This window comes from Devosia nitrariae (assembly GCF_030160115.1).
GTDB classification, from domain to species: Bacteria; Pseudomonadota; Alphaproteobacteria; order Rhizobiales; family Devosiaceae; genus Devosia; species Devosia nitrariae.
Genome location: NZ_BSNS01000002.1, coordinates 112053 through 168300, shown reverse-complemented (window position 1 = coordinate 168300; position 56248 = coordinate 112053). Strand labels below are relative to the sequence as shown.

General features: G+C 64.8%; 52 protein-coding genes and 1 tRNA gene (2 of these 53 only partly in view). 29 read left to right on the top strand and 24 right to left on the bottom strand.

Annotated features, from left to right (window positions below):
- Both fsa and QQK18_RS01435 read left to right on the top strand, forming a co-directional pair.
- Positions 1–514, top strand: partial view of a fructose-6-phosphate aldolase gene (gene fsa / locus QQK18_RS01440; protein ID WP_284338494.1) — the 3' portion only. The gene continues 140 nt to the left of window position 1, outside the view; only the last 514 of its 654 coding nucleotides appear in the window; its start codon lies beyond the left edge, outside the window; the stop codon is at positions 512–514.
- Between the two features lie 245 nt (positions 515–759).
- Positions 760–1827, top strand: coding sequence for an Mrp/NBP35 family ATP-binding protein (locus QQK18_RS01435; protein WP_284338493.1), 1068 nt, complete (start codon positions 760–762; stop codon positions 1825–1827).
- A gap of 84 nt (positions 1828–1911) precedes the next feature.
- Here QQK18_RS01435 and QQK18_RS01430 read toward each other — a convergent pair whose 3' ends face one another.
- A complete protein-coding gene (locus tag QQK18_RS01430) occupies positions 1912–2355 on the bottom strand; it encodes a hypothetical protein (RefSeq protein ID WP_284338492.1) in 444 nt (147 codons plus the stop codon).
- 152 nt (positions 2356–2507) lie between these two features.
- Between QQK18_RS01430 and QQK18_RS01425 the strand changes: the two genes are divergently transcribed.
- On the top strand, positions 2508–3824 hold the full coding sequence (locus QQK18_RS01425) for a GH1 family beta-glucosidase (protein ID WP_284338491.1): 1317 nt from the start codon (positions 2508–2510) through the stop codon (positions 3822–3824).
- Positions 3825–3832: 8 nt separating this feature from the next.
- Complete coding sequence (locus tag QQK18_RS01420) at positions 3833–4783, top strand: family 43 glycosylhydrolase (protein ID WP_284338490.1); 951 nt, start codon at positions 3833–3835, stop codon at positions 4781–4783.
- 94 nt (positions 4784–4877) lie between these two features.
- Here QQK18_RS01420 and QQK18_RS01415 read toward each other — a convergent pair whose 3' ends face one another.
- The 7 genes from QQK18_RS01415 to QQK18_RS01385 all read right to left on the bottom strand — a co-directional run bounded on the left by QQK18_RS01415 (position 4878) and on the right by QQK18_RS01385 (position 15646).
- Positions 4878–6425 (bottom strand): dipeptide ABC transporter ATP-binding protein, encoded by a 1548-nt coding sequence (locus tag QQK18_RS01415; RefSeq protein WP_284338489.1) that lies wholly within the window; start codon positions 6423–6425, stop codon positions 4878–4880.
- Positions 6422–7255, bottom strand: coding sequence for an ABC transporter permease (locus QQK18_RS01410; RefSeq protein WP_284338488.1), 834 nt, complete (start codon positions 7253–7255; stop codon positions 6422–6424). Before QQK18_RS01410 ends, QQK18_RS01415 begins: the two co-directional genes overlap by 4 nt.
- Positions 7252–8199 carry an ABC transporter permease gene (locus QQK18_RS01405; RefSeq protein ID WP_284338487.1) on the bottom strand — a complete coding sequence of 316 codons (948 nt, stop codon included), beginning with the start codon at positions 8197–8199 and terminating at the stop codon, positions 7252–7254. Before QQK18_RS01405 ends, QQK18_RS01410 begins: the two co-directional genes overlap by 4 nt.
- Positions 8200–8382: 183 nt before the next feature.
- The gene (locus QQK18_RS01400) at positions 8383–9864 is read right to left on the bottom strand and encodes an ABC transporter substrate-binding protein (protein WP_284338486.1); all 1482 of its coding nucleotides are present in this window, start codon (positions 9862–9864) and stop codon (positions 8383–8385) included.
- 85 nt (positions 9865–9949) lie between these two features.
- Complete coding sequence (locus tag QQK18_RS01395) at positions 9950–11512, bottom strand: ABC transporter permease (protein WP_284338485.1); 1563 nt, start codon at positions 11510–11512, stop codon at positions 9950–9952.
- A 99-nt stretch (positions 11513–11611) separates the two neighbouring features.
- A complete protein-coding gene (locus QQK18_RS01390; RefSeq protein WP_284338484.1) occupies positions 11612–12649 on the bottom strand; it encodes an extracellular solute-binding protein in 1038 nt (345 codons plus the stop codon).
- A gap of 195 nt (positions 12650–12844) precedes the next feature.
- The gene (locus tag QQK18_RS01385; RefSeq protein ID WP_284338483.1) at positions 12845–15646 is read right to left on the bottom strand and encodes a sensor histidine kinase; all 2802 of its coding nucleotides are present in this window, start codon (positions 15644–15646) and stop codon (positions 12845–12847) included.
- Between the two features lie 452 nt (positions 15647–16098).
- Here QQK18_RS01385 and QQK18_RS01380 point away from each other — a divergent pair.
- The 3 genes from QQK18_RS01380 (at position 16099) to QQK18_RS01370 (ending at position 16928) form a co-directional block, all read left to right on the top strand.
- Positions 16099–16175, top strand: a tRNA-His gene (locus tag QQK18_RS01380).
- Between the two features lie 238 nt (positions 16176–16413).
- Positions 16414–16620, top strand: a complete 207-nt coding sequence (locus QQK18_RS01375) for a cold-shock protein (protein WP_284338482.1) — start codon at positions 16414–16416, stop codon at positions 16618–16620.
- A 53-nt stretch (positions 16621–16673) separates the two neighbouring features.
- Entirely contained in the window at positions 16674–16928 is a 255-nt protein-coding gene (locus tag QQK18_RS01370) for a hypothetical protein (protein ID WP_284338481.1), read from the top strand.
- A gap of 135 nt (positions 16929–17063) precedes the next feature.
- On the opposite strand, the gene QQK18_RS01365 is transcribed toward QQK18_RS01370, so the two are convergent.
- Both QQK18_RS01365 and QQK18_RS01360 read right to left on the bottom strand, forming a co-directional pair.
- Complete coding sequence (locus QQK18_RS01365; protein ID WP_284338480.1) at positions 17064–18938, bottom strand: TadE/TadG family type IV pilus assembly protein; 1875 nt, start codon at positions 18936–18938, stop codon at positions 17064–17066.
- 61 nt (positions 18939–18999) lie between these two features.
- A complete protein-coding gene (locus tag QQK18_RS01360; RefSeq protein WP_284338479.1) occupies positions 19000–19623 on the bottom strand; it encodes a L,D-transpeptidase in 624 nt (207 codons plus the stop codon).
- A gap of 117 nt (positions 19624–19740) precedes the next feature.
- Between QQK18_RS01360 and QQK18_RS01355 the strand changes: the two genes are divergently transcribed.
- The 6 genes from QQK18_RS01355 to hisG all read left to right on the top strand — a co-directional run bounded on the left by QQK18_RS01355 (position 19741) and on the right by hisG (position 24821).
- Positions 19741–20361, top strand: coding sequence for a DNA-3-methyladenine glycosylase I (locus tag QQK18_RS01355; protein ID WP_284338478.1), 621 nt, complete (start codon positions 19741–19743; stop codon positions 20359–20361).
- A 346-nt stretch (positions 20362–20707) separates the two neighbouring features.
- Positions 20708–20971, top strand: coding sequence for a hypothetical protein (locus QQK18_RS01350; RefSeq protein WP_284338477.1), 264 nt, complete (start codon positions 20708–20710; stop codon positions 20969–20971).
- Positions 20972–21109: 138 nt separating this feature from the next.
- On the top strand, positions 21110–21373 hold the full coding sequence (locus QQK18_RS01345) for a hypothetical protein (RefSeq protein WP_284338476.1): 264 nt from the start codon (positions 21110–21112) through the stop codon (positions 21371–21373).
- Between the two features lie 196 nt (positions 21374–21569).
- Positions 21570–23009, top strand: coding sequence for a histidine--tRNA ligase (gene hisS, locus QQK18_RS01340; RefSeq protein ID WP_284338475.1), 1440 nt, complete (start codon positions 21570–21572; stop codon positions 23007–23009).
- Between the two features lie 31 nt (positions 23010–23040).
- Entirely contained in the window at positions 23041–24117 is a 1077-nt protein-coding gene (locus QQK18_RS01335; protein ID WP_284338474.1) for an ATP phosphoribosyltransferase regulatory subunit, read from the top strand.
- Entirely contained in the window at positions 24114–24821 is a 708-nt protein-coding gene (gene hisG, locus QQK18_RS01330; RefSeq protein ID WP_284338473.1) for an ATP phosphoribosyltransferase, read from the top strand. The genes QQK18_RS01335 and hisG overlap by 4 nt, the downstream gene beginning before the upstream one ends.
- Before the next feature lie 56 nt (positions 24822–24877).
- On the opposite strand, the gene QQK18_RS01325 is transcribed toward hisG, so the two are convergent.
- The 3 genes from QQK18_RS01325 to QQK18_RS01315 are packed head-to-tail and all read right to left on the bottom strand — an operon-like array spanning position 24878 to position 28439.
- Positions 24878–25831, bottom strand: a complete 954-nt coding sequence (locus QQK18_RS01325; protein ID WP_284338472.1) for a substrate-binding domain-containing protein — start codon at positions 25829–25831, stop codon at positions 24878–24880.
- Positions 25832–25891: 60 nt separating this feature from the next.
- The gene (locus QQK18_RS01320; RefSeq protein ID WP_284338471.1) at positions 25892–26917 is read right to left on the bottom strand and encodes an ABC transporter permease; all 1026 of its coding nucleotides are present in this window, start codon (positions 26915–26917) and stop codon (positions 25892–25894) included.
- Positions 26898–28439: a sugar ABC transporter ATP-binding protein gene (locus tag QQK18_RS01315; protein ID WP_284338470.1), complete on the bottom strand. Its 1542-nt coding sequence runs from the start codon at positions 28437–28439 to the stop codon at positions 26898–26900. Before QQK18_RS01315 ends, QQK18_RS01320 begins: the two co-directional genes overlap by 20 nt.
- A 292-nt stretch (positions 28440–28731) precedes the next feature.
- On the opposite strand from QQK18_RS01315, the gene QQK18_RS01310 reads away from it, so the two are divergent.
- The 3 genes from QQK18_RS01310 to QQK18_RS01300 all read left to right on the top strand — a co-directional run bounded on the left by QQK18_RS01310 (position 28732) and on the right by QQK18_RS01300 (position 31847).
- Entirely contained in the window at positions 28732–29760 is a 1029-nt protein-coding gene (locus QQK18_RS01310; RefSeq protein ID WP_284338469.1) for a LacI family DNA-binding transcriptional regulator, read from the top strand.
- 100 nt (positions 29761–29860) lie between these two features.
- On the top strand, positions 29861–31084 hold the full coding sequence (locus tag QQK18_RS01305; protein ID WP_284338468.1) for a glycosyltransferase family 2 protein: 1224 nt from the start codon (positions 29861–29863) through the stop codon (positions 31082–31084).
- Positions 31085–31097: 13 nt separating this feature from the next.
- Positions 31098–31847 carry a TSUP family transporter gene (locus QQK18_RS01300; protein ID WP_284338467.1) on the top strand — a complete coding sequence of 250 codons (750 nt, stop codon included), beginning with the start codon at positions 31098–31100 and terminating at the stop codon, positions 31845–31847.
- Here QQK18_RS01300 and QQK18_RS27485 read toward each other — a convergent pair.
- The 5 genes from QQK18_RS27485 to QQK18_RS01280 all read right to left on the bottom strand — a co-directional run bounded on the left by QQK18_RS27485 (position 31798) and on the right by QQK18_RS01280 (position 35523).
- Positions 31798–31989: a peptidoglycan-binding domain-containing protein gene (locus tag QQK18_RS27485; RefSeq protein ID WP_379994638.1), complete on the bottom strand. Its 192-nt coding sequence runs from the start codon at positions 31987–31989 to the stop codon at positions 31798–31800. The two genes, QQK18_RS01300 and QQK18_RS27485, sit on opposite strands and share 50 nt — an antisense overlap.
- Positions 31990–32022: 33 nt before the next feature.
- On the bottom strand, positions 32023–32799 hold the full coding sequence (locus tag QQK18_RS01295; RefSeq protein WP_284338466.1) for a sulfite exporter TauE/SafE family protein: 777 nt from the start codon (positions 32797–32799) through the stop codon (positions 32023–32025).
- Between the two features lie 164 nt (positions 32800–32963).
- A complete protein-coding gene (locus QQK18_RS01290) occupies positions 32964–33371 on the bottom strand; it encodes an eCIS core domain-containing protein (protein WP_284338465.1) in 408 nt (135 codons plus the stop codon).
- A 164-nt stretch (positions 33372–33535) separates the two neighbouring features.
- Positions 33536–35176 (bottom strand): chaperonin GroEL, encoded by a 1641-nt coding sequence (groL, locus tag QQK18_RS01285; protein WP_284338464.1) that lies wholly within the window; start codon positions 35174–35176, stop codon positions 33536–33538.
- Positions 35177–35232: 56 nt separating this feature from the next.
- Positions 35233–35523, bottom strand: a complete 291-nt coding sequence (locus QQK18_RS01280) for a co-chaperone GroES (RefSeq protein ID WP_284338463.1) — start codon at positions 35521–35523, stop codon at positions 35233–35235.
- Positions 35524–35757: 234 nt separating this feature from the next.
- On the opposite strand from QQK18_RS01280, the gene QQK18_RS01275 reads away from it, so the two are divergent.
- On the top strand, positions 35758–36117 hold the full coding sequence (locus QQK18_RS01275; protein WP_284338462.1) for a DUF427 domain-containing protein: 360 nt from the start codon (positions 35758–35760) through the stop codon (positions 36115–36117).
- A 396-nt stretch (positions 36118–36513) separates the two neighbouring features.
- A complete protein-coding gene (locus QQK18_RS01270; protein ID WP_284338461.1) occupies positions 36514–37428 on the top strand; it encodes a DMT family transporter in 915 nt (304 codons plus the stop codon).
- A 128-nt stretch (positions 37429–37556) separates the two neighbouring features.
- Here QQK18_RS01270 and QQK18_RS01265 read toward each other — a convergent pair whose 3' ends face one another.
- Positions 37557–38987, bottom strand: coding sequence for a sigma-54-dependent transcriptional regulator (locus tag QQK18_RS01265; protein WP_284338738.1), 1431 nt, complete (start codon positions 38985–38987; stop codon positions 37557–37559).
- Positions 38988–39186: 199 nt separating this feature from the next.
- On the opposite strand from QQK18_RS01265, the gene QQK18_RS01260 reads away from it, so the two are divergent.
- From QQK18_RS01260 to QQK18_RS01250, 3 genes are all read left to right on the top strand, one after another.
- Complete coding sequence (locus QQK18_RS01260) at positions 39187–40404, top strand: EAL domain-containing protein (RefSeq protein WP_284338460.1); 1218 nt, start codon at positions 39187–39189, stop codon at positions 40402–40404.
- 75 nt (positions 40405–40479) lie between these two features.
- Positions 40480–41337 (top strand): TIGR01459 family HAD-type hydrolase, encoded by an 858-nt coding sequence (locus QQK18_RS01255; RefSeq protein WP_284338459.1) that lies wholly within the window; start codon positions 40480–40482, stop codon positions 41335–41337.
- Between the two features lie 185 nt (positions 41338–41522).
- A complete protein-coding gene (locus tag QQK18_RS01250) occupies positions 41523–42497 on the top strand; it encodes a bifunctional riboflavin kinase/FAD synthetase (RefSeq protein WP_284338458.1) in 975 nt (324 codons plus the stop codon).
- Here the strand turns inward: QQK18_RS01250 and QQK18_RS01245 are convergent.
- Positions 42494–43093 carry a hypothetical protein gene (locus QQK18_RS01245; protein WP_284338457.1) on the bottom strand — a complete coding sequence of 200 codons (600 nt, stop codon included), beginning with the start codon at positions 43091–43093 and terminating at the stop codon, positions 42494–42496. The genes QQK18_RS01250 and QQK18_RS01245 overlap by 4 nt on opposite strands.
- 177 nt (positions 43094–43270) lie before the next feature.
- Here QQK18_RS01245 and ileS point away from each other — a divergent pair, with 177 nt between their 5' ends.
- The 5 genes from ileS to rsmD all read left to right on the top strand — a co-directional run bounded on the left by ileS (position 43271) and on the right by rsmD (position 50074).
- Positions 43271–46258 (top strand): isoleucine--tRNA ligase, encoded by a 2988-nt coding sequence (gene ileS / locus QQK18_RS01240; protein WP_284338456.1) that lies wholly within the window; start codon positions 43271–43273, stop codon positions 46256–46258.
- 204 nt (positions 46259–46462) lie between these two features.
- Entirely contained in the window at positions 46463–47032 is a 570-nt protein-coding gene (lspA, locus tag QQK18_RS01235; RefSeq protein WP_284338455.1) for a signal peptidase II, read from the top strand.
- Positions 47033–47144: 112 nt separating this feature from the next.
- Positions 47145–47819, top strand: a complete 675-nt coding sequence (locus tag QQK18_RS01230) for a hypothetical protein (RefSeq protein ID WP_284338454.1) — start codon at positions 47145–47147, stop codon at positions 47817–47819.
- A gap of 140 nt (positions 47820–47959) precedes the next feature.
- The gene (locus QQK18_RS01225; protein WP_284338453.1) at positions 47960–49498 is read left to right on the top strand and encodes a pseudouridine synthase; all 1539 of its coding nucleotides are present in this window, start codon (positions 47960–47962) and stop codon (positions 49496–49498) included.
- 6 nt (positions 49499–49504) lie between these two features.
- Positions 49505–50074, top strand: a complete 570-nt coding sequence (rsmD, locus tag QQK18_RS01220; RefSeq protein ID WP_284338452.1) for a 16S rRNA (guanine(966)-N(2))-methyltransferase RsmD — start codon at positions 49505–49507, stop codon at positions 50072–50074.
- 7 nt (positions 50075–50081) lie between these two features.
- On the opposite strand, the gene QQK18_RS01215 is transcribed toward rsmD, so the two are convergent.
- The 3 genes from QQK18_RS01215 to znuC are packed head-to-tail and all read right to left on the bottom strand — an operon-like array spanning position 50082 to position 52123.
- A complete protein-coding gene (locus QQK18_RS01215) occupies positions 50082–50498 on the bottom strand; it encodes a Fur family transcriptional regulator (RefSeq protein ID WP_284338451.1) in 417 nt (138 codons plus the stop codon).
- Entirely contained in the window at positions 50491–51306 is an 816-nt protein-coding gene (locus QQK18_RS01210) for a metal ABC transporter permease (RefSeq protein ID WP_284338450.1), read from the bottom strand. Before QQK18_RS01210 ends, QQK18_RS01215 begins: the two co-directional genes overlap by 8 nt.
- The gene (gene znuC, locus QQK18_RS01205) at positions 51299–52123 is read right to left on the bottom strand and encodes a zinc ABC transporter ATP-binding protein ZnuC (RefSeq protein WP_284338449.1); all 825 of its coding nucleotides are present in this window, start codon (positions 52121–52123) and stop codon (positions 51299–51301) included. The genes QQK18_RS01210 and znuC overlap by 8 nt, the downstream gene beginning before the upstream one ends.
- A 128-nt stretch (positions 52124–52251) precedes the next feature.
- Here znuC and QQK18_RS01200 point away from each other — a divergent pair, with 128 nt between their 5' ends.
- The 3 genes from QQK18_RS01200 to zigA are packed head-to-tail and all read left to right on the top strand — an operon-like array spanning position 52252 to position 55317.
- On the top strand, positions 52252–53223 hold the full coding sequence (locus tag QQK18_RS01200; protein ID WP_284338448.1) for a zinc ABC transporter substrate-binding protein: 972 nt from the start codon (positions 52252–52254) through the stop codon (positions 53221–53223).
- A 2-nt stretch (positions 53224–53225) separates the two neighbouring features.
- Positions 53226–54116, top strand: a complete 891-nt coding sequence (locus tag QQK18_RS01195; RefSeq protein WP_284338447.1) for an NAD(P)/FAD-dependent oxidoreductase — start codon at positions 53226–53228, stop codon at positions 54114–54116.
- Between the two features lie 7 nt (positions 54117–54123).
- The gene (gene zigA, locus QQK18_RS01190) at positions 54124–55317 is read left to right on the top strand and encodes a zinc metallochaperone GTPase ZigA (protein ID WP_284338446.1); all 1194 of its coding nucleotides are present in this window, start codon (positions 54124–54126) and stop codon (positions 55315–55317) included.
- 94 nt (positions 55318–55411) lie between these two features.
- Here the strand turns inward: zigA and QQK18_RS01185 are convergent, their stop codons facing one another.
- Positions 55412–56248, bottom strand: partial view of a metallophosphoesterase gene (locus QQK18_RS01185; protein ID WP_284338445.1) — the 3' portion only. It continues 93 nt past the right edge of the window; only the last 837 of its 930 coding nucleotides appear in the window; its start codon lies beyond the right edge, outside the window; the stop codon is at positions 55412–55414.

Sequence of the window (56248 nt, the reverse complement as noted above, 5' to 3'; positions counted from 1 at the left end):
CGGCGTCGTACCGGGCCCGGTCTCGGCCGAAGTCGCCGCGACGGACTATGAGGGGATGCTGGCCGAAGGTCGTGTGCTCGCCGCGCTCGCGTCGAACGTCGTCGTCAAGGTGCCGCTTACCTTTGCCGGTCTCAAGGCCTGCAAGACATTCCGCGAAGAGGGCATCAAGGTCAATGTCACCCTCTGCTTCTCGCCAAACCAGGCGCTGCTGGCCGCCAAGGTTGGTGCGACCTATATTTCGCCCTTCATCGGCCGCCTCGACGACATCAATACCGAAGGAATGGAGCTGATCGAGCAGATCCGCACCATATACGACAACTACAATTTCGAGACCGAGATCCTCGCCGCCTCGATCCGGTCGCCCAACCACGTCACCCAGGCCGCGCTTGCCGGCGCGGACGTCGCGACGATTCCGGCTGCAGTCATCAAGAAGCTCGCTTCCCATCCGCTGACCGACATCGGACTCGAGAACTTCGTCAACGACTGGAAGAAGACGGGCCAGTCGATCGTCTAGGCCGCAAGGCCAGGGTCTCGGTCGGCAGACCGTAGACCCCTCACCCTGGCCCTCTCCCCGGAGGGGCGAGGGGACGCTGGGGCCGACGCCGAGCTTCACCTCGCCCCTCCGGGGAGGGGTCGACGGCCCCCGGGTCGCGTCGCGCCCGAGGACAGGCTCCGCCGGCGGGTGAGGGGCGTTCCCTGGCGGGTCCCCGTTTCCGGTCCCGAAGAGCCGGGCGAAGGAGCCGGGCAAAGGAACTGCGCATGGCCGATACCGCACTTGCCGCCCGCATAAAGTCTGCGCTCGCCGCCGTCGAGATCCCCGGCGGCGGGCCGCTCGCTGGCTATGGCGGGCTCTCCGATATCATCGTCACCTCCAACGCCGTCGCCTTCGCCATCTCCGTCGCTCCGGGCATGGAAGCCGCCTTCGGGCCGGCGCGCGAGGCCGCGCAGAGAGCCGCCGAGGGCGTGGCCGAGGGCCGCAAGGTCATGGTCTCGCTGACCTCCGACCGGGCCCCAGCCACCGGTCAGGCTGCCGCGAGCGGACGTCCCGGTCCGCCGCCCAAACAGTCGGTGCCCGGCGTTCGGCATGTTATTGCCGTGGGCTCGGGCAAGGGCGGAGTCGGCAAATCGACGGTCGCCGCCAACCTTGCTCTTGCGCTTGAGGCCGAGGGCCTAAAGGTCGGCCTCCTCGATGCCGATCTTTATGGGCCCTCCGTTCCCCGTCTCCTCGGCCTCGAGGGTAAGCCGGCCGTGCGCGAGGACGGCATCTTTTCGCCCCACGAGGCGCATGGGCTGAAAGCCATGTCCATTGGGGCCATGCTCGATCCTGGCCAGGCCGTGGTCTGGCGCGGCCCCATGGCGACCTCGGCGCTGCGGCAATTGCTGCGCGAAACCGACTGGGGCGGGCTCGATGCTCTCATCGTAGATTTGCCGCCCGGCACCGGCGACATCCACATCTCGCTCTTCCAGCAGACAGAGGTTTCGGGCGCCGTTATCGTCTCGACTCCGCAGGAGCTGGCGCTTTCCGACGCGCGCAAGGCGATCGACATGATCCGCCGCATGGGCGTGCCGCTCCTCGGCCTCATCGAGAACATGAGCTTCTTTATCGCCCCGGACACCGGCAAACGCTACGACATCTTCGGCACCGGCGGCGCCCGGCAGGCCGCCGGTGACCTCGGTATACCGTTCCTCGGCGAGATCCCGTTGGTCATGTCCATCCGCGAAAGGTCCGATGCCGGCACGCCGGTGATGATCGCCGAACCCGACGGGCCCGAAGCGCAAGCGTTTCAAGCGATTGCTCAGAAAATTCTGGCGAGCGTCGGGAAGTGAACTTGTCCATTATTCGCCGCGCCGACTGCTGGGGCGCCGCCACAGGCTAGCGGTCGGAACCGTGGGGCGGTTTATGCACCTGCGTCAGGCAAGCCCATGCTCCCTGAGCACGGCCTGCTCGTCCGGCGTGACCCAGGCGAAGATCTTGGGCGGACCCTCGACAAAACTGACGAAGTAGACGTTCTCGAAGCGGATGGTGCCCGCTACCCCGTCGTTCGGGCGTTTGTAGCCGAATCGCCAGGAGACGCGGGCCATGGTGTGGAGGTCGTCAATTGGGGTGGTGGCGACACCCTCGACGATGAACTCGGTGGCGCCCATGCGGCGGTAGTTCTCTACGCCTGCGGCGATGATATCGCCGAAATCCTCCTTGGCCTCGCCGCCCATGATGCCAACAGGGCTCGCGCCAACGAAGTAGCCGGCGTAGCAGGCTTTGAGCGCCTTCGTGTCCGGATGGCCGGACTTGACCCCCGCGTCCATCAACTGGCCGTACTCCATGAAGAAGTCCCGCGCGCGATCGGCCTTTTCCATGGTTTCAACCTCCTTGCTCACCTCACCGGCAGGAGAACGAGCGTCCCTCCCCACGGGTTGCCGGGTCCCGACCTGCCTGCTATGCAATCGATTTCATAAGTCGCTGCCCAGGGCGTCCGCGCACCTGGGTTTCCGCCTGTCCCGGAGGTCTCATGTTCTCGCTCTCGCGTTCGGATTTCGGCTCCGACTTCGTTTTCGGCTGCGCCACGGCCGCCTATCAGATCGAGGGCGGTCAGGCCGACGGTCGCGGCACCTCCATCTGGGACACCTTCTCGGCAACGCCCGGCAATGTCCATGGCGGCGACACGGGCGCTATCGCCTGCGACCACTACAATCGCTGGCCCGAAGACCTCGACCTCATCGCCGATGCCGGCTTCGACGGCTATCGCTTCTCGTTCGCCTGGCCGCGGCTGATCCCGGAGGGCACTGGCGCCGTCAACCAGGCGGGCCTTGATTTCTATGACCGGTTGATCGACGGCATGCTCGAACGCGGCATCAAGCCCTTCGCAACGCTCTACCACTGGGACCTGCCCTCGACTCTGCAGGACAGGGGCGGCTGGATGAATCGGGACATCGCTGGCTGGTTCGCCGACTATGCGACCCTCATCGGCGAGCATTTCGGCGACCGCCTGCATGCGACGGCCACTATCAACGAGCCGTGGTGTGTTGCCTTCCTCAGCCATTACCTCGGCGTCCATGCTCCCGGATACCGGGATCTGCGTGCCGCGGCCCGCGCGATGCACCACGTCCTCTTCGCCCACGGTACCGCCATTGGCGCGCTGCGGGCGCAAGGCGTCAAGAACCTCGGCATCGTCACCAATCTGCAAAAGTGCGAGCCGGCTTCCGAGAGCGAAGCGGATGCTGCCGCCAGCCACCTCTTCGACGGCGTCTTCAATCGCTGGTATCTCGATGGCGTCTACAAGGGCCAGTATCCCGCCGACATCGTCGAACGCCTCGCGTCCTATCTGCCCGAGCGCTTCGAGGACGACATGGGTGTCGTCTCCGCCCCGCTCGACTGGGCGGGCATCAACTACTATTCGCGCTCGCTGCTCACCGAGGATTCGGACAATCCGGTCTTTCCGGCAAAGCCCGTGGACGGTCCGCTGGAAAAAACCGAGATGGGCTGGGAGATCTATCCGCAAGGCCTCACCGACCTCCTGGTGCGCGTCTCGCGCGACTACACCGACCTGCCGCTATACGTCACCGAGAACGGCATGGCCGAGGTCGAGGGTGACGACGACCCGCGCCGGGTAAAGTATTACGAAGACCATCTGAGGGCCGTCCTTGCTGCACGCGAGGCGGGCGCGGATGTGCGCGGTTATTTCGCCTGGTCCTTGCTCGACAACTACGAATGGGCCGAAGGCTATAACAAGCGCTTCGGCCTGGTGAACGTCGATTATGCGACGCAGGCGCGAACGGTAAAGTCGAGCTACCGGGCGTTCCAGGGTATGTTGCACAACACCAGGTGAGGTGACCCATGTCCGCGCCGATCTATCGCGATCCCATCGAGGACGGTGCGGCCGACCCGACAATCATCCACCGCTCCGGCACCAACGAATGGTGGATGTTCTACACCCGCCGCCGCGCCAGCCTCGACACGCCTGATTTCGAGTGGATCCATGGCAGCCCCATCGGCGTTGCGGTTTCGCGCGATGGCGGGCTGACCTGGTCCTATCGCGGCACGGTTGCCGGGCTCGACGACCCGGCCGACACCGGGCTCAACACCCACTGGGCGCCCGAGATCGTCCATGTGGACGGGCTCTACCACATGTATTTGAGCTACATCACGGGCACGCATCTGGATTGGCGCTCGCACCGCTCGATCGTCCACTTCACCAGCCCCGACCTCGAGGGCTGGACTCGTGTCGGACCGCTGCCGCTGCCGACCGACAACGCCATCGACGCTGCAGTCGCCCCATGCCCGGATGGGGTTTATCGTCTCTGGTACAAGGACGAGGCCAAGGGTTCGGCCACCTGGGTTGCCACCAGCCCGGATCTCTTCGCCTGGCAGGTCGTCGGCGAGGCCATTCCCGGCAAGGAAGGCGGCTTCCCGCATGAGGGACCCAACGTCTTCCCCCTCGGCGGATATATCTGGATGATCGTCGATGAATGGCGCGGGCAGGCGGTGTTTCGCTCGCAAAATGCCGTCGATTGGGAGCGGCAGGGGCTGATCCTCGTCGAGCCAGGCACCGCCGCCGTGGACCGGCGTTTTGCTCGCCATGCGGATATTGTCACGCAAGACGGCTGGGCCGCGCTCTATTACTTCACCCACCCCGAATGGGACGAGGCCGCCAGCCGAGCGCCCATGACACCGGCCGCCCGCGCCACCGCCATCCACATGGCGCGATTGACCGTTGTCGACGGGCGGCTGCTTGCCGAGCGCGATATCGGCCCGCTCGCACTTGATCCTGCCCTGCAGCGGTTTTGAAGGCCGAGCGGTGGAGCGCCTTTGCCCGCCGTGTTGGATGGGAGAGGGTGCGGCGATGCCGGCAGTCGAGCCCGGCCGTGCAAGTGTCGCTGGTTCAACCCACTGCCGGCAGACGCGCGGCCACCAGTTCGCGCGTCATCTCGTGCCGTGGGTTGGTGAAGAGCTCGGCCGGCTTTCCTTCCTCGACGATCCGGCCGGCCTGCATCACCAGCACGCGGTCGGCGATGGCCGCGACCATGTCGAGGTCGTGGCTGATGACGAGGTAGGTGAGGCCGTAGTCGGCCTTGAGACGCATGAGGAGCGCCAGGACCTCGGCCCTGACCGAAAGGTCAAGGGCCGAAACCGGTTCGTCGAGCACAAGGAATTTCGGCCGTGTCATCAGGGCACGGGCGATGGCGAGGCGCTGGCGCTGGCCGCCGGAGAATTCGTGCGGAAAGCGGGTCAGCATCGCCGGCTCGAGTCCCACGGCCGCGACATTCTCGGCGAGCCGCTGCCGGTGCATCTCAGGCGGGAGGCCATCGAGGAGCCGTAGCGGCTCGGCCAGCGACTGCGCGACGCTCATGCGCGGATCGAAGCTGGAAAATGGATCCTGGAACACCAGCGACAGATCACGGCGCAGGTCCGGCGACAGGTCCGCGCCGTGATAGACCCGTCCGTCGAACGCAATGCTGCCTGCGTTCGCGGTGTCGAGGCCGACCAGTATGCGCGCGAGCGTTGTCTTTCCGCACCCGGAAGGGCCAACGAGTGCGATCGATTCCCCCGTACGGACGGCAAAATCGACTTTGTCGACCGCCGTTAGCGGCTTGCCCGGCAGCGGCCAGCTTCCGGGCTGGCGGAAGCGCCGGGTGAGGCCCCGTGTCGCGACCAGCACCCCGCCGGGAGAGCCATGCGCGATCTCGGGCAATTGCATGCGCGCGGCGGCAACGAGCCTGCGCGTATAACCGTCGCCGGGTGCGCCGAAGACGCTCGCGGTCTCGCCCGCTTCGACCATCCTTCCGCGCTGCAGCACTGCCACCCGCGTGCAGAGCCGCGCCACGGCCTTGAGGTCGTGGCTGATGAACATCAGCGCCATCCCCCGGCGGTCACATAGGGCCGCGATCAGGTCGAGGACCTTGGCCTGCGTGACGAGGTCGAGCGCCGAGGTCGGTTCGTCGGCGATGAGGATGTCGGGCGCGCTCGCCAGCGCCATGGCGATCATCACCCGTTGCCGCTGACCGCCCGAGAGCTGGTGCGGGTAGCGCTCGCCATGGGTGGGCAGGAGCCCGACTTCCGTCAGCAGAGCGCCGATATCGCCGCCAGCCTTCGTCAGCGCCAGCGCCTCGCCGATCTGCCGGCCGACCTTCATCAGGGGATTGAGCGCCGTCATCGGCTCCTGAAACACCATGCCAATCCGCTTGCCGCGCAGTCGCGCCAAAGCTCGCTCGTCGTGGGGAAGCGGCGCCCCATCGAAGCGAATCGTCCCCTCGCGTCGCGCGGTCTCCGGCAACAGGCCCGCAATGGCGAGCGCCGTCAGGGTCTTGCCCGAGCCGCTTTCGCCCACCAGCCCGAAACGCTCACCCTTCCCGATGGCAAAGCCGATGCCGTCGACCGCCTGCAGCGCCCCGAAAGCGATCGAGAGGTTCGCGACCTCGACGAGGCTCATGCCGCGCTCTCCACCGGTTTTAGGCGCGGATCGAGCGCATCGCGCAGGCCATCGCCGGCGAGGTTGAGGGCGATGACGATGACGATGATGACGAGGCCTGGCACCAGCGACAGGAACGGGTGCAGTACGAACAGCGATTGCGCGTCCCTGAGCATCAGGCCGAGGCTGGTCGCCGGTGGCTGCGTACCGAGTCCGATATAGGAAAGGCCGGCTTCCGCCAGGATCCCGAGCGCAAGCTGGATCGTCGCCTGGACGATCACCAGCCCCATGATATTGGGCAACAGGTGCCGTCGTGCGATGGCGGCGTTGGAAAGGCCAGCGAGCCGCGCCGCCGCCACGAAATCCAGCGACACGACGGTCAACGCTCCGCCCCGCGCCACCCGCGCGAAGACCGGGATGTTGAAGACGCCGATGGCGACAACCGCGTTAATCGCGCCGGGCCCGATGAGCGCGGTGATGAGGATGGCAACGACGAGCGCGGGAAATGCGAAGACGAAGTCCGAGCCCCGCAGGATCAACCATTCCACCGGTCCACGCCAGATGGCGGCTGCAAGGCCCAATGGCACGCCGAGCCCGGCCCCGATGACAACCGCCGCCGCCGCGACGGTGAAGCTCGTCAGCGTGCCGCTCATGACGAGCGACGCCATATCGCGTCCGAAGAAATCGGTGCCCAGCCAGTGCGCCCCGCTCGGTCCCTGGAAGCGGCGGGCGATGTCGATTTGCGCGATGGGATAGGGCGTCCAGACGAGCGACAGAAGCGCCAAGGCAACGAACACGGCGGTTGCCGCAAGGCCGATGATAAGGCTCGGATGCCGAGGCAGTCGCATCATGACCCGCCTTCGCGCAGGCGCGGGTCGACGAGCGCGTAGCAGAGGTCGGTCAGCAGCATCGTCAACGTCACCCCGATGACGAGGACGATGGTGATGCCGCGCACCAGGATCAGGTCACGCTCGGAAATGGCGGTGAAGATCAACCGCCCGAGCCCGGGGAGGTAGAAGACGTTTTCGACGATGATGACGCCGGCAACGAGATAGGCGAATTGCAGCCCGAGGATGGTGAGCACCGGCAGGAACGCGTTGCGCACACCATGCCGCCAGACGGCCTCGCTCATGGTCATGCCCTTGGCGCGGGCGGTGCGGATGAAATCCTGTCCCGTCACCTCGACCAGCGCCGTGCGCATCACCCGCGCCAGGATCGCCGCCTGGGGCAGAGCGAGAGCGATGCCGGGCAGCATCAGCGCGCGCAGCGCCGCCGCTGGGTCCTCGTGCCAGGGGGTGAACCCGCCGGTCGGCAGCCAGCGCAGGCCGACGGCAAAGACGAGGGTCAACAGCATGCCGAACCAGAAGTTGGGGATCGCGACACCGAGCTGGGCTAGGACCATGAGACCGGTGTCGATTGGCGACCCTCGCCGCCGCGCCGCCGCGATGCCGATGGGCAGGCCGACAGCGGCCGAGAGCACCATGGCGAAAAGCGCCAGCGGCAGGCTGACCCACAATCGCTCGCCGATGAGCGCGGCGACTGGTGCGCCCTGCGTGTAGCTGACACCGAAATCGCCAATCAGCATGCTGCCGATCCAGGCGAAGAAGCGCTGCCAGGCCGGCGCCTCGAGCCCAAGTTGGATCCTCAGATTAGCGACCGCCTCGGCGCTGGCATTGATGCCGAGGATGAAGCGGGCGGGGTCCCCCGGCAGCAGGTCGAGGAGGAAGAAGATGACGGCGGCGGCAACGAATAGAGTTGCGGCAAAGCCGAGAAGGCGGCGCAGGACGAAGGTCATTGCTAGGCCCCGCCGCCTTCCATGAAGTGCCGCGGCAGACCCCCCTCCCAGCCTCCCCCACAAGGGGGGAGGTGGACTTGCGTGCTCGCGGCAGAATGATACCACAACCACAGGACGGCACCTCCCCCCTTGTGGGGGAGGCTGGGAGGGGGGTGAAACCGCAGCGTGTTGGCTAGAGTGCCCCTACTCCACCCAGCGGATGTCCCGCAGCACCACACCTTCAATAGGGGAGTTCTGCCACATGCCTTCGAGCCTGGCGTCCCACACCCCCGTCTGTGCCAGCTCGAAGAGGTACCCATTGACCGCGTCTTCGGCGAGAATTCTCTGGGCCTCGATTGCCAGGTCCTTGCGTTCGGCGTCGTCGGTCGTGGCATTGAGCGTCTCGATCAGCGCGGCGAACTCGGGGTTGTCATAGCCGAAGTAGTAGTCGGGATCGGCATAGATGCCAATGTCGAAGGGCTCGACATGGGCAACGATCGAGAGGTCGTAGTCGTGGTTGGTGAAGACGTCTTCGAGCCACTGCGCCCATTCGACGTTGATGAGCTCGAGCTCGATGCCGACCTCGGCAAACTGAGAGGCCAGGATCTGCCCCGACATGCGCGCATAGGCGACCGGCGGCAGCTTCAGCGTCGCCGAAAATCCGTCCGGCAGGCCCGCCTCTGCCAGCAAAGCCTTGGCTGCATCGAGGTCGTGGGGATAGGTCCCCGTGAGGTCGACGTAATAGGGGTTGTGTGGAGCGAAGTGGCTGCCGATCGGCTGGCTGTAACCATAGGTGACGCCCTCGATCAGTGCGTGCCGGTCGATGGCGTGGGCCATCGCCTGGCGCACCTTCGGATTGTCGAAGGGTTCCCTGGCGTTGTTCGTGGCAAGGATCACCTCGCCTTCGGTGGTGCCGACCAGCACCTTGAAGCGGGGATCCGCCGCGAACACGTCCAGCACCTCCGCCGCCATGTTGTTGGTGCCGTCGACGTCACCGGCAAGGAGCGCGTTGGTGAGTGTTGCCGTATCGCCGATGAAAAGATACGTCGCCCGGGTCAGGGCCGGCCGCTCGCCCCAATAGACGTCGTTGCGTTCCAGGATCACCCGGCTGCCCCTGTCCCACTGGACGAAAGCGAAGGGTCCGGTGCCGATCGGCACGCGAGCATTGTTCTCCGCGCTCTCGGGCGCAACGATCACGGCGTCGGGTCGGCCGATGTCGAAAAGAAAGGTTCCGGTCGGGCGCTTGAGCGTGATCTCGACCGTATGCGGGTCAACCGCCGTTACGCTCTCGATCGGCTCGTAGAGCGCCTTCTGCGCGTTGAGGCTGTCTTCAGCTACGATCCGCTCGAAGGCGAACGTCACGTCCTCGGCATCGAATGCCGAACCGTCATGGAAAGTGACCCCCTCCGCCAAGGTGAAGGTGTAGGTCAGGCCGTCCTCCGAGATCGTCCATTCCGTGGCGAGGCCCGGCTGCACGGTGCCGTTCTCGTCGATCCGCGTCAGCCCCTCGAAAACGTTCTGGTAGACGACGATATCGACCGCTTCGGCGGCATTGGCGGTGGGATCGAGCGTCGGTGGCTCCAGCGCCACGGCGATGCGCACCTGCGTCTGCTGCGCGAGAGCGGCGCCGGCCAAGGCGGCGTTCATTACGAGGGCGAGTGAAAGGACTGTCAGAACCTTGAGCATGAAGAGTTCCCCAACGGTGCCGATTTCTCCCGGCATGTCCTGTGGTTATAGGGGATCGGGCTAGGATTGGCACCCGCTCGCCGAGCTATAGTTTTCGTGCCGAACCGAAGCGCGTAGCAAGTATGACCGGCACAAGCCCTGCAAGCACAATAAACAGCGCTGGCAGCGCCGCATTGACGAAGAGACTCACATTGGCATGCGAATAAACGACGGTCGCCAAGGTATCGACGCCGAGCGGACGCAGCAGCAGCGTTGCCGGCAGTTCCTTGACGATTTCGACGAAGACGAGGGTCGCGGCCGACAGAAGCGCCGGCGTCAGCGTCGGCAGGTCGATGCGCAGAAGGAGCCCGAGACCGCGCGCGCCGAGCACCCGCCCGGCCAGGAGCATGTTGTCGCCGCGCTTCCTCATCGCCTCGTCGAGCGTCGAATGGCTGACGGCCAGGAACCGTATGGCGTAGACGTAGACCAGCGCCAGCATCGAGCCGGAGACGATGAGGCCCGGCCGCCAGTCGAAGAGCGCCGTGGTCGCCCGGTTAGTCCAGAGATCCACTTGTCCCAGAGGCTGCAGCAGGCCGAGCGCCAGCACGGTGCCGGGGATCGCATAACCGAGGGTTGCGAGTTTGATCGCGCCCCGCGACACGGCCGGGCCGCGGCTTTGCCTTGCCGCGACAAGCCCGACGGCGACCGTGGCGAGGGCGCCCGCCGTCGCCAGCACCAGCGTCGGCCAGAGCGCATTGAGCGTCATGGCGACGTTTTCGGGCGCTACCCGCCGCAGCGCCAGATAGGCGAGCTGGCCGAAGGGCACGCCGAAGCCGAGGGCGAAGAGGAGTGTGCAATAGAGCGAAGCCATCGCTGCCCATCCGCCCCTCAGCCGCTCGCGGCCCGGCGGAACCCGGCTGTCACGATGCGACTGGTAGACCCGGTCGCGCCGCGCCGCCCGCTCCAGGAGGATCAAGAGGGCAATGACGAGGACGATGGTGACGGCGAGCTGTGCCGCGCCACCGAAATCGGCGCGGTTGATCCAGGTCGAATAGATGATGGCGGTGAGGCTGTTGACGCCGAAGTACTGTACCGCACCCAGATCGTTGACCACCTCCATCATGGCGAGCGTCACCCCGACGACGATCGCCGGTCGTGAGATCGGCAACGTCACCGAAAAGAAGGTACGTGCCCGGCTGGCGCCGAGCGTGCGCGCGGCAAGATCGAGCGAAGCCGACTGCATCAGGAAAAACGCGCGGCACGAGGCATAGACGTAAGGGTAGAGCACCATCGAGAACACCAGGCTCGCCCCCCAGTCGCTGCGGATGTCGGGAAACCAGTAGTCGCGCAGCGTCTCTCCCCCGAAAAGCAGCCGCACCAGCTGCTGGGGCGGTCCGGTAAAGCCGAGGAACTCCACATAGGTGTACGCGGCCAGATATGTCGGCACCGCCAGCGGCAGGATGAGTGCCCAGTCGAACAACCGCCGACCGGCAAACTCGAAATGGGTGACGAGCCAGGCGGCAACGAGGCCGAGGACACCGGTCATGAATCCGACCGAGAGCATCAGCATTGTCGTTTCGCGCAGCGCCGTCGGCAGCATGGCCGCGGCAAGGCCGTTGCTGCCGCTGACCATGGCGGCGAAGGCGAGCCAGAGGATCGGCAAGCCCATTACGCCCACCAGCAGCAACGGCAACACCGGCAGGCGTGTTCGCCTGCCGGTGCGGTAGGGATTGGTGCTGGTGAGTTCGTTCTCTATGCCGGTCCCGTCCTAGTCCTGCGGGCCTTCATTGAACCGCAATTCGTCGACGAGCGCCGCCGCCTCATCGCGGTAGGAAGCGACCTGGGTCAGCGGCACCGAAGACGCCTTGAGCTCGCCCCAGCTTTGCGTGAGCTCGGCCGGCTCGACTTCCGGCACCACCGGGAATTCGAAATTGGTGTCGGCGTAGATCTGCTGGGCTTCGTCCGAGAGCAGGAATTCGATCAGAGTGTTGGCATTGGCGGCGTTCGGCGCGTGCTTGGCGATAAAGCCACCTGCGACGTTGACCTGCGTGCCCTCACCCTCGAAATCGGGATAGACGATCCGCGCCGCATTGGCCCAGTCCTTCTGCTCGGGCTCGGCCTCGTTGGTCAGCATCGCACCCATATAGTAGGTGTTGACGATGGCGAGGTCGCAGGTGCTCTCGAGGATGTTCTTGACCTGGGCACGGTCGCTGCCGGTAGGCGCCATGGCGAGATTGTCGCGCACCTTGGTCAGCCACTCGCGGGTGTGATCGAGCCCGTTGAGAGCGATGCGCTGCGCGATGAGTCCGATATTGTAGGCGTGGTCACCCGGCCGCGTGCACAAGCGCCCCTTCCATTCGGGCTCGGCAATGTCATCGTAGCTGAGGGCGGTCGCGTCGACCCGGTCCTTCGAGACATAGAAGACGCGGGCGCGCAGCGACAGCGCCGTCCAATTGCCATCGTCGTCGCGGAAGGCTTCCGGCACACGCTCGGCAAGCGCGGGAGTGGTGATCGGCTGGGTCTGCCCCTGCTCTTCTGCCGCAACCAGGTTGCCGATGTCGACCGTCAGCACGACGTCCGCCGGCGAAAGCTCGCCCTCGGCCGCCACGCGCTCGAGCAGCCCGTCGCCGGCATAGAGAACGTTTGCTTTGATGCCCGTCTCTTCGGCGAACCTGTCGATCAGGGGCTGCAGCAGGCTCTGCTCGCGGTAGGAATAGATGTTGACCTCGCCGCTCTGGGCGAAGGCGGGCAGAGTGGCGCAGGTCAGGACCAGGGCGCTGGTCAGGCGGGCAAGTGTCATCTTCATCGTCGGCGTCTCTCTCCAGGTGTCGTGGGAAGTTCCCACGGGAAGTGGAGCCGTTTTGTCGCTTCCTGCTGCTAAAGTCAATAATGTCAAGAAAAACAAATACTTAGAGTTTGGAATGACTCCAAACTGGACAGCGAATCTCGTTGAGATTCAGGCCTTTAGCTGACTGTAAAAATCGACTTATCGTACGGAGCCTCAGCCCCTGTCGACGAGATCGGCCGGGATGACCATGGAAAACAGCATGCCCCTTTTCCCCGCCGGATCGACCGACAGCGAGAAGGCGTTGACCGCCAGCAGCGATCGGGTGAGCGCGAGCCCGACGCTCGAGCGCACCGGGGTCAGGGCCTGTCCGTCCTTGCCGAGTCCGTCGCGGAAAACGACGAAGCGCTCGGAAAGGTCGGTGCCGTTGTCCGAGGAATCGCGCACGTGAATGGCGATGCCGCCTTCGTCGGTCTCCTGGGCCGAGATCACCACCGCCCCGCCGACCGGTGTCTGATCGATGGCACTGGCAAGCAGGTTGAGTACGGCCTGGGCGAGTGACGCGCGGTCGGCCGTCACGCGCGGCAGGTTTTCCGAGATGGCGTTGCGCACGATCACCCGGCGCATGCCGGCCTGCGCGCGGATCCGCCTGACGCAGGATTCGAGCAGGCCCATCAGATCGATGCTCGCCCGCTGCGGCAGATAGCGACCGTCAGCCAGGCGCGCGTAGTCGTCGAGCTCGTCGACGAGTGCGGCGATCTCTTCGCCCGCCGTCTTGATGTCCTGCGCGTAGTCGAGATAGCGCGGGTTGTCGATGGCACCGAACGCGGCCGAGCGGATAAGGTCGGAAAAGCCGATGATGGTATTGAGCGGCCGCCGCACCCCGCGGCTGAGGCGCGCCAGCAATCCGGCGTCTGGCTCGGCGGGCTTGGCCAGGCGCGGCGCCGCCGCTGGCGCGGTGGTGTATGCGAAGCCGAAATAGCCGCTGACGATCCCCGCCTGGCCCTGGGCGAAGATCACGAGCTCCACATCGGCGACCGCAGCCTTGACTCGGATGGCTGGACGCGCCGTCTCGGCAAAGCGCGCCGGCCGTTCGAGGAAGTCGCGCAGCGCCGGCAGATCGGACTGCAAGACGAGATCTGCGAGCTTGCGCCCGACGAGCGCATCACCGAGATCGGCGAGCATGGCAGCTGCCCCGGCATTCATCCCGCTGATGGTCCCGGCCCGGCTGGTCTCGAAGAAGCCGTCGCCGCGGGCATCGGCAAAGGCTTCGGCAAAGGCGCGCACCGCGCCCTCGTGTCCGGTGCGCACTTCCGTGGCGCTCGCCGAAAGCATGAGGGCCGGGCGGCCCTGCCAGGAAATGGACTGCAGCCGCGCTGTCACCGGCACAAGCGTGCCGTCGCGCTGCACCAGATGGTTGACGGGCCCCGCCTCCCCCTCGACGCCCGGGAAGATGGCCGAGAGTCCTGCCTCGCGCAGGGCTTCGACCGAGTCGTAGCCGGTCATCTCGGTGATGGCCCGGTTGGCGAACAGCACCTGCTGATCGCGGAACACCAGTAGGCCAAGCGGCAGGCGGTTGAGCACCAGCGTCTCGCCGCCAAGATTGATGAGCGAGCCGGCACTGGCCGAGGCCCGCTGACGGGCAAGCACCGATCCGGGGGGAGCCGAGGCGAGGCGCTCGGCTTCCGGCGAGGCAGGCCTGCCGCCCGCCATCTCGCCCACCCGATCGGTCAGGATGCGTGAGAGCTCGTCGAAATTATACCGCGACACCCGCTCGACCGCGTCGGCGTCCTGCGGTGCCGGCGTGATCGCCTTCGCCGGCTCTGCACTCTCTGGCTCACTGTCGGGCTCGGATTCTTCGATTGGGGCCGGCTCCGGCACAGCGTTCAAGACTTCGACGGGCCTTGGCGGACTCTGGATGCCGTCGCCTTCCGCACTCGAGGTGTCGTCCACGGCATCGAGCCGGGCAAGGTCGGCGAGATCACTTTCGGCCTCGGTCTCTTCCACGGCCGGTACCTCAGGCTCGATCAGTACCTCCGGCTCGGCGGCGGATTCGTCCTCCTCCGTCGGCCGCCGCAGATAGCGCCCGATGACGCGGTAGAGGCCTGCCGGGGACGCTGTCTGCTGCGCTTGCGCAACCTCGTCGGCTTCGGGCGGCCGCCCTGCTGCAGGCTCGACCTGCGCCGGCTCGGCAATCTGTTGCGCATCGGCCTGCTGCGTCTCGGCCGGTGGTTCGTCTGCCTCGGTCAGCGGCTGGAACAGCGTGTCGTGCGCCATCAGCCGGTTCATCAGTTCGGAAAGCCTGTGCGCTGCCTCGGGCAGGCTCTCGTCCGGCGCCGGCAAGTCTGCGGTTTCAGCCTCCGCCGTTGCCGTTGTCTCGGGCTCGCGGGCTTCGATGACCTCCGGGGTCGGTTGTCCCGTTCCGATCTCGGCCTGCGGCACGTCAACGGGAGCGATCTGCTCCGCGTCGCTCCTGGCCGCCGCCTCGGTTTCGAAGGGAGCAGGAGCTTCCTCCTCTTGCGTGCCCTGCGCCTGTTCGGGCTCGGGTGTGCGAATGTCGGCGTCCGGCGGCATCTCTGCTTTGCCTTCGGCCGCCTCCGCATCGGCACCCAACGCCCCCCGCCGCCAGAGCGCCTCATCGATGGAAAGATCTGCGGCCCCGCTCGTCAGCACGTCGGCATCGATGGCATCGACCCCGACGATCAGCAGCGCTTGCCGCCCGTCCTCCCACATCAGCGGCGTGCAGGCGCAGGTTGACGAGGCCGGCTTGTCGCCCGCCATGAAGTGGATGCGCGAGAGGCTGGTGCGCCCTTCGGCCCCCAGCCGCAGCACGCGCGCGATCTGTCCTTTGATCGGCTCGGCCGGCGGGGCGAGCTTGACGCTGTGCTTCTTGGCCTTGGCCAGGAAATAAGCGGCCGCCTGATTCCGCCAGATCAGCGTGCTGTCGGCGGCGAAAAGCCAGCCGGGCCTTGCGTCGTTCACGTGGGCCAGCACGCGGGCGGCGGTCGTCGATGTCATCGGCTCGGCGGACATGCTGGGGCGGTTGTACTCGGCGCTCGACTGAGCCCCGCATTGTACCGGTCCGGCACATCTGCGCGAGGCTGGTTAAGGTTTCATCAATATAGTCTGCCCGCGGGCGGGTCCATAGCCGCTCTCTCACTCATCCCCCGCATGCCGACCCATGGTTAACCCGGATTGCTTACCATTGCCTTGCGCCGCGTGAGGCCGGACCTCACACGATAAGGTCGCAGCGGCTCGAGAGGATCACGTCGCGCTAGAGCGGGATGCGGAAGAGTGGAGCACCGGTTTTTCGCAAAGTCCCGCGAAAAACGAAAAGCTGGAGCGCGCAATTTGATCCGATCAAATCGCGTCGCGCTCCAGGAAAAATCGGCCCTTGTCATCGCCGCCAACACAACCTATGTTCCGCCCCGCTTCGGCACGCCGCCCTTGCGCCCGCGAGCCGCACCCTTGCCGCCTTAGCTCAGTTGGTTAGAGCGCTAGATTGTGGATCTAGAGGTCCCCCGTTCGATCCGGGGAGGCGGTACCACTTCTTCCTGACACAGATCGTTCCACCGCGGGTGCCCCATATCTTGCCTTGACGCCGACGCAATTGGCGTCGATGCTAGAGGCCATACGTTTCTGCCCCAGTTGGCGACCTGATCGTGCCGGCATAGCCGGTTGTTTGGCTTTCCTTCCGATCTGCAAACGTTGATAGGCCCCTGGTGCATACTGCTCAGGGGAAACCGCTCGTTTGCTTCGCTTCGAGCCAATACTGAGAGGGCGCCATGATCAACGGCACCGTTAAGTTCTACAATTCCACCAAAGGCTTCGGCTTCATCACGCCCGATAGCGGCGGCAAGGACGCATTCGTCCACGTCTCGGCTCTCGAGCGCGCAGGCATCTCCGGCCTCGCCGACGGCCAGAAGGTCACCTATGACCTCGAGCGTGGCCGCGACGGGCGCGAGTCCGCCATCAATGTGCAGCTCGCCTAAGCCAATACCAGCGAGGGCGCCCGGCGCCCTCGCCACCAAACCGGGAGCGCGCCATGCTGCACCGTTATAAAGTCGGTCAGATGCTGGACCTGCGTTCCGCACCGCGACACAGCAATCGACCGACAGGGCCCTACGAGGTGATCTCGTGCCTGCCGCACGACAGGGGACCAGTGCTCTACCGGGTAAAATCCTCGAGTGAGATCAACGACCGCGTTGTCGAAGAGACTGACCTTGTTCCCGGCGCGACAACCAAGTCGGCCGTTGCGGAAGGCGAGAGCTTCTTCAGTATTGCGATCGACCGGCGGTAAGCGCTGCGGCCGACCGCTCGTCTTCGGCCGAGCTATTGGGATGCAGCCAGCTTCTTCGAAGGACGATCAAACGAGGGACCGCCTCACTTTCCGCCCCAACACGCCCAAGAACGAGAGTGGCAGGGAGCCTGTCTGTCATCGAGTCACGCGCAACAGGGAGAGCTGTCGGCCGATATCGGCAAACACGCCGACGAGCGCTTGGCCAGTATTGGCTTCATATGCGCGGCTCGCATCGCTCGCGCAGTTGGCCATCAGATCCTGCGCGCTTTGCGAGTCGACTATGTCGAAGCCAACCGTGAAGACGAGAATGCCGTCATCCTTCATCGCATCGCATAAATCTTCTGCCTGTGCGTAGGAGCTGCCATTCGGCGCATTACAGTTGATGTGGTCGCTGGTGCTGCCGCTCCCGCTGGTGGACGACTGGCTGATGACGCCGTTGCAATAGACGCTGTTGAACTCACCATCCGTCATCAGCACGACGGCTTTGAGAACATTCGGCTCGTTGTCCGGCGCCGGCTGACTTGCCGCGGGCCAAGGACCATTAAAGTTGGGCGAAACCAGGTACCAAGCCCATGCCACGCCAATGTGTCCTGCGGTGGAGCCGCTGGCGGTCAAGTTCTGTGCGATCGTTGCTAATGCGGCCCTGTCCGAGGTGAGTGGCGTGATGGTGTTGGCAACACAGGGATTGCCACTACCTGGGTAGTTGCGACCTAATAGGGTCGTGCTCGGCGGCGCGTCGGTGTCGGCATCGGGATTGCGTTCGGTCACGCAGGTGCTGATGCGGTGAAGCCGCAACTGATTATAGGGGTTCCTGAAAATGTAATACTCGCACCCCGGGAGGGTGCAGTAGGCTGATCCGCTCGACGTCGAGCTTCCATAGTTCCTATTGGTCCGCGATGACCCGGTGAGCACGAAAGTGTTGGTCGTTGTGCTACCAATTTCCCAAGCGTAATTGTTAACCTGAGAAGTGCCGCTGGTTCCGGTGATGTAGGCGTAGTTATTGGTGGTGAGGCCATGCGCGGACGACGTGACAACGAGTTCGCAGTTGGTCGTCAGGCATTTGGTCACTCTGGCCAGCGGGTTGGAGGACTGGAATGAGCTGTAGTTACTGCCGTTTACCCCCTGAAGGGTAAAGGAATTGGCCGCCCGGTTGCTGACCGTGAAAATCCGATTGCGGATCTGCCACATGCCTCCAACGTTCTCATCGACATAGATGCGGTCTCCGTTCTGAAAACCGTGATTGCTTGCTGTAATTCTGAGGGGGTTGGTTCTCTCAGCGTTGGAAACGGGTATGGACGAGCCGCTTGCCCACGCCACGTTTGTGATTGCCGTCGGCGCTACAACCGGTCCGCGTATTGTGTCGGCATCGCTGCCAACATTGACCCCCATGGAATAGGGCACCAATGCCATCTTGGAATAGGTCGGCGTCTGCTGCTCCTGAACGACGAGAGTTATGAGCTCTTGTAGCGCCGTTTGCAGGGCCTCTATTTTTGTGATTTCCCCGCTGTCTTCGTCCGAAGTCTCGATCGTCTGATTCATTGAGCCAGTTATGTCGAGGGCGACGGCCACTTCTATGTTCAGCGACCCTCGCGTTGCCTCGCTGAGAACGGTGGCCGCGAGTTCATCAACCCCCACCAGTTGCACGAAAATCGTGGGAACGACGAGTCCGGCCTCGATATAGAGCGAGCCGCTCTCCTCATTGATGACGACTTTGGCGGGATCGACCGTCGCCGAAATTCGTGGGTCGCCGATGCGCTCGAGGATTAGTGCCTGCGCCTTTGTGGCGATGTCTGCTGCCGAGGTGTCGTCCTCGAACACTTCCCGCTGCAGCGCCAGCGTTGCCGCATCGAGTGCCACCTGCGCGCGGTTGCGCGCCTGTTGCAGTGAGACGAAGTCGACGACCGCGCCGGCCATCGCAAAGAGAACGATCGCCATCAGACCGAAGATGACGGCAAAGGCGCCTCGCTCGTCGGCGCGGAACCGCTCGAAGAGGTCGAATAGGTGACGCATAGGTTTTCAGACTACCCCCACCCGGTCCAGTCCAGGTGGCCGGCAGTGTGCGGCAAAATCCTTAGGAAAGGACAACCACCTTCGTGTTAAGTTTCACCCGCGCGTAAAGATCGATCACATCGTCGTTGGTCATGCGGATGCAGCCCGAGGAGACGTTGTGACCGATGGTCCAGGGCTCGTTGGTGCCGTGGATGCGGTAGAGCGTCGAACCGAGATAGAGCGCCCGAGCACCCAGTGGATTGCCGGGCCCGCCCGGCATGTGGGCCGGCAGCCCCGGCTGGCGTTGGCGCATTTCGGCCGGCGGTGTCCAGCCCGGCCATTCGGCCTTCCGCGTCACCCGATGCGTGCCTTGCCACTCGAACCCCGCCCGCGCCACGCCGATGCCGTAGCGCAGCGCGCGTCCGTTGCCGAGGACGAAATAGAGGAAGTGCGTGCGCGTATCGACAAGGATGGTGCCGGCGTGCTCGCTGGTCGGGTAGTCGACGATCTGGCGCAGGTATGCCGGATGCACTTGCTGGCTTGCCCGGAGCATCAGCGCGTTCTGCGGCACCGCGCGCGTGAGCGTAATGCCCGGCGGTGGAAGATAGGCGGGGACGGTGAGCCCGGCGGCGAGCCCCGGCGCGGCAAGCACGAGCGAAACGGCAAGCGCGCTCGCGCTCTTGAGCAAAGCGTTGCAACGTGACATCTGAAGGTTCCCAAACCACGCGACGATCCGCACGCAGTGTCGCTTCAACCGCCCAAAAAAGGCGTGAAGCGGTGTGGTTAGCGGATCGTTAAAGACGCCCCCATGCCGGAGGATGCCATGAGCGAAGTTGCCGCCGATGTTTCCCGTTGCTCCTGGGCGGGCGCGGATCCGCTCTACCGGCACTACCACGACAGCGAATGGGGCCGCCCCGTCGCCGACGACACCCGGCTCTTCGAGAAAATCTGCCTCGAAGGGTTCCAGTCGGGCCTATCCTGGATCACCGTCCTCAGGAAACGCGAGCGTTTCCGCGAGGTCTTCTTCGGCTTCGACATCCCGCGCGTTGCGATGATGGGCGATGCAGATATCGACCGGCTCTTGCAGGACGCCGGCATCATCCGCCACCGCGGCAAGATCGTCTCGACCATCAACAATGCGTCCCGCGCCCTCGAGGTGAAGAAGGAATTCGGCTCGCTTGCCACCTATTTCTGGCGCTTCGAGCCAAGGCCCGAGGACCGGCCTGTGCTGGTGACCCGCGATGTTGTCCACGCCATGCCGCAGACCGAGGCCTCCAAGGCCATGAGTAAGGACCTGCGCAAGCGCGGCTTCACCTTCGTCGGTCCGACCACCTGCTATGCGTTCATGCAGGCCATGGGCCTCGTCAACGACCATTTCGAGGACTGCTTCTGTCGCGCCGAGGTCGAGACTCAGCGGGCTGCGTTCACCAGACCCGGCACTTGAGTTGCCGATCTGCAACACTTGACAAAAGCTGCGACAACCCGCCGCATTTAGGCTTGCAACTCACGCTTTCGTGAGCTAGCTACGCACCGTCCGCAACCCGCACCCACGGAGGAAGCCATATGAAGATTTCTATGCACGCTCCGTTTAAGGGTGCTTTCAACGCCGCAACCTGCCGACATTAACGCTCGGCCGCCCGGCGCTCGTTCGCTGAACTCTCAGCGCGGACACCTCCACCACCCGACGACGTTCTGAATTCCGCCACGGCCTGATTCCGTCCGGGCTTCATCGTCGTCTCTTCACCCACCCAACCTCAGGAGCCGGCGCGTTCGCGCGTCCGGACGACAAAATGACTCTTAAAAACGCAAATCCGCGTGGCCTCGCGCTGCGCGCAACCGATGGCTGGTCGATCAGCGAAGGTACGCCCGGGCGGCGCAATGCCCTGGAAAAGCTGCTTGCAGCTCTTCTTTCCTGGCGGAGGCGCCCCAAGAGGCCGCCCGACGTGCCCGACTACCTGCGGGCCGACCTCGGCCTGCCGCCTCTCGAGGAGCATGAATACGGCGTTGTTCGGCCGGACCTTCTGCTCCTCGCACTCGTCTGGCTCAAGCGCTGATCGTTTGACGGAGGAAGCTTCGGCTTCCCCCGTCTTTCCCGATCTGCCCGATCCGCTCCGGCCGATGTCTCGGCCGGGTGGCTCTCGCTTGCTCTCAAGAAAGGAGCCGGCGCGTTCGCGCGTCCGGATGACAACAAGATGACTCTCGAAAACGCAAATCCGCGTAGCCTCGCGCTGCGCGCAACCGATGGCTGGTCGATCAGCGAGGGCGTGCCCGAACGGCGCAATGCCCTGGAAACGCTACGCGCTGTCCTCTCTTCCTGGCTTTGGCGTCCCCGGAGGCCGCCCGACGTGCCGGCATACCTGCGGGCCGACCTCGGCCTGCCCCCGGTCGAGGAGATGACATGGGAGGATCGGCGGATGTACGACCTCATCCTCCTCGGTATGGCCATGAAGGGCTAGGTCGACCATCACGGCAGGGAGTGGCTGAAAAGCCGCTCCCTGTTGCCCAGACTTGGCCGATCCGCTAGAGCGGGACGCGGAAAAGTGGGAACCGGTTATTCGCATACTATCCCGCGACAACAAACCTAGAGTGCGCGATTTGATTCAACCAAATCGCATCGCGCGTTAGGAACGGCGCGATTTCAGGACGTTTCCAATGAACGACAAACAAAAGCTCATCGCGCCGCGCCTGCCGCGCGGCTTCGAGGATCGCGCCGCGGGCGAGATCGCGGCGGTCGATGAGATGATCGCAAAGATCAGGGCAGTCTATGAGCGCTACGGGTTCGATCCCGTAGAAACCCCGATGTTCGAGTTTACCGAAGCGCTCGGCAAGTTCCTGCCCGACACCGACCGGCCCAATGCCGGCGTTTTCTCGCTGCAGGACGACGACGAGCAGTGGCTGTCGCTGCGCTACGACCTGACAGCCCCGCTCGCCCGCTACTTCGCCGAAAACTACGAAACCCTGCCCAAGCCCTACCGCAGCTACCGCGCCGGCTACGTCTTCCGCAACGAAAAGCCGGGACCGGGGCGGTTCCGCCAGTTCATGCAGGTCGACGCCGACACCGTCGGTGCCCCCGGCCCCGAGGCAGATGCCGAGATGTGCATGATGCTGGCCGACGTCATGGACGCGCTGGGGCTTGCGGGCAAGTATGTCGTCAAGGTCAACAACCGAAAGGTTCTCGACGGCGTCCTCCAAAGCGCCGATGTGACCGGCTATGAGCAAAAGCTCGCCGTGCTCCGCGCCATAGACAAGCTCGACAAGTTCGGCATCGAGGGAGTGAGGCTTCTGCTGGGCGAGGGCCGCAAGGACGAAAGCGGCGATTTCACCAAGGGCGCCGGACTGTCGGGCGCACAGCAACAAGTCGTTCTGGATTTCATTTCGGGCAAGACGCCCGACGAGAATGAGGGCGTCGAAGAACTGCGGGCGATGCAGGCGCTCTTCCTCTCCGCCGGATATGGGAACGATCGGATCGAGATCGATCCTTCGATCGTGCGGGGGCTTGAATACTATACGGGACCGGTCTTCGAGGTCGTTCTGACCTTTCCCGTCACCAACGAAAAGGGCCAGCAGGTCGTCTTCGGTTCTGTTGGCAGCGGTGGACGGTACGATGGCCTCGTCTCGCGCTTCCGCCGCGAGCCGGTGCCGGCGACCGGATGCTCGATCGGCGTTTCCCGCCTTGCCACTGCTCTGAAACTCACTGGCAATCTTGGACAGCAGGAACCCATGGGCCCCGTTGTCGTCCTTGTCATGGATCGCGACCAGACCGCCGGCTACCAGGCCATGGTCTCAGAACTCAGGAATGCCGGCATCCGCGCCGAGATGTTCCTCGGCCAGACCAAGAATTTCGGCAAGCAGCTTGCCTACGCCGACAAGCGCAATTCCCCCGCCGTCATCATAGAGGGTGGCGACGAGCGGGCGCGCGGCGTCGTGCAGATCAAGGATCTGATCGCCGGCAAGGAGGCCGCCAAGTCGATAACCGACAACGTCGAATGGAAAACCGAGCGCCCCGGCCAGTTCGAGTGCGCCCGTTCCGAGATCGTCGAAAAGATCAAGGCGCTGCCGGCCGTTGCCGCATGGCTGGCAAGGCAGACTTGAGGTGACTTCTCGCGCTGGGAGGGGGTGAGCGATGCCCGTGCAAGACGCAACCACCCGCCGCGCCGCGCTCGAGGCCTTGATTGCCGGCCGGCCAGCTATCCGTGTCAACCCGCCTTTGCTCCTGCCTGCCGATCCTTATTTCGATCTGGCCGGTGAGGAGTTCGGCCGGCGCCTGTTGCTGACCATGGCCAATGACGGCGCAGAATATTGCCTGCGGCCCGATTTCACCCTGCCGATCGTTGCCGACTATATCCGTAATGGCGTCGGCGCTCCGGCCGCCTTCGCCTATCTCGGACCCATCTTCCGCCAGCGCGAGGAGGGAGCGGCCGAATTCGATCAGGCCGGGATCGAGCTCCTTGCCCAGCCCGACGCTGACGCGGCGCTCGACGCAGTCCTTGCTTTCGCCCGCGATGCGCTGGCGATCTTCGGCGTCGCGTCCCCAAGGATCCGACTCGGCGGCGTTGGCCTCTTCGAAACGCTTCTGGCCGAGGCCGACATGCCCGACCCCTGGCGTCCGCGCATCCGCCATCGCTTCGGGCACCCCGAAGCGCTCGAGCGCGTGCTCGCCCGCCTCGACGCGGCGCCCGACCTGCCTCGCACCGAGCAGCCGGCACGCGCCGCACTCATTGCCGAGATCACCGAGCAGATGGTTGCTGCCGGCCTTAGTCTCTCCGAGGGCCGTACTCCGCACGAGATCGCCGACCGCTATCTCGAGCAGCAGGCGCTCGACGCCGCTCATGTGCCGGGTGCGACGCTCAAGCTACTGCGTGACTATCTGTCGATCTCCGGGCCGGCCATGCAAGCGCTGACCCGCATAGAGGCGCTCGCGCACGCCCATAGACTCGACCTCGCTGCACCGCTCGCAACACTCCGGCGCCATCTGGTGACGCTCGGGCCGGAGACGGACATTACCTTCGAGGCCGATTTCTCCCCCCGCCTCGACTACTATACCGGCGTCGTTTTCGAGATGACGGGCAGGGGAGGGGAGGTGTTGGCCTCCGGTGGCCAATACGACCGCCTGCTCGAACGTCTCGGCGCCACCATGCCCGTCGCGGCTTCAGGCTGCGCGCTTTGGGTCGATCGGCTGGAAGCGGAGGCACGCCAGTGAACGGTCTCACCCTCGCCGTGCCCTCCAAGGGGCGCCTCGAAGAACTGACACGCCAGTTCTTCGAGCACCAGGGCCTGCCGATCCTGCGCCCCGGCGGTGCACGTTCCTACCTCGGCGCCGTGGAGGGCGTTCCGGACGTGACTGTGCGGTTCTTTCCGGCCGCCGAGATCGCCCGCGAACTGATCCGCGGCACCGTCGACATCGGCGTCACCGGACGCGATCTCATCCATGAGACCACGGAAAGCGGCCCGGCCTGCGTGCATATTGCCCGAGGTCTCGGTTTCGGGCAGGCGAACGTGGTCGTCGCCGTGCCCGACGCCTGGATCGACGTCACCCACATGCACGACCTCGCCGATGTGGCTTCCGATTTCCGCTCGCGCCACAAACGCTGGATGCGGGTAGCCACAAAATACGTCACCATCACCCGGTCGCACTTCGCCAAGGCGGGCATCGCCGAATACCGCATCGTCGAAAGTCTCGGGGCGACCGAGGCCGCCCCGGCCTCGGGCGTCGCCGACATCATCGTCGACATCACCACGACCGGCTCGACCCTCGCCGCCAATCAGCTGCGCGTACTGGAGGATGGCATCCTGCTCGAGAGTGAGGCCTGCCTCATCGTTTCGCGTACCGCCCGCTGGACGGGCAAGCGCAAGGACCTGCTCAACGGGCTGCTGGAGCGGCTCGAGGCGGTGGGACTGGAATAAGGAAAATGAAAAGAGGCGCTCTCGCGAGCGCCCCTTGAGTCAGTGACGTCTCCCGCTCAGAACGGTGAGTCGGGGAAGTAGAATTGCTCGGCGTTCTCCGGCGTCACCAGCGGTGCGCCGAGGATGTATTCGCCGCGCACCGGGCCATTGGAGGTGTAGTTGGCGACCGTCACATCCATGGCGGTGGCGATCATGGCAGGTGGATAAAGGACATCCACCGGAATCAGCTCGTCGCCCTCCATGATGCCGCGGATCACGTCCTTCATGCCGGCGCCGCCAACGATGAACATCTCGTCCTCGCGGCCGGCCTGGCGTACGGCTTCCACCACGCCCATGGCGATGTCATCGTCCTGCGCCCAGACGCCGTCGATGTCCGGGAAGCGGGAGAGGAAGTCCTGCATCACCTCGAAGCCGTCGTCGCGGTTCCAGTTGGCGAACTCGTTGTCGAGCACGTTGATGCCCGATCCCTCGATGCCGGCCATGAATGCATCGAACCGCTCGGTGTCGATGACCGTGGGGATACCGCGCAGGATGACGATGTTGTCGCCTTCGTCCAGCCGGCTCTTGAAGTATTCGGCCGAGACGGCACCGAGCTCGGTGTTGTTGCCGGCAACGTAAACGTCTTGGATGGTGGTGTCGGGCAGGCCGCGATCGACCACGGTGATGAAGGCGCCCGCTTCCTTGGCCTGGCGAACCGGCTCGACCAACGGATCGGATTCGAACGGCAGCACCACGAGTGCATCGATCTGCTGGACAGAAATGAGGTCTTCGATATCGCTTGCCTGGTCGCCGGGGCTATCGGCGGTGACCAGCACGATGTCGATATTGGGATACGCTTCTTCGATGCGCTTCTCGGCTTCCTGGGCGTGCCAGTTGAGCCCGCCCGTCCAGCCATGCGTTGCGGCCGGAATCGAGACGCCGATGGTCACGCTCTCGTCCTGTGCGCTCGCCACCCCCGTGGTCAGGGCGCTCGCCACCAGCAATGCGCCCGTCAGTCTTTTCAAGGTCATGTTCGTCCTCCCGTTGATTTACGCTTTCGCGTGCGTTCGCCCGCCGTTACCGGCGGGAATTCATTCGGCCTTGCGCCGGCGCTGGAACGAGCCGCGCTGCAGATAGACCGCTACCACGATGATCACCCCCTGAACCGCGCCGTTGAGGTAGTTGGAGATGATATCGGTGAGGTTGAGGATGTTGCCGATCGCGGTCAGGATCAGCGCACCGACCACCGTGCCGCCGATCCGTCCGAACCCGCCCTTCAGCACAGTGCCGCCGATGATCACGGCCGCGATCGCCTCCAGTTCCCACAGCACGCCCGTCGCCGAGGAGGCCGAGCCGAGCCGCGGCACGTAGATGATGGTGGCGAGCGATACGCAAAGGCCTTGCAGCACGTAGGTGATGGTTTTGATGCGGTCGACTTTGATTGCCGAATAGCGCGCCACCGCCTCGTTGGAGCCGATCGCCATGCAGTAGCGCCCGAAGGCTGTGCGGTTCATCAACACCCAGCCGACGATGGCAACGAAGATGAAAACCCAGACGGGGATGGGGATGCGCAGGAACGATTCGTAATAGACCGGCCGGTAGACCTCGCGCGCCGACGAATCGAGCGAGAGCGTGCCGCCATTGGCGAAATAGGTGATGAGCGAGCGGTAGATGCCCATCGTACCGAGCGTCACGATGAACGCCTCGATCTTGCCCTTGGTTGTCAGGAACCCGTTGATGAAGCCGGCCCCGAGCCCGAGGATTACGCTGCAGCCGCAGCCGAGCAGCACCGTCCATACGCTCACCCCCATCGTGTCGACCGCCGCGTTCATCACCAGGATCATCATGCCGGCGATGAAGGCGGCCATTGAGCCGACCGAGAGGTCTATGCCGCCCGCCGTGATGACGAAGGTCGCGCCGACCGCGATGATGCCGATGAAGGCCGATCGGGTGAGAATGTTGGCGATGTTTCCTTCGCTGGCAAAGGCCGGGTTGAGCGCGAACCCGATTGCGCAGAGCACGATCAGCGCGACCAGCGGACCGGCGGTCTTGAGATCGAATTTGAAGCCCGCCAGACCTTTGCGGGTCTTGGCCCTGTCATGCGCTGAGACGCTCATTTGCCCCACCCTGTTTGAGCCCCGCCGCGTACCGCATGATCTCGGCTTCGGCGATTTCTGCGCCCTCGAGAACGCCGGCGATGCGGCCCTCGCGCATCACCACCACCCGGTGCGCCATCCCGATCACTTCCTGCATCTCCGATGAAATGACGATGATCGATTTGCCCTCCGACGCGAGCGCGGCGATGATGTGATAGATCTGCTGCTTGGTGCCGACGTCGATGCCGCGTGTCGGCTCATCGATGATGATGATCTCGGGTTCGGCCTCCATCATCTTGCCCAGCATCAGCTTCTGCTGGTTGCCGCCCGAAAGCTGCCCCACCTTGACCGCGGGATCACGCGCGCGGATGTCGAAGCGCCGCACGGCGCGCTCCAGCGCTTCGGTCTCGCTCTTGTCGTCGAGGAACGGGCCTTTGTAGTGTCGCTTGAGGGTCAGGAGCGTCAGGTTGTCCTTGAGGTTGGCGCTGAGCAGCAGGCCTTTGCCCTTGCGGTCCTTGGTCATATAGGCGATCCCGGCCGCGACCGATTGCGAGACGTCGCTGAACCGCACGGGCTTGCCCTCGTGCAGGATTTCACCGCTTTCGATAGGCGAGAGCCCGACGATCGCCTCGGCAACGGCCGTGCGGCCGGACCCGATAAGGCCGGCAAAGCCGAGGATCTCGCCGCGCCTCAATGCGAAGCTGACATCGCGCACGCCCGGCGCCGAAAGGTTGCGCACCGCGAGCACGGTGTCGGCGTCGACATCAGCCTCGTGCTTGGGCGGATAGAGATTGGAGAGTTCGCGCCCGACCATCATCTGCGCAATGGAATCGGGCGTCAGCGCCTCGGTGCCGACGGTAGCGATCAGTTGTCCATCGCGCAGGACCGTTACCCGGTCGGCCAGCCGCATCACCTCGTCGAGCTTGTGCGAGATGAAGATGATGGCGACGCCCTTGGCCTTGAGCCGGTCGACCTGCTCGAAGAATGTCTTGGTCTCAGCTGCCGAAAGCACGGCCGTCGGCTCGTCCATGATGAGGATGCGCGCGTCCCGGCTGATGGCCTTGGCGATCTCGACCATCTGCTTGTCGGCAACCGACAGCGTGCTGATGCGCGCCTCTGGATCGATGTGCACGTGGAGCGTGTCGAGAATGCGCGCGGCTTCGTCGCGCATTTGCCTCAGCTTGAGGAACGGCCCCTGCTTCAACTCGCGCCCGAGAAAGATTGAATCGGCGACGGTCAGATGCTCGGCAAGGTTGAGTTCCTGGTGGATGACGACGATGCCGAGCTTGCCGGCCTGTCCATCTGGCGGCAGCTCGATCGGCTGCCCGTCGAGCTCGACATGTCCCGAGCTCGGTTGCTCGAGGCCGGAAAGGATCTTGATGAGAGTCGATTTGCCCGCACCGTTTTCACCGATGATGGCGTGCACTTCGCCGGGCCGGATGTCGAAATCGATGCTGAAGAGGACCGGTACTTCCCCGAACGCCTTGCTGATCCGCTTGGCGGCAAGAATGACAGGCGGTGCTGGTTCCCCCTGACCGGCCATCGAAGTCCTCCCGGTGTGGTCGGCTTTGCGCCAACTCGATATTCCTATTGTCTGTTGTGTAAAGGTTTTCACGAAGACTGTAAAGGTTTACATTGGGAGTTGTCTGTATAAACCTGCGCTGGCGGCTCACGCGGTCGTATAGGTCTGCTATGGCGCAGGAAGGGCCGGCTGGCGCCGGTGCTGGAGCGGGATGCGAAAAAGCGGGAACCGGTTTTTCGCGAGAAATCCCGCACAAAGAGTTGGAGCGCGTGATTTGCTCCCGTCAAATCACATCGCGCTCTAGGAGCTAGCGGTGCTGCACAAGAAGATCGCCACGATCGAGGACGTCGCCGCCATCGCCGGGGTTTCGATCGCCACCGTCAGCCGCGCGCTCAACGAACCGACCAAAGTCGCCGATAGCACCCGGCGGCGCGTGTCCGAGGCCATCGCCCAGACCGGCTATACGACCAACGCCATGGCGCGCAACCTGCGCATGCGCCGGTCGAACATGATCCTCATCCTTGCTCCGGACGTCGGCGACCCCAACTTCTCCAATATCCTCGTTGGCCTCGAGACCGAGGCCAGCAAGCGCGGTTACGGCCTCCTCATCGGCAACACGCAGAACGATCCGCTGCGCGAGGCCGACTATCTGCGATTCATCAGCTCCAACCAGGCGGACGGCCTCATCCTTTTAACCGGCCATCTGCCCTATGGTATCGGCGGGGCCGACGCGAGCATGCGCCTGCCGCCGATGGTGGCCGTGGGCGAGCCGGTTGCCAATGCCGACATACCCTATATCGGCGTTGATAATCGCGAGGCGGCGCGCGTTGCCACCGAGCACCTCATCGCGCAGGGGCACCGGCGCATTGCTTTCATCGGCCGCTCGCCTGGCCGGGTGGTCAACGGCCTGCGCGAGCGCGGCTACCGCGCCGCGCTCGAGGGTGCCGGCATCGGTATCGACCCGGCCATGATCATTGACGGCGATAGCACTACCGAAAGCGGGCGTGCTGCGGCCGAATTGATGTTCGTGCGCGATCGTCTGCCGACGGCGTTCTTCTGCGTCAACGACGCCACGGCGCTCGGGGTCATGATCGCCCTCAACGCGCGCCGCTACGATCTGCCGGCCGACTTTTCGGTCATGGGATTCGACGACATTTCGTTCTCGAGCTTCGTCACCCCCGCCCTGACCACAATGAAGCAGCCCCGGCTCAACATCGGCGAACGGGCCATGGACGTCCTCCTCGCTCTGCTCGAAGGCGGTGAGCCGCACGAGCGCGAGGTGCTTTTTCGCGCCGAACTCATCGTGCGCAACTCCGTCAAGGCTCCGCGCACCCGCTTCTGATGGTTGGGAGCGCTGCGGGAGGTGCCTCGCAACCGCATTGCGTCCATTCTCGATTCGCGGCACAAGTCCATTTCAGTTGCGGGGAGGAGCCCGCTGCGCGGTGGAGCCGACGCTGGAACTGACCGTCCTCATGCCCTGCCTCAACGAGGCCGAGACCCTTGCCGGCTGCATCGGCCGTGCCAAGGGGTTTCTTGCACGCACCGGCATCGACGGTGAAGTGCTGGTCGCCGACAACGGATCGACCGATGGTTCGCAGCAGATCGCTCTCGAGGCTGGCGCGCGCCTGGTCGATGTCGACCGCCGCGGCTACGGCGCCGCACTTGCCAGCGGCATTACGGCCGCCAGAGGCCGTTTCGTCATCATGGGCGACGCCGACGCGAGCTATGACTTTGGTGCGCTCGACGCCTTCGTTGCGGCGCTGCGCAGCGGTGCGGGGCTCGTCATGGGCAACCGCTTCAAGGGGGGCATCGCTCCCGGCGCCATGCCCTGGCTCAACCGCTATGTCGGCAATCCAATCCTCACCTTCATCGGGCGTCTCTTCTTCAAGGCGCCGATCGGCGATTTTCACTGCGGGCTGCGCGGCTTCGCGCGCGACGCCATCCGCGACCTCAACTTGCGCACCACCGGCATGGAGTTCGCGTCCGAAATGGTGGTCAAGGCAACGCTCGCGGGCCTGCCGATTGCCGAGGTGCCGACGACGCTCTCGCCGGATGGCCGCACGCGCCGTCCGCACCTCAGGCCGTTTCGCGATGGTTGGCGCCACCTGCGGTTCCTGCTGCTGTTCTCGCCGCGTTGGCTTTTCCTTTATCCGGGTATTGCGCTTCTTGCCGTGGGTCTGGCCGTCGGCATCCCACTCCTCACCGGCCCCCTGCACATCGGCGAGGTGGTGCTTGACCTCCACGCCTTCCTCGTTGCCGCCATGGCCATCATCGTCGGTGTCCAGTCCATCGCGTTTGCCCTCATCGGCCGGCGCTTTGCCACCCGCTACGGCTTCATTCCGCCGTCTGATAGCTACCACCGTCTGCTCGAGGCGCTTTCGCTTGAGCGCATCCTGCTCGTTGCAGTGCTTCTCGTCCTCGTCGGTCTTGTTGCGCTCGGCTGGGGGCTCACCGAGTGGGCACAACGCGACTTCGGCGCCCTCGATCCGGGCTCGACCATGCGCGCCCTGATCCTCGCCATGACCACTCTGGTCGTCGGCCTGCAGTTGATGATGTCCGGCTTCATGTCCTCGATGATCAACATCCCGCTCTACGAACAGCGCGTCACTGACTTCCCGCAGTCCGACGACCAGATCCAACGTCGACGCTACGGCGACAAGAAATAGGCTCCCTGACCAAGTGCTCGACCCCCTGGTTCTTCTCGCGCTCGCCGGCGTCGGCCTGCTTGCCGGTTTTGTAGATGCCGTGGCGGGGGGCGGCGGCATGATCTCGGTACCCGCGCTCCTCTCGGCCGGGCTGCCGCCTGTTGCCGCGCTCGCCACCAACAAGATGCAGTCGGTGATCGGTACAGCCATGGCCGTCCTGACCTATTGGCGGCGCGGCTATATCGATCTGCGCAAGCTCACCCTGGCCATCGTCCTGACCTTCGTCGGGGCTGCCGGCGGTGCTTTCGCCGTCAAGCAGGTCGATACCGCTCTCCTGAACGTCATCGTGCCGGTCGCACTCGTCGCGATCGCCGGTTATTTCGTCTTCGCGCCCAACCTCTCGGATGCCGATCGCACCGCGCGTCTGGCTTTTCCACTCTTCGGCCCGGTCATGGGCTTGCTCATCGGTTTCTACGACGGCGTCTTTGGCCCGGGCACCGGCTCGTTCTTCACCGTTTGTTTCGTCACTCTTTTCGGCTTTGGTCTGACCCGGGCGGCGGGTCACACCAAAGCGCTCAACCTCGTATCCAACTTCGCCGCGCTGCTGGTGTTCATTTTTGCCGGTGACGTCGTCTGGCTGGCCGCTATCGCCATGGCCGTGGGACAGGTCGCTGGCGGCTATATCGGCGCGCGCGCCGGCATCCGGTTCGGTGCGCGTCTCATCCGCCCGTTGGTCATCGTCGTATCGGTGGCCATGGCCCTGCGTTTGCTGATTTCCGGCTAATCGCCGACTGAGCCGAAGCCAGGTCCAGCGCCGCCTGGGTCTGCGGACCGAAGCTGCCGTCTATGCTGCCCTTGTAGCCGTCCGCGGCGAGCAGCCTCTGCAGGGCTCGCCGGATATTGGGCGAGGTGTCGGCGGTCGCCATCTCGCGCAGTCGGCGCCCCTCCAGACGTTGCTGCTAGCCGATGAGCTGCCACGTCTGATAGCCGGCGAGCATGATGACCATAAGGCCGACCACGACCATCAACACCTGCGTGCGCACGTGCCGCACGACGTAACCGGCGACCGGTGCGGCGAGCACTCCGCCGACGATCAGCCCGGCAACGGACGCGGCGTGATCGAGCAGGCCTCCGGCTTCCCGCCAGTGGCCGGTGAGCAGCGCAATGAGAAAGCTCGCTGAAACCGCCGTGGTCACGAAGAATTCGGCGGCGTTGACCGAGCCGATCACATAGCGTGGTCTACCGCCCGACCCCAGGAGCGTCGAGGTGACGATTGGCCCCCATCCGCCCCCGCCCGCCGCGTCCACGAATCCGCCGGCAACGCCGAGCGGCGAGACGAGCAGTCCGTGCGGTTCGAAGTTCGTGCGCGGCTTGCGCAAGGCGCGGTAGAGAATATAGAGCCCCATGACGGTGAGATAGGCCGTCACGTACGGCCGCAGCACCGTCCCGTCGATGCTGGTCAGTACGTAGGCGCCAAGGCACCCGCCAAGGATTCCGGCTGGCACCAGGCGCCAGAACAGGTTCCAGTCGACATTGCGGTGCCCGATATGGCTGGCGGCCGACGCGCCCGTGGTGAACATCTCGGCCGCATGAACGCTCGCCGAGGCATGCGAGGGCGGTACACCGAAGGCCAGGAGGACCGTCGTGCTGATGACGCCATACGCCATCCCCAGCGCTCCATCGACGATTTGAGCGAGAAATCCGACGGCGGCGAACACAAAGAAATCGGGCGGCAAAGTCAATCTCCCTCAGCGACGGCTGAGCCTAGGATAAAGACGACTATTCCAGTAGAGCTTTCTCGGGTTGGATTTTGCGTTCCAACTTCTGCAGGGGAAATCCCGTTCCCTAACGGCTGCACTCACAGGATGATTGAGCTTCGAAGGCAGCAATTGCCTTGCGATCAGATCCGGCCAGCACCTTGTTGAAGTGTATGCGTGATTTCGTGGGCGATGAGTGTGCGCTGCCTAGGCGGTAGCTGTCCGAGTTTTTCTTTGACACGGAGCCAGAGCGGCCATATGCGCAGGGCGGCCGGGTCGTCGGCGACCGCGGCGCTGATGCACGTGAACGTGTTCTGGTAGTCGGACTGGCCAATCCGATGACTGACGTGCGTCACCGCATATTGGCCGCCGAACCGGCTGCCTGTGCCTTGCAGCGTGACCGGGTTTCCCGCCGAAATGTTGGGGTAAGGGATCGGGACGGGGCCCGCTGGCGGTGGCGAGGAACGCGCCGCTCGCCAGAGATTTGCCGCTTCCAAAGGCCCGAGACCGAACAGAATTTCGATCTCTCGTTTGAGCAAGAATGCATTCATCCGCTATGCCTCGATCGAACTGCGAGGAATAGGAGCGGCAGTATAGCCATGTACCGCCTGCCGGGCTAGCCGACATATGGCGAACTGCCAAAACGAAAGGGCGGTCCGCATGGACCGCCCTCCCGTTCGTGACCTTGGGAAAGGTCGGAAGTGTACGTCTGGACTTAGAAGTCCATGCCGCCCATTCCGCCCATACCACCGCCGCCCGGCATCGCGGGAGCAGGCTCTTTCGGCAGCTCGGCGATCATCGATTCGGTGGTGATGAGGAGCGAAGCGACGGAAGCCGCGTCCTGGAGAGCGGTGCGCACGACCTTGACCGGGTCGATGATGCCCATCTGGATGAGGTCGCCATAGACGCTGTTCTGCGCGTCATAGCCGAACTCGAGCGAGGTGTTCTCGAGGATCTTGCCGACGACCACCGAGCCCTCGTCGCCCGCATTGTTGGCGATCTGACGGACCGGCTCCTGCAGCGCGCGGCGCACGATGGCGATACCGGCGTTCTGGTCGGGGTTGGCCCCCTTGACCTGGAGGTCGGAGGCGGCGCGCAGCAGAGCAGTGCCGCCACCCGGGACGATGCCCTCCTCGACAGCGGCGCGGGTCGCATTGAGCGCGTCGTCGACGCGGTCTTTGCGCTCCTTGACCTCGATTTCGGTCGAGCCGCCGACGCGGATCACGGCAACGCCGCCAGCAAGCTTGGCCAGGCGCTCCTGGAGCTTCTCACGGTCGTAGTCCGATGTGGTTTCCTCGATCTGCGCCTTGATCTGGGCGACACGGCCCTGGATGTCTTCCTGGGAGCCGGCACCATCGACGATGGTGGTGTTCTCCTTGGTGATCTCGACGCGCTTGGCGGTGCCGAGCATATCGATGGTGACGTTCTCGAGCTTGATGCCGAGCTCTTCCGAGATCACCTGACCGCCGGTGAGGATGGCGATGTCTTCGAGCATGGCCTTGCGGCGATCACCGAACCCCGGAGCCTTGACGGCTGCGACCTTGAGGCCGCCACGAAGGCGGTTGACGACGAGGGTGGCAAGCGCCTCGCCCTCGATATCCTCGGCCACGATCAGCAGCGGACGCTGGGACTGAACGACCGACTCGAGGATCGGCAGGATGGCCTGCAGGTTCGAGAGCTTCTTTTCGTGCAGGAGGATGATGGGATCCTCGAGGACGGCGGTCATCTTTTCGGCGTTGGTCACGAAATAGGGCGACAGGTACCCGCGATCGAACTGCATGCCCTCGACGACATCGAGCTCGCTCTCGGCGGTCTTGGCTTCCTCGACGGTGATGACACCCTCGTTGCCGACTTTCTGCATGGCTTCCGCGATCATGTCGCCGATCGACTTCTCGCCATTGGCCGAGATCGTGCCGACCTGGGCGACTTCAGCCGAGGAGGTGATCTTCTTGGCGCGAGCCTGGAGATTGCTGACGACTTCCTCGACGGCAAGGTCGATGCCGCGCTTGAGATCCATCGGGTTCATGCCGGCAGCGACGGCCTTGACGCCCTCGTTGACGATGGCCTGGCCGAGAAGGGTGGCGGTGGTGGTGCCGTCGCCGGCGATGTCGTTCGTCTTCGAGGCCACGGCGCGCAGCATCTGGGCGCCCATGTTCTCGAACTTGTCTTCGAGCTCGATCTCCTTGGCGACGGTCACGCCGTCCTTGGTGATGCGCGGTGCGCCGAACGACTTGTCGATGACGACGTTGCGGCCCTTGGGGCCGAGCGTGACCTTGACCGCGTTGGCGAGGATGTTGACGCCGCGCAGCATCTTATCGCGGGCGTCGGTAGAGAATTTGACTTCCTTGGCTGCCATTTGAGGCTCCTTAGAAATGAAGGTTTGAACTTAGGCGAGCGATCGGATCGCCAGTGCTAAGCGGTGATGACGCCCATGATGTCGGATTCCTTCATGATGAGGAGATCCTGGCCATTGAGTTTGACCTCGGTGCCGCTCCACTTGCCGAAGAGCACGCGGTCACCTTCCTTGACGTCGGGCGGGACAATCTTGCCGCTTTCGTCACGGGCGCCCGGGCCGACGGAGACGATCACGCCCTCGGAGGGCTTTTCCTTTGCGGTGTCCGGGATGATGATGCCGCCAGCGGTCTTTTCCTCGCTGTCAACGCGCCGAACGACAACGCGGTCGTGCAGTGGACGGAAGCTCATGTTCGCTCCTTGATGAGACGTGGGTTTTTGCAATCTGGCGCCTTGTTAGCACTCCTGCTGTTTGAGTGCTAACAAGGCTGTGCGGGGATATAGGAGGGGGCGCTGAACGAGTCAAGAACACGTGAGGCAGGTTTTACCGCGGGTTCCATTGCTTACCGCAGGAGCGCCGGCAGGGAACGAAAGCCGCCCTTCGCGCGTCTTGATCTGCAAACCGGATGAACCGATAGGCTCGAAATGACGCCGGATCGCCGCGCAGAAGAATTTTCCATCGCGCCCGTCGAGGGACGGGTCCATATTTTTGTGGACGACGCCGAGGTCATCGACTCCCGCCGTGCGCTCCGGCTCGAACACGCCGACGGCTCCTCACACGTCTACGTACCCATGGACGACATCCGTTCCGACCTGCTGCTCGCAACCGATGACCACCGCCAGACCGCGCTCGGCGAAGTGCACTTCTATACCATCCGCACCGCCACGGCCACCATCGAGAACGCCGCCGAATACGTGAGCGAGGCGGCGGCCGGGGCAGAGCCGCTCTACGACCACGTGCATTTCCTGGAGGGCAGGGTGCGGTGCGAGTTTTCCCCGGCTTGACCGCCCTTTATTGCGTGTTGGCCGGCTTTGACATCCGCATGTCTATGGCCTTAGCACCCTGACATTTTGGAACCCGGCCTGCCGGAAGAGGTCGAGGTAGTCGTCCTCGATCGATGCGCCCACTAAGCACTTGCCCGGTGTGGTGAGGACGTAGGCCCGTCAAAAAAAGCTCCAGGCCGGATATAAACTACGTCGACACGAGCAATCGTCAGCGCCTTTCTGGACAGGCCGACCACAAGGCCTCCGCCGGTCGACAACTCCCAACGCAACTGCTAAGCCCTGACTCGCTCCGGCTCAGTGCCGATACCGCCTCCCACCTCCGGGCCTGCCTTGACCGCCCCCGCGCCGCCATCGCCGCATCCGTCCCAGCCGCCCGTCGAGCGCAAGGCGTCTGTGATGCGCGGCATCGGCCTGAAGGTCGCAGCGGTTGCGGTTTTCGTCGTGATGGCGGGGATGCTGAAGGCCGCGGAAGGCGTGCCGACGGGCGAACTCGTCTTCTTCCGCTCGTTCTTTGCCATTTTCCCAATCGCCCTCTATCTCGGCTGGCGCGGCCAGCTGGTCGAGGGCCTCAAGACTGCCAACCCGTGGGGGCACGTGGTGCGCGGGCTGGTCGGCGTTACGGCCATGACCTGCAACTTCTTCGCGATCGCCCGTCTGCCGCTGCCCGAGGCGACGGCCATCGGCTATGCAACGCCCCTACTGATCGTCGCGCTGAGCGCGCTGCTCCTTAAAGAATTCGTGCGGCTCTATCGCTGGAGTGCGGTGGTCGTCGGGCTCGTGGGCGTCCTCATCATCATGTGGCCGCGCTTGACGCTCCTGTCGGGCGAGGCGCCGGTCGAGGCGGGGGTCACCGCCGGCGCCGTGGCCGCGTTCGGCGGTGCGATCTGCGCCGCCTTCGCGACCCTACAGGTGCGCCGCCTGGTCGCGACCGAGAAGACCGCTACCATTGTCATCTATTTCTCGCTGACCTCCAGCATTCTCGCGCTGCTGACCGTCCCCCTCGGCTGGGTGTGGCCGACGCCGACGCAAGCCGCACTTCTTATCGGGGCCGGCTTTGCCGGTGGCATCGCCCAGATTCTTTTGACCTCGAGCTACCGCCACGCCGACATGTCGATCATCGCGCCTTTCGAATACACTTCGATGCTCTTGGCGATCGCCGTCGGCTATTTCGCCTTCGCCGAGGTGCCGACGGTCCAGATGCTGTTCGGCGGTCTCATTGTCGTCGGCTCGGGCATTTTCGTCATCTGGCGCGAGCGCCGCCTCGGCCTCGATCGAGGTAAGGCCCGCCAGACGATGACCCCGCAGGGATAGGCTTTAGAGCGGGATGCGAAAAAAGCCTGTCCGGGACTTGATCCGGGATGGGAACCGGTTTTTCGCGAAAGATCCCGCGACAACAAAGGCAGAGCGCGCGATTTGATTCAATCAAATCGCTTCGCGCTCTATGCCGCTCCGGCGGTGCCCATTTCCGCCCAGCTCTGCCGCTTGCGGTAGATGGTCGACGGGCTGATCTCGAGGGCGGCAGCGGCAAGTGAGATGTTGCCATTGAACGAGGCGATGGCGTCCTCGATGATGCGCTGCTCCTGCTGCCACATGGGCAGCACCGGGCGTCGTTCGCGCGGCACCGGCGCCGTCTCGATGACCGCCTCGCGTGATTCGATGTCGGCGGCCCGCAGCATTTCCGCATCGATCTGTCCGCCGTCGAACATCACCACCAGGCGCCGTGTGAGGTTCTGCAGCTGCCGCACGTTTCCAGGCCAGTCGCGTGCCAGCATCGCGGCTGCGGCCTCCGCCGAAAAGCCGGAAAACTGCTTGCGTTCCTCGCGCGCGAACGTCTCGAGGAAGTGGCGCGCCAGCGCCATGATGTCGGCCGGGCGCTGGCGGAGCGGCGGCAGATGGATCGGCAGCACGTGCAGCCGATAGAAGAGATCCTCGCGGAAGGTCTTGTCCGCGATCATCTGCATGGGGTTGCGGTTGGTGGCGCAGATCACCCGGGCATCGATCTTGCGCGTCCCCGATTCGCCGACCCGGCTCATCATGCCGGTCTGCAGGAAGCGCAGGAGCTTGGATTGCAGCGACAGGTCCATCTCGCCGATCTCGTCGAGAAAGAGCGTGCCCCCGTCCGCGAGCTCGGCCGCACCCTTACGGTCCTCGTGGGCGCCCGTATAGGCGCCGCGCACCACCCCGAAAAGCTCGCTTTCCATCAGGTCACGCGGGATCGCCGCGCAGTTGACGGCGATGAACGCCTTCTCGGCGCGTGGCCCCCTGGCGTGCAGCGCCTCGGCGGCGACCTCCTTGCCCGTGCCGCTCTCGCCGGTGATGAACACCGGCGCCGACGACGGCGCGATACGCTCGATCTGCTCGTAGACGAACTGCATGGCGCTCGACGCGCCCACGAACCCGGCAAAGCCGGTGACGCCCGCCTGCGGACGGGCCTCGATGGCGATGGCGCGCGTCTTGCCGTGCCGCTCGGCCAGTTCCCCGATGCGGGTGGCCAGGGCCGGTCCGTTGATGGGCTTGGCCACATAGTCGTGGGCGCCTGCCTGCATCGCTGCCACCGCCGCCGACACCGAGGCGCCATCCGACAGCGCCACCATCAGTGCGCCGCGCGCCAGCTTCACGAGGCGCGCGACCGCATCCTCGGTCGCCTCGGCGAGGTCAGCCAGGCTCGCAAGGTCGGCCAGGACCACGTCGAAGTCGCCGGCCCTCAGCGTCTCGGCCGCCTGCCGGCCACCGCCGACGGCGGTCATCTCCGGGGCCGAGACCAGGCACTCGGCGAGCGTTGCCGCCAGAACCCTCGCGCTCGATGCGTCCCGGTCGACCAGCAGCAGTCTGCCTTGCGTGAGCGTCGCCGAACCGCCTGCCGTCACCATCAAGCCCAAATCCTCGTCCGAAATCCCGCGTGTCCGTGCCCCGTGGGCTCGGCTGCGCGACGATGATCTTGTCGATTTAGGGTAAATAAAGCGTTTTCCTCGGTGCCGAACCAGGCTCCCGCGCTTTTGCCCGTCCCCTCGCAATGGTATGACGAACTGGCCGAATCTTTCGTTCGGCGCGTGGGGCTTGAATATCGTCGTGCAGGTTATTGTTTACACCTTTGTCGTGCTGGCAGCGCTCGGCGTTGGAGCGACCGCCTATTTCGGGCTGGCCTTCAGCCCCGTCGAAGCGGGGCTTGCAGCCTTTGTCTTTGCCGGTCTCGGCATTCTTTCGATCGAGCGGACCCTGCGCCGCCGCGCTGAGGCTCGGCTGGAAAAGGCCATCGAAGATCTTTCGCGGCTTTTGGCCACCGATGCGCAGGCGGGCGCGGTCTTGAGCCAGCGCGTCAACCAACTCGCCGATCAGGATGCCGGCAAACGTCTCCAGGTCGTCGAAGCCGACATCTCGGTGCTCGGCACCGTCATCCGGCAGGTGGCCGAGGCCGTTGCCGAAATCGAAGAGCAGCGCACACCCTCCGCCAGTCGGCCCGCTCCGCGCGAAGCTGCGCCCGCGCCTGAAGAGATCGAGCCGACCATCCCCCCCGATGCCGTGCGCCGTGCGCTCGCCGACGATCGGCTCGCCGTCCATGTCCAGCCTGTCCTCACCCTGCCGCAGCGTCGCGTTCACGGCTATGACCTGGTGCCGCGCCTCATGCTGGATGGCGGGGAAGTGGCCGAGCCGCAGGACTTCCTGCCACGCAATGGCGGCGAGGACATTCGGCGACAGGTCGACGGCGCATCGCTCCTCGAGGCCATCGCTATCGCACGGCGTGCCCGCTCCGCCGGCCAGACGGTCGTGCTCTTCGTGCCGCTCTCGCGCGCGACCCTCGCTGACCGCATGAGCCGCGAGCAACACCTGTCGTCTTTGGAAGCCAATCGCACCATCGCTCAAAGCGTCGTCTTCCTCCTCGCCGATACCGACTGGCAGGCGCTGAACGAAGCCGAGCGCATCGGCGCGGGCCAGTTGGTCCGGGTTGGGGCGACGTTCGCCCTGGGCGCGGTGCGCTCACTGCGCTCTGATATTGCCGCTCTGGTAGGGCAGGGCGTGCGCGCGTTGCGGGTCGATGCCGGCACTTTCCTCTCGGATCCGCAAGCCTTGACCGATTTCCATATCTCGGACGTGGCAAGTTACCTCGCCCGCTTCGGCGTCGATCTCGTCGTCACCGGCGTTGGCGCAGAAGAGCAGATCCTTGAGCTCATCGAGGATGGCGTGGACCTTGCCCAGGGCCCGCACCTCGCCCGGCCCGAGCCGGCGCGGTCCGACCTTGCCTCCGAGCGTCCGCGCGCCATCGGGCAGTTGCGGCGCGCCGAGGGATAGCGCAACCTGCCGGACCCGGCCTGGCCGAACTTTGCACCGCCTGCGCCCTCCGTCTCCTTGCTTTCAGGATTCCCCATGCCTTCGATCATTTCCGGCTTAGCTGATCTTGCCCCGCAGTATGACGCCGTGCTCTCTGACGTCTGGGGCGTCATGCACAACGGCGTCGAGGCGTTTCCGCCAGCTTGCGAGGCTCTGGTCGAATACCGCAAGGCCGGCGGCAAGGTGGTCTTCATTACCAACGCGCCTCGCCCCTCGCCGCCGATTGTTGCCATGCTCGACCGACTGGGGGTTCCTCGTGAGGCGTACGATGCGATCGTCTCCTCGGGTGATGCCACCCGCACCATGATTGCCCGCTACGCCGGCAAGGTCGTCCATCACGTCGGTCCGCCCACCGAGGACGATGCTCTCTATGAGGGCCTCGATGTCAACCGTGGCTCGGCCGATGACGCCGCCGTGGTCGTCGTCACCGACCTCGACAGCGACGACGACACTCCCGAGATGTATCGCCAACGCGCCGAGTTCTGGCTCTCCCGCAGGTTGAAGATGATCTGCGCCAATCCGGATCGGGTGGTCGAGCACGGCGACAAGATCATCTATTGCGGCGGTGCGCTCGGCGATCTTTACGCGGCCATGGGCGGCATGGTGCTGATGGCCGGCAAGCCGTACCAGCCGATCTACGAGCAAGCCTATCGCCTCGCGCAGGAAGCTGCCGGTCACCCGATCGACAAGTCGCGGGTGCTCGCCATAGGCGACAGCGTCAGGACCGACGCCACGGGGGCTGCCCAGTTCGGAGTCGACCTCCTCTTCATTACCGGCTCCATCCACGCCGCCGAGCTCGATGCCTTCGGCAATCCTGACCCGGACGCCATCGCCGAGCTCGTTGAGCCGAGCCGCGCCAACATGGTGGGTTTTCTGCCCCGGCTGGTCTGGTAGCAGCCGCTCGACCATTGGCAACGTGCGAAAAGGTGGGTACCGGCTTTTCGCAAGAAACGTTGCAACAACAAACAACTTGAGCCGGCGCTTTGACTTCATCAGAGCGCATAAGGCTCAAGGCTTGCAAACCGCAACCGGCCGTTGCAGTTTCCCGGTTCCTTACGGCCATGAGGACTTGTCCCCCGTTGACCGATTTCCACTATCTTTCCGGCCTTGACCACGTGCCCGGCGAAATCCGCGGCGCCATGCTTGCCATCGGCAATTTCGACGGCTTCCACCGCGGCCATCAATATGTGCTGGAAACCCTGAAGGCCCGCGCCGCTGAGCGCGGCGTGCCGGCGCTGGTCATGACCTTCGAGCCGCATCCGCGAGATGTTTTCGCGCCCACTCCATTCATGTTCCGCCTAACGGCCGGCAACGCCAAGGCGCGGCTCGCCGAGGCGATGGGGCTCGACGGCATCATTGTCATGCCCTTTACCCCCGAGTTCTCCCAGAACGAGGCCGAGGACTTCGTTTCGCGCTTCTTGATCGAAGCCTTGGCAACGAGCGGCGTCATCATTGGCGCCGATTTCCATTTCGGTCGCCAGCGGCGGGGCACCCCCGCGTTCCTCAAGGCCGAAGGCGAACGCCTCGGCTTTTCAGTCGAGACTCTCGACCTGCTCGATGAGGGGGATGAGGTCATCTCGTCGTCGCGTATCCGTGCCGCCCTTTCGGAAGGGGCGGTCGCTGCCGCCAACCGGCTGCTGGGCTACCACTGGTTCTTCGAGGGGTGCGTTATCGAGGGGGACCGCCGGGGCAGGGAACTCGGCTATCCGACCGCCAACACGCTTACCGATGTCGGCTTCAGTCTCGCCCAGGGCGTCTACGCCGTGCGCGCCCGCGTCGGCGAACGCCTCTTCGATGGCGTCGCCGCCTATGGCAAGCCGATGTTCAACAACCAGCGCCCGCCCTTCGAGACGCACCTCTTCGATTTCGACGAGGACATCTACGGCCACATCATCACGGTCGCCATCGTCGCCCATATCCGGGGCCAGGAGGTGTTCTCCGGCCTCGACGAGCTCATTGCCGCCATGGATCGCGACAGCCGCAAGGCACGCGCGCTACTGGCAGCGGCTCGGCCGATTTCGGACCTCGACGGGAAGCTGGGCTTCTTCGGCTAAAACCGCCAGCGCATGCCGACCGAAGTGGCGTTGTGTCCGTCGCCCATGCTGCCGATCAGTCCCCAGCCGCCCGATCGGTGCTGCACGCGCATGAAAGCTTCCAAATTGGGCTGACTGTCGAGCGAAAGGCCGATTTCGGGAGCCACATAAAAGAGCAGGTGCGGGTTCGCCCCGGGGGCCACCCGCTCGGTTTCGATGCCGATGGTGTTGGTGATGGCCGACATGCCGGCTGTCAGCGACGCCGAGATGTGTACCTGCCCGATCGATATGGCGTCGAATCGTCCGACAAGCCCGGCCCAGGCCTCACCCCGCACGTCCTCTCCAAAGCCGACCGTAGCGCCCGCTTCCCAGCCAAACCGCAGCCAGTCCGGCCCCAGATAGAAACGCTGATAGCCGCCACCGATGAGGAAGTTGTCCTCATAGTCGACGCCGAAGGGACCGAGCGGATTGAGCTGATCCTCCAAGTGCTCGCTGTAGAAGCGCCCGGCGAAGACAAATGCCGCCTCATCGACCGCCTCCTGCGCGATTGCAGGCGCCAGGCTCAGCGAGATGCCGATGACGAGGGTGCCGACCAGGACGAGAACGGATTTGCGCAAGACCATAGCCTCCACAATGCTTTGTGAAAGCGTTATGGTTTCCGTTCGGTTAATATTGCCCATTGCCCGCCCCCAGGACCCACCCCGCGTTTGCCAGCTTACGCGATTCCCCCTTTGCCCCGGGAGCCCTCGCTTGCTACAAGGCCGCCAATTCCTCCGGACAGATAAGCCGCCCCGATGAACGATACCGCCGTGAGCGAGACCGAGACCGACTATTCGGCGACGCTCTTTTTGCCGCAAACCGATTTTCCCATGCGCGCTGGGCTGCCCGGCCGCGAGCCGAACTGGCTCGAACGCTGGGAAAGGATGGACATCTATGCACGCCAGCGCGAGGACGCCAAGGACCGGCCGCTCTTCACCCTCCACGACGGCCCGCCCTACGCCAACGGCAACATTCACATCGGCCATGCGCTGAACAAGGTCCTCAAGGACCTCGTCTCGAGGTCGATGCAGATGCTCGGCTACAACTCTGCCTATGTGCCAGGCTGGGACTGCCACGGCCTGCCCATCGAATGGAAGATCGAAGAGCAGTACCGCGCCAGGGGTAAGGATAAGAACGACGTCCCTGTCGTCGAATTCCGTCAGGAGTGCCGGCGCTTTGCCGAAGAGTGGGTCGACGTGCAACGCGCCGAATTCAAGCGCCTGGGCGTGATCGGCGAGTGGGACAATCCCTATCTCACCATGAGCTTCGACGCCGAAGCCCAGATCGCGCGCGAGCTGATGAAGGTTGCCATGTCCGGCCAGCTCTATCGCGGATCCAAGCCCGTGATGTGGAGTGTGGTCGAGCGCACGGCGCTCGCCGAGGCCGAGATCGAGTACCAGGACTACGAGTCCGATGCGATCTGGGTGAAGTTCCCGGTCATCGCGGGACAGAGTGCCGGCGGGGGGGCCTCAGTTGTCATCTGGACGACCACCCCATGGACCATCCCGGGCAACCGTGCCGTCAGCTATTCCGGGAAGGTCGAATACGGCCTCTATGAGGTCACCCAGGCTCCAGAGGGCAACTGGGCCAAGATCGGCGACAAGCTGATCCTGGCCGACAAACTTGCCGCCGAGGTTTTCGCCAAGGCCAAGGTCGAGGCCTATGCGAAGCTGCGAGCGGTGTCGTCCGATGAGCTTGCCGGCACCACCTGCTCACATCCGCTCAAGGGCCTCGCTGGCGGCTACGCGTTCGCTGTGCCCCTGCTCGATGGCGAGCACGTCACCGACGATGCCGGCACCGGCTTCGTCCACACCGCACCGAGCCACGGCCTCGAGGATTTCGAGGTGTGGACGGAAAACGGCCGGAACCTTGCCCAGCGCGGCATCGACACCGCTATCCCCGTTCCCGTCGCCGGCGACGGCTTTTACACCGCCGATGCTCCCGGGTTCGAGGGCGCGCGCATCATCGACGATTCCGGCAAGAAAGGCGATGCCAACCAGCGCGTCATCACCGCGCTTGCCGAGCGCGGAGCAATGGTCGCGCGCGGCCGCATCAAGCACCAGTACCCGCACTCCTGGCGCTCCAAGAAGCCCGTCATCTACCGCAACACGCCGCAATGGTTCGTCTATATGGACAAGCCGCTGGGCGGAAAGCTGGCCGATGGCAGCGACATGGATACGCGAAGGCAGGAGGCCATCGCCCGCTATGGCGAGGACTCTCTGAGGTCGAGGGCCTTGCTGGCGATCGAAGAAACCCGCTTCTACCCCATCGCCGGGCAGAATCGCCTGCGCGCCATGATGCAGGATCGGCCAGACTGGGTGCTCTCGCGCCAGCGCGCCTGGGGCGTGCCGATCACGGTGTTCGTCGACAAGAAGACTGGCGAGGTCCTCAAGGACGAGACGGTCAACCATCGCATCGCCCAGGCCTTCGAGGAGGAGGGTGCCGACGCCTGGTACAAGGAGGGTGCCGCCGCGCGCTTCCTCGGCCCTGACCGCGATCCTTCTGACTACGAGATGGTCACGGACGTCCTCGACGTCTGGTTCGACTCGGGCTCGACACATTCGTTCGTCCTGCGCAACAAGCAGAAATGGCCGCACCTGAAGTTTCCGGCCTCGATGTATCTCGAAGGCTCGGACCAGCACCGCGGCTGGTTCCACTCCTCGCTCCTCGAGAGTTGCGCCACCAACGGCTTTGCGCCCTATGACAGCGTTTTGACCCACGGCTTCACCATGGATGGTGAAGGCCGCAAGATGAGCAAGTCACTCGGCAACGTCGTTGCCCCCCAGGAGATCATCAAGCAGTACGGTGCCGATATCCTGCGGCTCTGGGTCGCGTCCTCCGACTATTCGGAAGATCTGCGCCTGGGCAAGGAGACAATCCAGACGACCGTCGACAGCTACAGGAAGCTGAGGAACACCCTGCGCTGGCTATTGGGCAATCTTGCCCACTACGAGGCCAAGGACGCCGTCGACTTCGCCGATATGCCCGAACTCGAGCGCCTGGTTCTCCACCGTCTCGCCGCTCTCGACGAGACGGTGCGCGCGGCCTACAAGGAATACGACTACAAGCGCCTCGTTGCCGCGCTTTCCAATTTCATGAATGTCGAGCTCTCGGCATTCTACTTCGACATCCGCAAGGACGCGCTCTACTGCGATCCGATCTCGTCGGTTCGCCGTCGCGCATCGCTGACCGTCCTCAACCACCTCTTCAATTGCCTCACCGCCTGGCTCGCGCCGGTGCTGGTGTTCACCATGGAAGAGGTCTGGCTGGAGCGGCACAGGGAGGAGGGGACGTCGGTGCACCTGCGCCTCTTCCCTGAGGTTCCGGCCGAATGGCGCAATGATGCGCTGGCCGCCAAATGGGAGAAGGTCAAGGCGGTGCGCCGGGTGATCACAGGCGAGCTCGAGATCGAGCGGCGCAACAAGATCATCGGCTCCTCGCTCGAAGCCGCTCCCACGGTCTTCGTCTCCGATCCGGTGCTTGTCGCGGCCATCGCCGGGATCGACCTGGCCGAGATTGCCATCACTTCGGCAATCACATTCGGCAATGCCCACGCCGCCCCCGTCGACGGCTTTACCTTGCCGGATGTGCCGGGTGTCACCGTGGTCTTCGCGCCGGCACAAGGCCGCCGCTGTGCCCGCTCCTGGAAGATCCTGCCCGAGGTGGGGTCCGATCCGGAATATCCCGACGTGACGCCGCGCGACGCCCAGGCCCTGCGCGAGCGCAAGGCGGCTGGGCTCTGAGGTTGGGTCTGTACCCGTTGACCCGTCACCCTAACCCTCTCCCCAAAGGGGCGAGGGGATGGTCTCCTTGCGGGGTGAGGCACTGTGCTCACCTCGCCCCTCCTGGGAGAGGTCGGCGCGAAGCGCCGGGTGAGGGGGCCTTCGGTATCGCCGCGGCTTCCCCCGTGGCACACTCCTGCCGCAGCAATTCAGAGGCGCGTGATCATGCTTCCCCGCGCGCTTAACCCCTCGGTCCTCATCTCGCTGATGCTTGCGGTCCTTGCCTTCGGGCTCGACCGCGCCCACAAGGCCTTCCAGGTCGCTGCCGATTGCGCAGGCATCGGCATGGGCAGGTGCATCGATATCCCTGCGACCTATGTGCCCTTTTCGATGACCGGCTGGCGCGGCGGCGAGATCGTACGCGTCACCGATTTCTTCGACTATGTGCTGGTGTGGAACACCGGTATCTCCTACGGCCTGCTCGGGGGCCTCCCAGTCTGGACGCTCGGCATCGTCATGGCTGCCGCGATGATCGCGCTCGCCATCTGGTGGTGGCGCGCCGACAGCCTGCTGATCCGGGCCGGTCTCGCTCTGTGCCTTGGCGGGGCGCTGTCCAACGCGCTCGACCGGCTGATTTACGGGGCGGTCGCCGATTTCTTCCATTTCCACTGGGGCCAGTGGTCGTTCTACATCTTCAATCTCGCCGACGTCGCGCTGACCGTCGGTGTCATTCTGCTGCTTCTCGACGTCGTCGGCATAGGCCGGCAGCGCGACGCGGGCGCGCAAGCGCAATGAAACAGCATTTGCATACTGGCTCGGCGTGCCTTGGAACACGATGCCGCCAGAATCTGGCCTTAACGGGCCTGATGCGCTATAAGCGCCGGGTTTTTACTCAAAGGGACGCTTCATGACTGTGGGTATCACCGGGCGAAGGTCGACGGCCAACACCGCGATCCGGTCCGTTCTGGGTCTGGTTCTTGCCACCGCGCTCGCCGCCTGCACCACGGTCGAGGGCACCAATGCATTGACCGATATAGGCACCTTCGAGCGCGAGGTGATGACCTCGACCGTCCAGGGCCTCGGCCTGGTTCCGCAGGGCGCCGACAAGGAGGATCCCAATGCGCGCGCCCCGCTGGTCCTGCCGCGCGACACGTCGGCGCTGCCTCCGCCGACCCAGAGCGCAGCGGCTCAACTGCCCGCCAACAACGCCAATCCGCAGATCGACACCGCCGGTCTTTCCGCAGCCGACATCCAGCGGCTGCGCAACGCGCGCGTCGTCGACCTCAACAGCTATTCCGGCCGTCCGCTGACTGAGGCGGAGGCCAAGGCGCTGACCGCCCGCATGACCTCCGCCGGCATGAACGTCTCGTCCAGCAACGAACGTCCGCTCTATCTGCCGCCCGAGCGCTACTTCACCGTCGTCGGCGGGCGCGACATGGTTTGCCAGGCGCCCGGCGGCCAACTCGTGCCGCTCGATGATCCGCGCTGCCCCGAAGAGATTCGCCGGGCTCTGCGTTCGGCCGGGCCGAAGGTCGCGGGCCCCGGCGGCTTCTCGGCCTCCGAGAAGATGGGCCAGAACTGATCAACCGCGGCGGCGCTCGATAGCCGTCGCGCCTTTTTTTGCGCCGCCCGCCAGAGCGTTTCCAGCAAAAGTGCCACTTTTCCGGTTCGGAAACGCGGTAATTGCTCCAGGGTCCCGCATGTCATGAAAGCGTTTACGCCATGAGCGAAAGCCGCACCGCCCCGCCAGCCGGAGACCGGCTGGCCAAGGTCATCGCCCGTTCCGGGCTCTGCTCGCGCCGCGACGCCGAAAGCTGGATCGCCGCCGGCCGTGTGACTGTCAACGGCAAGAAGGTCATAACCCCCGCCTTCAACGTCACCGAGCGCGACAAGATCGCCGTCGACGGCAAGCCGCTGGCCGAGCGGGCCGGCACCCGCCTCTGGCTCTACCACAAGCCCGTCGGACTAGTCGTCACCGAGAAGGATCCGCAGGGCCGTCCGACCGTGTTCGAGGCGGTCGAGAAGCACGGTCTCCCTCGCGTCGTCAGCGTCGGCCGTCTCGACATCAACACCGAGGGCCTCCTGCTCCTGACAAATGATGGCGGCTTGAAGCGCATTCTCGAGCTGCCCGAGACCGGATGGCTGCGCCGCTATCGTGTTCGCGCCCACGGCAGCGTCACCCAGGCCGAGCTCGACAGGTTGCAGCACGGGATCGAGGTCGAGGGCGTGCGCTATGGCGAGATCGAGGCGACCCTCGAGCGCGAGCAGGGCACAAATATCTGGCTGACACTGGCACTGCGCGAGGGTAAGAACCGTGAAGTCAGGAACGTGCTCGAGGCGCTCGGCCTGACGGTCAACCGCCTCATCCGGGTCAGCTATGGCCCATTCCAGCTCGGCGACATCGAACCGGGTGCCGTCGAGACGGTCAAAGCTCGCGTGCTCAAGGACCAACTCGGCAAGAAGCTTGCAGAGGCGGCCGGTGTCGACTTCGACAGCGAAATGCCCGAGCCTGCCCGCTCGCGCCCGCCCCACGGTCACAAGACGCGTAGCGACCGGACGAGCCTGTCCGGCCGTCCCGAGACCCGCCGCGCTCCGCGCCTGCGTGAGGATGATAATCCGGCTCCGCCCCGCCGCATCCATTTCGATGACGGCGAGAGCGTCGAGTTCCGCGCCAAGCCCGCCGGGCGTGGTGACAGGCCGCGTAGCGACCGTCCCGAACGCGGCGGTGAAAGACCTGCTCGCGGCGACCGGCCAGCACGGCCCCCGGCTGGTCGTCCCGGCCGTCCGCAGCGTGATTTCGGCGAGAAGTCGCGTACGCCCGACGACGCCGGGGAACGCCGGCCCCGCCGCCGCGACGCCGAGACCGGCGGCCAGGCCGATGCCCGCCAGAAGCGTCCCTACCGTTCCGACGGTGCCAGTCCCAGCCGCACGCCTGCCCGTGGCGGTACGCGCAGCGAAGGCCGTTCCGCCCCGCGTTCGGATCGCCCGCGACCTGCCCGGTCTGGATCCGAAGGGGACACCCGTCCTCCGCGCAGGGACCGTCCCAGCTCCGCCCGGCCCGAAGCTGAGGGCGACACTCGTCCACCGCGCACCCCGCGCCCTGCCGGCAGTCGACCGGCCTCCGGTCCATCACGGCGTTCCCCCGGCCGTCCGTCGAGTGGGCCTGGCGGGCGCCCTACGGGCAAACCTGGTGGTCGGCCTTCTGGCAAGCCTGGTGGCCGGCCTTCAGGCGGTCCCGGCAAGCCGCGCGGCCGCAAATAACCGGCGATGCGCATCGTTGCCGGCCGCTTTCGCGGCAAACAGCTCACGACCCCCTCCGACCTTTCGATCCGGCCGACGGCCGACCGCGTGCGCGAGGCGATGTTCAACATCCTTGCAAGCCGCCTTGGCCCGAACTTCGATGGCCTGCGCGTCCTCGATCTCTTTGCCGGCACCGGCGCCCTCGGCCTCGAAGCACTGTCACGCGGCGCCGTCCATGTCACCTTCGTCGACACCGGCGCGGAGGCACGCGGCCTCATCCGCGACCACATCGACGCGTTCGGGGCAGGAGGCATCGCCAAGCTGCTGCGGCGCGATGCGACCGCCCTTGGTCCCGCAGGCTCGATCAAGCCCTTCGACCTCGCCTTCCTCGATCCTCCCTACGGCAGGGGACTTGGCGAGGCGGCCCTGGTTTCGCTGCGCGACGGGAACTGGCTCTCTCCGGGCGCCACCGTCGTCTTCGAGGAATCGAGCGATGCGGTGATCGAATTTCCGGAAGGATTCGAGCTGGAAGACCGCCGCGAGTACGGCGCGGCGGGCGTGCACATCCTGAAGTTCACCCGGCAGGGCAGGCCTTAAGAAGGCGCTAGGCGGCAGCCTTCAAGCACTCGGCGCACTGGCCACGGATTTCCATGGTCGTGCGCTCGGTCTTGAAGCCGGTATTAGCGGCCCAGCCCGAAAGCCGCTCCTCGATCACCTCGTCGGCGAATTCGTCAACCCGCCCGCAACGTTCGCAGATGGCGAAGGCGATGAGGCCCTTGCGGTGGCAGTGAGCGTCGGCGCAGGCAACAAACGCATTGAGCGATTCCAGCCGGTGGGCGAGGCCACGCTCCACCAGCTTGTCGAGCGCCCGGTAGACCTGCAATGGCGCGCGCAGGCCTTCCTCGCGCAGCTTGTCGAGAATGTCATAGGCGCTGAGCGGCGCCGAAGAGCGGTTGAGTGTTCCGAGCACCAGACCCTGGTTGCGCGTCAGATCGCGCGGGGCGTCGTGTGGTTCAGCCATGATGTGCCTTTCTGCCGAAAAGGTATCCGACCGGTACGAGAAGCGAAAGCGCAAAGACGACGAGCGCCATGACCACGATCGACGGCCCCGAGGCGGTGTCCCACGTCAACGAGCCGTAGAGTCCGCCAATGACCGCAACCGCCCCGAGTAGTGCCGCGATCCCGGCCATCATCTCGGGCGTGGCGCTGAGGCGCCGCGCCGTCGCCGCCGGTATGATGAGCAGCGAAGTGATGAGCAGGACGCCCACCAGCTTCATGGCGATGGCGATGACGCTCGCCATCAGGATCATCAGCACGATACGCGCAGCCTCCGGGCGCAGTCCCTCGGCCTCGGCGAGCTCCGGGCTCACCGTCGAGGCGAGCAGCGGCCGCCAGGCGAAGGCGATGACGGCAAGGATCGCCGCGCCCCCCGCATAGATGACGGCGATGTCGGCAACGGAGACGGCGAGGATGTCGCCGAACAGGAACCCCATGAGGTCGATCCGCACCGTCGTCAGGAACCCGACCAGCACCAGGCCGACGGCGAGCGTCGAATGTGAAAGGATGCCGAGCAGCGCATCGGTCGAAAGCGTCGCCTGCCGCTGCAGCACGATCAGCGCCCCGGCAACCAGCGCCGCCACGGCAAACACGCCGAGCGTCACGTTGAGCGAGAGCATGAACGAGAGCGCGACGCCGAGGAGCGCCGAATGCGCCATGGTATCGCCGAAATAGGCCATGCGACGCCACACGACGAAGCAGCCGAGCGGCCCGGTTACGAGGGCCAGGCCGACCCCGGCGACGAGCGCACGGGTGAAGAAGTCGTCAAGCATGCCCAAGTCCTTTGTGAGAATGCCCCTTCGAATGCCCCTCATGCGAAATCTCATGCGAGTGCTCGTGCACATGCACCGAGCCGTCGGCATGGTGCTCGTGATCATGGTGGTGCTGGTAGAACGCCAGCGCGCGCGCGCCACGGTCGCCGAGAAGCTGTTGGTATTCCGGGCTGGACTTGACCGTCTCCGGCGTGCCCCGGCAACAGACGTGCCCGTTGAGGCAGATGACCGTGTCGGTCTCGGCCATCACCACGTGCAGGTCGTGGCTGATCATCAGGATGCCGCAGTTTGTCGTGTCGCGGATTTTGCGGATGAGCTCGTAGAGGGCGAGCTCCCCCGAAAAATCGACGCCTTGCACCGGCTCGTCGAGCACCATCAGATCCGGCTTCCTGATCATGGCGCGGGCAAAGAGCACTCGCTGGAATTCCCCGCCCGAGAGCTCCTGCACCGCCGCATCGATGAGATGCCGCGCGCCCACCGCCTCGAGCGCCGCAGCGATCTCGCTGGCGCTGAAATGCCCGGTCAGCGTCATCAGCCGCTTGACCGTCAGCGGCAGCGTCCAGTCGATCGTCAGCTTCTGCGGCACGTAGCCGATCTTGAGCCCCGCCCGGCGCGTCACCTCACCGCTCGTCGGCTTGATGACGCCCGTCACCACCTTGGCCGTCGTCGACTTGCCCGAGCCGTTGGGGCCGATAAGGGTCACGATCTCGCCGCGCGCGATTGAAAAGCCGATGCCCGAAACGAGCGCACGCGCGCCGCGTCGAACCGCGACGTTTTCAAGGCTGATCAGCGTTTCTTTGGGTGACCTGGCATCCATGTCTGCGTCTTGCCCGGAGTCCTGCAACGGCCGTCTTGACTTCGCTCTACACGTTATAGCATAACGCTGCAACGACGTAATAACATAACACTTCGTTCACTCCCTCCCACACGTCAAGAGGCCTGCCCATGCACCGTTCCCTTCCCCTTGCCCTCGTCACGGCACTCCTGCTCACCGGCACGGCAAACGCTGCGCCGAGTGTGGTGGCGTCCATCAAGCCGGTGCATTCCCTGGTCGCGGCGGTGATGGAAGGCGTCGGTGAGCCGACGCTTCTCGTCAAGGGCAACGCGTCCCCCCACACCTATGCCCTGCGACCGTCCGATGCCGGGGCTCTGCAGAACGCCGATCTCGTCTTCTGGACCGGCCATGGCCTGGAACTGTTTCTGGCCGATGCGCTTGAAACGCTGTCCATCGATGCAACGGTTGTCGAGCTCGCCGAAACGCCCGGCGTTACCCTGCTGCCGGTGCGCGAGGGTGGCGCTTTCGAGGCCCATGAACATGAGGGCGAGGGGCACGACCACGCCCATGAGGAGGAGGGTCACGAGGAGCACGGCCACGATGAGGAGGACGGCCACGAGCACGAAGAGGGTGACATGCACTTCTGGCTCGATCCGCAGAACGCCAAGGCCATGGTCTCGCTCATTGCAGAGACGCTTTCCGAAGCCGATCCTGAAAACGCAAAGGCCTATGCGGCCAACGCAGAGCGCGAGCTCACCGAGCTCGACGCCTTGACCGCCGAGATCGAGGAGACCGTCGCCCCGGTCGCTGACAGGCCGTTCATCGTCTTCCACGACGCCTACCAGTATTTCGAGAACCGTTTCGGCCTGACCGTCGCCGGCTCCATCACCGTCTCGCCCGAGGTCATGCCCGGGGCCCAGCGCATCAACGAGCTGAATGCACGTGTTGCTGAACTCGACGCTGCCTGCGTCTTTGCCGAACCGCAGTTCGAGCCGACGATCATCAGCGCCATCACCGGGGGCACTGGTGCGAGGACCGGCGTGCTCGATCCGGAAGCTGGGCTTTTGACCGAAGGCCCCGATCTCTACCCCGAACTTCTTCGCGGTATTGCCGCGTCCCTCGTCGACTGCCTCGGAGAATGACCATGGATGACGTGATCGTCGTTGGTGGCAGCTTTGCCGGCATCAGCGCCGCCCTCGCTCTTGCCCGCGCTCGCCGCAGGGTGCGCGTGCTCGATACAGGTCTGCCGCGCAACCGCTTCTCGGCTGCCGCCCACAACGTCTTTGCCATGGACGGAACGCCGCCGATCGAGCTCCTGGCCAAGGGCCGCGCCCAACTCGAAGCCTACGAAACCGTGGTCTTCGAGTCTGCCAGGGCCACCACCGTGGCAACGAGCAGTGACGGCTTTACGCTGACACTCGAGAATGGCGAAACCCGTGAGGCGCGCCGCCTCGTCCTCGCCTATGGTGTGGCCGACCAATTCCCGGATCTGCCCGGCTTCCTCGAGTGCTGGGGCAAATCGGTGCTGCATTGCCCTTATTGCCACGGTTACGAGGTTGCCGGCCGCCGCTGGGGCACATTGATCCCGGTTGAGGCCATCGCCCATGCCGTGCCGCTCTATAGCGACTGGACCGGCGATCTGACTGTCTTTGCCGACGGCGCCGAACTCGACGCCGCCGCCCGCGACGCCATTGCCCGTTACAACGCCAGGCTCGTCGCCGAGCCCGTCATCGGCATCGAGCAGATCGACGGCCAGATCCGCGCCGTGCGCACGCAGCGCGGCACCTACGAAGTCGACGCTCTCTTCTCGCCGCGCCAGGTGCTGCCGGCCACCGATCTTGCCGAGCAGCTCGGCTGTGCCCACGAGACAATGGGGCCGGCAACGTTCGTGCGCGTCGACGACAAGCGCCAGACCAGCGTTGCCGGCGTTTACGCCGCCGGCGATCTTGCCCACGCGATGCACAGCGTATCCGCCGCTATCGGCCACGGCACCGCCGCCGGCGCCTTCGCCCATCAGTCGCTGCTTTTCCAATAGGCCAGTCATGTCCGGGAAGCTCCCCGTCACCGTGCTCTCAGGGTTCCTGGGAGCCGGCAAGACCACTCTGCTCAATCACATCCTCAACAATCGCGACGGCCGGCGCGTTGCCGTCATCGTCAACGACATGAGCGAGGTGAACATCGATGCCACCCTCGTGCGCGAGGGTGGAGCTGATCTCTCGCGCACCGATGAGCAGCTCGTTGAACTGTCCAACGGCTGCATCTGCTGCACTCTGCGCGGCGATCTCCTGGCTGAGGTCACCCGCCTCGCCCGCGACGGCCGCTTCGACTACCTCCTCATCGAATCGACCGGCATCTCCGAACCGCTGCCCGTCGCCACGACCTTCGATTTCCGCGACGAAACCGGCTTTTCGCTGGCCGATGTCACCCGCCTCGATACCATGGTCACGGTGGTCGACTGCGCCAATCTTCTCAAGGATTATGCCTCGCAGGATTTCCTGCGCGATCGCGGCGAATCCCTTGGCGAGGAGGACGAGCGGGCACTGGTTGATCTCCTCGTCGATCAGATCGAGTTTGCCGACGTTATCGTTCTCAACAAAGTCTCGACGGCCGCACCGCACGAGCGCGAGGCCGCGCGCAAGATCATCAAGGCGCTCAATCCTGTCGCCCGCATCATCGAAACCGATTTCGCGCAGGTGCCGTTGGAGGCGGTGCTCGATACCGGCCTCTTCAATCTCGAAACGGCGCAGGCCAATCCGCTCTGGTTCAAGGAGCTGAGCGGTTTTACCGACCATGTGCCGGAGACGCTGGAATACGGCATCCGCTCCTTCGTCTACCGTGCTCGCCAGCCGTTCAACCCGCAGCTCTTCAATGCCTTCGTCAACCGGTCCTGGCCAGGTGTCGTCCGCGCAAAGGGCTTCTTCTGGCTCGCCACCCGCCCGTGGCATGTGGGCGAACTAAGCCAGGCCGGCGCCCTGGTGCGCACCGAGCGGCGCGGTCTCTGGTGGGCCGCCGTCCCCGAGCATCGCTGGCCCGACGATCCCGATTGGCGCGCGTCGATGGCGCCCTATCTCGATCCCGTCTGGGGCGATCGTCGCCAGGAGATCGTCTTCATCGGCATCGATCCTATGGACGAGGCGGCCGTGCGCCGCCAGCTCGACGCATGCCTCGTGCCGGCCCGCGTCTACGACCCGGAAAGCTGGTCTCGCCTGCCGGACCCGTTCCCGGGCTGGGGCTGACGACAAAGAAGTCTGGCCGGCGCCTTCGCCCGTTGGTCTCTGCGGCGCAACCACATACGGGAAAGCCACCCGCGCGGCCTTCCCCCATCGGTTTTTAGCCGATGGTGAGGCTGCGGCTTTCCTCAAGGCCGTGCCCGGTGATCTCTAGCCGATCGTCATGGACAGCAATGGTCGCGAACGCGGTCTCGTCCGGCGTTTCCACCATGCCTTTGAAGTTGACGAAGTGCTGGTTGCCGATCGCGCCGTAATTGCCGGCATGGTTGTGTCCGTTGAAATAGGCGACGAAATTGTCGTGGCTTGTCAACAACTCGACGATCTGCTCGCTGTCCCAGAGGTTGTGCATGTTGGCCGGATAGACCGGATAGTGGCCGAGCACGATCACCTTCTCGCCGGCCGCCTTGGCGCTCGCAAGACGCTCTTCCATCCAGGCGAACTGCTCGTCGCTGAGCGACCCGTTCCAGGGCTGCGCATTCTCGGCGCCGGTTTCGGTAAGCTTGGCAAGCCTTTCGGCGGCGATCTCGAGCCGCGGATCGTCGGCCGGCGGAGCGAAGGTTGAAACGTCGTTGCCATCGATCACCAGGAACCGGTAGCCGCCACCGGTGAAATCATAATAGGCCTTCTCCAACCCGATATTGCGCACGACCGAGCGAAGGTAGTCCTGCCCGACCTCGTAGTCGTGGTTGCCAAGGACGAAGAAGTGCGGATGGGCGAGTTGGTCATAGATCGGCAGGATGTCGCTGTAGCTGTCCCAGTGCCGGTCGATGATGTCGCCGAGCGTTGCCACGAACTCCAGCGGCTCCTCGTTTAGTGTCTTCAGCGCCGTATCGAGCTTCCATAGGCTGTTGGCATAATAGCGTGTGCCGCCGGGTCGGGGCGGGAACGGCGCGTATTGCGGATCGGCGATGATGCCGAACTGGAACACGGGCGCCTC

Coding starts and splice junctions, on each gene's coding strand:
- groL (WP_284338464.1), bottom strand. CDS start 35,176: ATGGCAGCCAAGGAAGTCAAATTCTCTACCGACGCCCGCGATAAGATG.
- QQK18_RS01210 (WP_284338450.1), bottom strand. CDS start 51,306: ATGCTTGACGACTTCTTCACCCGTGCGCTCGTCGCCGGGGTCGGCCTG.
- QQK18_RS01400 (WP_284338486.1), bottom strand. CDS start 9,864: ATGCTCAAGGTTCTGACAGTCCTTTCACTCGCCCTCGTAATGAACGCC.
- QQK18_RS27485 (WP_379994638.1), bottom strand. CDS start 31,989: ATGGCGACCGCCGACACCTCGCCCAATATCCGGCGAGCCCTGCAGAGG.
- QQK18_RS01230 (WP_284338454.1), top strand. CDS start 47,145: ATGACTGTGGGTATCACCGGGCGAAGGTCGACGGCCAACACCGCGATC.
- hisS (WP_284338475.1), top strand. CDS start 21,570: ATGAACGACAAACAAAAGCTCATCGCGCCGCGCCTGCCGCGCGGCTTC.
- ileS (WP_284338456.1), top strand. CDS start 43,271: ATGAACGATACCGCCGTGAGCGAGACCGAGACCGACTATTCGGCGACG.
- QQK18_RS01425 (WP_284338491.1), top strand. CDS start 2,508: ATGTTCTCGCTCTCGCGTTCGGATTTCGGCTCCGACTTCGTTTTCGGC.
- QQK18_RS01360 (WP_284338479.1), bottom strand. CDS start 19,623: ATGTCACGTTGCAACGCTTTGCTCAAGAGCGCGAGCGCGCTTGCCGTT.
- QQK18_RS01265 (WP_284338738.1), bottom strand. CDS start 38,987: ATGGTGACGGCAGGCGGTTCGGCGACGCTCACGCAAGGCAGACTGCTG.
- QQK18_RS01385 (WP_284338483.1), bottom strand. CDS start 15,646: ATGACATCGACGACCGCCGCCCGCGTGCTGGCCCACGTGAACGACGCA.
- QQK18_RS01345 (WP_284338476.1), top strand. CDS start 21,110: ATGACTCTCGAAAACGCAAATCCGCGTAGCCTCGCGCTGCGCGCAACC.
- QQK18_RS01290 (WP_284338465.1), bottom strand. CDS start 33,371: ATGAATGCATTCTTGCTCAAACGAGAGATCGAAATTCTGTTCGGTCTC.
- QQK18_RS01435 (WP_284338493.1), top strand. CDS start 760: ATGGCCGATACCGCACTTGCCGCCCGCATAAAGTCTGCGCTCGCCGCC.
- QQK18_RS01415 (WP_284338489.1), bottom strand. CDS start 6,425: ATGAGCCTCGTCGAGGTCGCGAACCTCTCGATCGCTTTCGGGGCGCTG.
- QQK18_RS01320 (WP_284338471.1), bottom strand. CDS start 26,917: ATGAGCGTCTCAGCGCATGACAGGGCCAAGACCCGCAAAGGTCTGGCG.
- QQK18_RS01325 (WP_284338472.1), bottom strand. CDS start 25,831: ATGACCTTGAAAAGACTGACGGGCGCATTGCTGGTGGCGAGCGCCCTG.
- QQK18_RS01200 (WP_284338448.1), top strand. CDS start 52,252: ATGCACCGTTCCCTTCCCCTTGCCCTCGTCACGGCACTCCTGCTCACC.
- QQK18_RS01375 (WP_284338482.1), top strand. CDS start 16,414: ATGATCAACGGCACCGTTAAGTTCTACAATTCCACCAAAGGCTTCGGC.
- QQK18_RS01195 (WP_284338447.1), top strand. CDS start 53,226: ATGGATGACGTGATCGTCGTTGGTGGCAGCTTTGCCGGCATCAGCGCC.
- QQK18_RS01395 (WP_284338485.1), bottom strand. CDS start 11,512: ATGGGCTTGCCGATCCTCTGGCTCGCCTTCGCCGCCATGGTCAGCGGC.
- znuC (WP_284338449.1), bottom strand. CDS start 52,123: ATGGATGCCAGGTCACCCAAAGAAACGCTGATCAGCCTTGAAAACGTC.
- lspA (WP_284338455.1), top strand. CDS start 46,463: ATGCTTCCCCGCGCGCTTAACCCCTCGGTCCTCATCTCGCTGATGCTT.
- QQK18_RS01420 (WP_284338490.1), top strand. CDS start 3,833: ATGTCCGCGCCGATCTATCGCGATCCCATCGAGGACGGTGCGGCCGAC.
- QQK18_RS01315 (WP_284338470.1), bottom strand. CDS start 28,439: ATGGCCGGTCAGGGGGAACCAGCACCGCCTGTCATTCTTGCCGCCAAG.
- QQK18_RS01215 (WP_284338451.1), bottom strand. CDS start 50,498: ATGGCTGAACCACACGACGCCCCGCGCGATCTGACGCGCAACCAGGGT.
- QQK18_RS01405 (WP_284338487.1), bottom strand. CDS start 8,199: ATGACCTTCGTCCTGCGCCGCCTTCTCGGCTTTGCCGCAACTCTATTC.
- zigA (WP_284338446.1), top strand. CDS start 54,124: ATGTCCGGGAAGCTCCCCGTCACCGTGCTCTCAGGGTTCCTGGGAGCC.
- QQK18_RS01275 (WP_284338462.1), top strand. CDS start 35,758: ATGACGCCGGATCGCCGCGCAGAAGAATTTTCCATCGCGCCCGTCGAG.
- QQK18_RS01355 (WP_284338478.1), top strand. CDS start 19,741: ATGAGCGAAGTTGCCGCCGATGTTTCCCGTTGCTCCTGGGCGGGCGCG.
- QQK18_RS01390 (WP_284338484.1), bottom strand. CDS start 12,649: ATGAAGATGACACTTGCCCGCCTGACCAGCGCCCTGGTCCTGACCTGC.
- QQK18_RS01280 (WP_284338463.1), bottom strand. CDS start 35,523: ATGAGCTTCCGTCCACTGCACGACCGCGTTGTCGTTCGGCGCGTTGAC.
- QQK18_RS01350 (WP_284338477.1), top strand. CDS start 20,708: ATGACTCTTAAAAACGCAAATCCGCGTGGCCTCGCGCTGCGCGCAACC.
- QQK18_RS01270 (WP_284338461.1), top strand. CDS start 36,514: ATGCGCGGCATCGGCCTGAAGGTCGCAGCGGTTGCGGTTTTCGTCGTG.
- QQK18_RS01335 (WP_284338474.1), top strand. CDS start 23,041: ATGCCCGTGCAAGACGCAACCACCCGCCGCGCCGCGCTCGAGGCCTTG.
- QQK18_RS01255 (WP_284338459.1), top strand. CDS start 40,480: ATGCCTTCGATCATTTCCGGCTTAGCTGATCTTGCCCCGCAGTATGAC.
- QQK18_RS01365 (WP_284338480.1), bottom strand. CDS start 18,938: ATGCGTCACCTATTCGACCTCTTCGAGCGGTTCCGCGCCGACGAGCGA.
- QQK18_RS01430 (WP_284338492.1), bottom strand. CDS start 2,355: ATGGAAAAGGCCGATCGCGCGCGGGACTTCTTCATGGAGTACGGCCAG.
- QQK18_RS01370 (WP_284338481.1), top strand. CDS start 16,674: ATGCTGCACCGTTATAAAGTCGGTCAGATGCTGGACCTGCGTTCCGCA.
- QQK18_RS01410 (WP_284338488.1), bottom strand. CDS start 7,255: ATGATGCGACTGCCTCGGCATCCGAGCCTTATCATCGGCCTTGCGGCA.
- QQK18_RS01225 (WP_284338453.1), top strand. CDS start 47,960: ATGAGCGAAAGCCGCACCGCCCCGCCAGCCGGAGACCGGCTGGCCAAG.
- rsmD (WP_284338452.1), top strand. CDS start 49,505: ATGCGCATCGTTGCCGGCCGCTTTCGCGGCAAACAGCTCACGACCCCC.